Genomic DNA, 57,671 nt, shown 5'->3' on the forward strand with positions numbered 1-57,671 from the left:
TACCAGAAAGTGTATACCCATAATAATTAATCTAAAAGGGCGTAAAGACGAGATCATTTATGACTTTGTCTTTACGCCCTTTATATACTGTGTTGTAGCATTTCCAACTATATAGGTTAAAGTCTAAGTACCTTAGAAGCTTATTTCCTATGGGGAAAGAGCGTTATAATATTAACTATAAATGTAAAAGGATGGTGGGCAAAATGAATAATCCACGATTTAAGTATCCAGATACAAAGGCATATGAGTTTGTGGTACACCGATTAGAAGAACGAGGTGTCGATTTAAATGAGCTAGCTAAGATTGTGTATGAAACACAAAAGAGCTTTGAACCAGACTTGACCCTTGAGGCATGTCAGAAATATCTAATTGATACAATGCATAAGCGGGAACTATTAAATAGTGCAATGGTTGCACTGGAACTTGATCGTTTAACCGAGGAAGGGAAAGTTGCGGAACCTTTAGCAAGTATTATAAAGAATGACGCGGGAGTGTTTGGCGTTGATGAAACGCTTGCCCTGCAGATTGCTAATATCTATGGGACAATTGGAACAACTAACTTTGGCTACTTTGATCGAGTTAAAAGCGGGATTATTGCCAAATTTGATCATGATAACGTTCATGTAAATACATTTATTGATGATATTTTAGCGGCGATTGTTGCAGCCGTATGTGGAAAAATTGCTCACCAGTATGCCTGATTAAATAATTTTAATTGACTTTTAATATTTATTTAATTAAAATGAACATAATTCGTTTAGAGGAGTAAAGCAAATGAGTTACCAAAACTTACAATTAAATAATAGTTGGCAAAGCCGGTAACTCAGGGATAGCTGTTGTGCAGATATGACCTGAGTTAACTCACAGATCATATCTGTACCGGCTTCTTTATCGTGTACAAACAAAGCCTGTACAGATTTCACGTACGGGCTTTTTCCATTTTGCTGAGTAAATAATGGGGGTTCCGAACGTGGAACTCCTTTTTATTTTGAAAGGTGGAGATGGTGATGAAACGAATTATGGGATATATTATTGCAGGAATTATTATAATTGGAGGCTATTTTGGTCTTTTAAAACTTCATCAGCAGACGGCAAAGCCAACCGTGGGAATTTTAACAATGATGCATCACCCCGCGTTAGACCAAATTCAAAAGGGGGTTGTAGCCGGATTAGCAGAAGAAGGGTATCGAAACGGAAAAAATATCAAAATAGAATATCAGAATGCAAATGGTGATCAAGGAAACTTAAACACAATGGCGAATAAATTAGCAAATGACCATGCAAAAGTAATTGTGGGGATTACAACGCCAGCTTGTCAGGCGCTAGCCAATGCGACTAAGGATACTCCCATTATAATGGGCGGAATTGGCGATCCGATAGGTGCCGGTTTAATCAAGAATAAAAAACATCCTGAGGGAAATATTACAGGTGTGCATGATGTTAATCCTAGTGAACAACAGATTGCATTGATAAAGAAGTTCATGCCTAATATTAAAACGCTAGGTGTAATTTATACGTCGAGTGATACCTCAGCTGAAAGTCAATACCAAACAATGGTTAAAGCAGCTCGTGAGTTGCATATTAATTTAAAAACTTATACGATTGCTAATGCCAATGAGCTGAATCAGACTTCGCAGACGATGTTGAGTAAGGTTGATGCCGTTATTGTCCCTAGTGATAACACCATTGCTGGAGCGATGGGGATATTGGTAAAAAATGCGAACGCTGTGAATAAGCCTGTCTTTCCGAGTGCTGATACAATGGTAAAGGATGGTGGAGTAGCATCTATTAGTCTTAGCCAGTATGGACAAGGGAAAGCAGCTGGTAAAATGGCAGCCCGTATCTTAAAGGGTGAGAAACCTAGTCAAATGGCGATTGATGATTACCATCATGGCGAACCAATCCTTAATTTGAAACAAGCACATAAGTTGGGGATGAAGGTTCCAGCAGATTTTCAACGAGCAGCAGAACAGAATGGGACGATTATTAATTGATTTAAAGGTAAAATTCCGAATATTTCAAAAAGTTAAAGTTAGTAACATTCGCTAGGTAACGTTGTGTCGCATATTTACCACAGATCGTGTTGTAATTGGTTAGAAATACGTTAAAATAGTACTGTGAATTTGCTTGTGGATAAGTCGGTGGAAAACTTTTGCGCAATTTAAGAAAAATTTATAATTGTTGATATAACAGTAACAATTATTGTTCAAAAGTTATCCACAGGGGATGCGTTCAAATGTGGATAAGTGGATTTTTGAACGTTTTTAATTATCTAATCCCTTGCGCGCCAAAGGGTTATCGAAATGATGATGAACGATTGTTCCTGTAGATAACTGTGGATAAGTAAGTTTTAAGAAAACGCTTTTTTGAACAAAAAGTTGCCGAACATTCGGTAAACGTTAAACAATTTAAAATTTCCTGTGGATAAGTTTGTGGATAAACTGTGGAAGGTAGTGGATATCTTGAATATAAAAATTATTGGTGTGGGGAAGCTGAAAGAAAAATATTTTAAGGCAGGAATTGCCGAGTATGCTAAACGATTAGGACGCTATTGTAAGTTTGAAATCGTCGAAGTACCAGATGAAAAGGCGCCTGAATCTCTAAGTCAAGCTGAAATGGACGAAGTGATGGCAAAAGAAGGAGAACGAATTCTTGATAAAATCAAGGATCGTGAATATGTATATGCCTTAGCGATTAAAGGCAAGGAACGGACATCAGAAGAATTTGCCAAAGAAATCAATCAACTAACAACATATGGTCATAGTGATATTACTTTTGTGATTGGTGGTTCATTAGGATTAAGTCCGGCCGTTTTAAAGCGGGCAGATACACAAATTTCATTTGGGCGTTTTACTTTACCTCACCAATTAATGCGGTTGGTTTTAAGTGAACAAATCTATCGAGCTTTCACTATTATTAACGGCCTGCCATACCATAAGTAAAGAATTTCTTGGTTTTCGTTTAGAAATCCCCTTAAGATCAATGAAAATGTTATAGTGATTAGAAGGAAAAGATGTAATGATATGTTTTAAGGATTTGATTTAAGATAAGCAAAAGATGTTACCGAGTAATTTTACAATGGTTAGTAGTTATAGTAAGCCTATTTATTATGCAAGATATGGCAAATGCAAGTACAAAGAATAAAATATTACTGACATTACCTAATGAGGAAAGAATTGAGAATGATGAATTTGAACGCTATCAATTTCGGGCGAAACAACTGCGGACTTGGTGGCAGGTGAAGCGACCGAAATATAATGTTAATTGGTCCTTTTATCAAAAGAAATGAGGGTGCTGAAAATAATACAGGCCCTCGTTTTTTTGATATCGAAAAGAATCACTTTGTTATTACCTTTTCATAAAAACTATTAAAATAAGGGTATTAACAAGGAGGTCATTCGAATGAAAAAAGTTGGAATTATCGTTGGCAGTGTTCGGCCTAATCGACGGAGTATGCAAGTAGCTAGTTGGCTAAAAATACAACTTAAAGAGAGCGCGCAAGTTCAATTTGATATTATTGATTTAAAAAAAGTTGATTTACCAATGATGGATGAGCCACGGATTCCTTATTTAGGAATATACGCTCACAAAAAGACGCGTCAGTGGAGTGAATTAATTCAAAAATATGATGGATTCGTCTTTGTTTTTCCACAATATAATTGGGGTTACCCAGCTGTGCTAAAAAATGCTATTGATTACCTAGGTAAGGAATGGCAGGGAAAACCGGTTAGCATGGTAACTTTTGGAGGTCATGGCGGTTCTCAAGCGCAGGTTGCGATGAAGTTAGTGATTACTGGGCTGAAGATGCAACCATTACCGGTTAATATGCAGATTAGTATAATGCCGACTGATTCGACCGCGACAGTTGATCGAATTTTGAATACTTACAACCCGCAAGCGATTCTTATGCGGATAGCTTTTGACGAAGCACTTAAATAGCTTGTGATAAAATTAGCAATTTTTTGCGAAACAGAATGATAATATTGTTTCAATTTGTGAATATTATGACAAAGAACGCGAAATTGCGGTGGATTAGGCAATAATATCTCCTTAAATCAGGCAATAATTGATAAAAAATCAAAATGTTCCTATTGCAAAAGTTATACGGTTGCATGATAATGGTAACGTATTCAAATGCCATGAGGAGGGTATTTTAATGAATAGACAATTTGATTTCTTAATGCCAAGCGTGAACTTCTTTGGTCCTGGTGTTATTGCTAAAATTGGTGATCGTGCAAAAATGCTCAATATGCACAAACCATTAGTTGTTACTACTGAAGGTTTATCAAAAATTGATAATGGTCCGGTAAAGCAAACTCTTGCTGCATTGGAAAAGGCTGGCGTAGATTACGCAGTATTTACTGGTGTAGAACCTAACCCAAAGATCCGGAACGTTAAAGCCGGTAAGAAGATGTATGAAGATGAGAACTGTGACTCCATTATTACTGTTGGTGGGGGTTCTGCTCACGATTGTGGTAAGGGTATCGGTATTGTTTTGACTAACGGTGATGATATTTCCAAGCTTGCCGGAATTGAAACATTGGACAATCCTCTTCCACCACTTATGGCAGTCAACACTACTGCAGGTACTGGTTCAGAATTAACACGTCACGCAGTTATCACTAACGAAGAAACTCATTTGAAGTTTGTTGTCGTTTCATGGCGTAACATTCCATTGGTATCATTCAATGATCCAATGTTAATGCTTGATATTCCACAAGACATTACTGCTGCTACTGGTTGTGACGCCTTTGTTCAAGCTATCGAACCATATGTTTCAGTTGACCACAACCCTATCACAGATAGTCAATGTAAAGAAGCTATCCAATTAATCCAAACTGCTTTGCCAGAAGTTGTTGCTAATGGCCACAACGTTGAAGCACGGACTAAGATGGTCGAAGCTGAAATGCTTGCCGGAATGGCATTTAACAACGCTAACCTTGGTTACGTTCACGCCATGGCTCACCAACTTGGTGGTCAATATGATGCTCCTCACGGTGTTTGCTGTGCCTTGCTTTTGACTACTGTTGAAGAATATAACTTGATTGCATGCCCAGAACGGTTTGCAGAATTAGCTAAGGTAATGGGCTATGACACGACTGGCCTTACCCTTTACGAAGCTGCTCAAAAGTCAATCGATGGTATGCGTGAAATGTGCAAGCTTGTTGGTATTCCTTCATCAATCAAGGAAATTGGTGCTAAACCAGAAGACTTTGAAATGATGGCTAAGAATGCCCTCAAGGATGGTAATGCCTTCTCTAACCCACGTAAGGGTACTGTTGAAGATGTCGTTAAGCTTTACCAAAAGGCTTACGATGGCATTTACTAATAATTAATTGAAAAGTAGGCAGGTATAATCCTGTCTCTTTTTATATTCAAGCGTGAACTAGTTATAGGAAGCGCAAAGGGACTCTAGTGTTCGGATTTTCCGAACGCTAGAGTCCCTTTGTGTACTGCGCTGTAGCATTTTCAACTATATAGGGGACTTATGTCACAGACCTATTTACGTCCTATAGATTTTAACCAAAGAAATAAGTTTGTACTGCACTCCCTTATTCCTTATCAGTTAATTCAAACCGAATCTGCCCAAGCTGCAACTTTTCTGGAAGCTTGGCACCATGGAAGATCAGCTTGAATAAACGATTTTCTACCCCAGGCGTAAAGATTAGTTGCTTGTTGCCGATGTTGACAGTAAAGTTATCACCTTCACGTAAGACCTCCGCTTGAAGAATTGCTGACCATTGTTTAGCAGTTTCTTCAGGATCGCTTACGTTAAAGACAGCCTGTTTAACAAAGAGGTCACCAGCAGGGTGGAACTTGATTAATCCTTGTTTCTTCAAGTCTTCACGACGTTGATCATCATTTTCGTTCCATTGAATGAAGAATGGCGCTGGTAAATGGTTGGCTAACTCATCGTTAATATAGAAGATCTTCCATTGGACTAATTTACCAGCAGGATCAACCCGTTTGCCATCCGTAATTTCACCGACGTCAAGTCCTAATCCTTTTAAGCGGCGGTGAGTTGCTACAATATCATCTGTTCGAATAGCAATTGTAGTGATCCGTTGAATACCATCAAAATAATCTTCAACGGCATCATGAATTGCAGAATTATTTTGATAAGGAAAGGCCGCTGCTTTTTCTTTATCTGCAACTGTCAATAGTTCGATATAGTTTAGACCAAAGTAGTCAAGGGCATTTTTTGTTCCCCAGTATTCATGTTTACCACCGGGAGCAAATGCTAAGCCCTTAGCATTAAAATAGTCAATTGCGTCTTGAAGATCAGTCACATCGACCATGGTGTGATCCCAATTTAATGTTTCTACCATTATTAATCACCTGTATTCTCTTTGCCTAGTTCTTTTGTGCGTTTAACAGCAGCAAGGACGGCATTCTCAATTCCGGCTGCAAATGAACTCTTATCTAATTCATGTTGAGCGGTAATCCCAACACCGCCTGCTGAGTTATTGATGTCGAGAAGTTCTGCTGGATGTTTGCCACTTTGCTCAACAAAGACCGCGGCGGCTTTCAAGTTTTCTAACGCTAGCTTATTTGCTTGTTCACGGGGCATGCCAGCAAGGACTCCTGCATTTGTGAAGCTAATCAAGAAATTATAGATATAGTTTGGTCCAGCCACCCCATATCCAGTAAATACATCTAGTAAGGATTCATCAATGTAGTCAACTTTTCCAAAACTATTAAGAAATTCTTCAATAACAGCTTGATTTGCACGATCGTTTTTTACTACTCCGCTATACCCCATTGCGATATCAGTTAATGTGTTAGGGATAATGCGTGTAATTGCAAAAAGATCATCAGATGAAGAAAGCTGGTTAACAGTTACCCCGGCAACAATTGAAAGAACATCTTTTTGATAATGATGGGCAACTAGTTCTTTCATGATTTCTTGCCAATTATCTTGCGGACGTACGCCAAGGATTACAAGATCAGCGGCTTGAACAGCCGACCAATCTGGTTCTTGACTAACATTAAAGTGATATTGGGCTGTAAGGTAATCTACCCGTGTCGTGGAAATATCAGTAATTCCAGTTTCGGCGGCTGTGATTACCTTCTTTTTTAATGCCGCTCGTAACATTGCTTCAACCATTTGACCGCCACCGAAGGCATAAATTTTGATTGCCATTGAAAAAACATCCTTTCTACATGTATCTAAATCAATCCTAGCTTATTTCGGCATGAGACGCTAACTAAAAGCCTTTTTAGCAAAATTTTAAATTCACTAATTGGTCTAGTTGAAATTTGTGATCAAGGATAAATTGTTGTTATAACGTAATATTTAATACATTTATCTTCCCCATTAGTAATTATTGTTATGTAATGAACTATTCATTAAATAGTGTTTAAAATTATTTTAGGGATATCAGTTGAATTGGTCTATAAATTAGTTATAAAATGTAAGCGCTTAGAAAAAAGGAGGAACATGTATGGCGTATCAAACAATTAATCCATATACCAATGAAATTGAAAAAACTTTTGAAAACACAACTGACGAAGAATTAGAACAAACATTATTAACTGCCCATCAATTATATTTAGATTGGCGCAGAGATAATAATTTAGAAGAACGAAAACGCGTAATTCTACGCCTTGGACAACTCTTACGTGCACGACGAACAGAATACGCTACGATAATGACCCGTGATATGGGAAAGCTGATTGGCGAAGCAGAAGGGGAAGTTGACCTTTGTGCTTCTTTCTGTGACTATTATGTTGCTCACGCGGATGAATTTTTAGCGCCAGATATTATTGCAACAACAACTGGTCGAGCAAAAGTTCTTAAGCAGTCGTTGGGAGTTTTAGTTGCAGTGGAACCATGGAATTTCCCATTCTATCAAATTGCCCGCGTCTTCATTCCCAACTTTATTGTTGGCAATCCGATGATCCTTAAAGATGCATCCAACTGCCCCGCATCAGCTCAAGCATTTGCCGAGGCTGTTAAAGAGGCTGGTGCGCCCGCTGGAAGCTTGACGAATCTCTTTATTTCGTATGACCAAGTAAATAAGGCAATTGCTGACAAACGGGTTGCCGGTGTTTGCCTGACTGGTTCTGAACGAGGCGGGGCAACGGTTGCCCAGGAAGCAGGTAGCAATCTAAAAAAGAATACAATGGAGCTAGGTGGAAATGACGCCTTTATTATATTAGCCGATGCTGACTGGGACCTTGTAAAAAAGGTTGCTCCAGCAGCACGTCTTTACAATGCGGGGCAAGTATGTACATCGTCAAAGCGATTTATCGTTCTTGAAAAAGATTATGATCGTTTCCTTAAAATGATGAAAGATGCGTTTTCTAAGGTTAAGATGGGCGACCCGTTAGATCCGTTGACCACGCTGGCACCATTATCTTCAAAGAAAGCTAAGGAAAAATTACAAGCCCAGGTTGACCTAGCAGTTAAAAATGGGGCAAAGGTATATTACGGTAATAAACCGGTTGATTTAGCAGGCCAATTCTTTATGCCGACAATTTTAACTGATATTACACCAAACAACCCAATCTTTGATACAGAAATGTTTGGACCAGTTGCTTCGGTTTATAAGGTTAAATCGGAAGAAGAAGCAATTGCGCTGGCTAATAATTCTAGTTACGGATTAGGAAATACAGTGTTTAGTAAAGACTACGCCCATGCTGAACGAGTAGCAGCCAAGATTGAATCTGGAATGAGTTGGATTAATGCTGGATGGGCATCGTTGCCAGAATTACCATTCGGGGGAGTAAAGAACTCTGGTTATGGTCGTGAACTAAGCAGTTATGGGATTGACGAATTTATGAATAAGCATTTAATTTATGAAGCACGGCAATAAAATAGGAAAGAGACTGAGTTAATGAAGTGTCTGGCAGTAGAAGATGGCATTTCGTTTTCAGTCTCTTTTTTATTTCCCAGGAAATAGGATTAATTTGCTATATTAAATATTTGGTAGCGGCAATGCTAGGATTATTAGCTTGGAAAGTGATTAATCTTGTTATACGATTTTTACATCTTATCGTGAGTAAGATTAATATTTAGGGGGTAGCGATAAAGTGGTAAAAAATCTTTTAAGAGATCCAGCAACTTATTTGATAATATTGTGCGTTTTATTAAGTGTTGGTGCGGGATATGCAAAACACTATGATGTAATGGTTATTTGGGGCAGTTGGGCTGGATTCTACATTTATAAGTTCTTTATTAAAGAGAGATAATCATTAATCAGATGTTAAAAATTTTTAGATTTCTTCTTGCAATTATATCTGACCACTTATATACTTGATTGCATAAGTAACTAACCATAAAATGATTATTATTTGGAGGAATTCACACATGACTGCGAAAAGAAACAGCCAGCGGAAGCCACGAATGCGGCGACTATTTGCGACTCGTCGCCGGCGATGGATTGCAATAGGGGGAATTGTTGTCCTTTTGTTGCTTATTATGATTGCGGTTCGTCATAATAATGCTCAAAAAGCGGCAGAGAAACATAAATATAACATCTTGAAAGTGACTCGCCAAGCGGACTTTAACCTTACTGGGAAAATTGAGCCAGTGCAGACCCAGACTTTAACCCTCCCATCGGGAAAACTACAAAATTTAAACGTTAAAAATGGTGATCATGTTGCGCAAGGAGAAGCGATTCTGACAATGCATAATGATAATACTCAAGATAGCGTGACTGAATTACAGGGTGACTTGAGTAAGAGTCAACGAACAATGAATTCGCAACAGCAGACGATTAATAACTTGCGCCAACAGTTAAATGGGATGAGTCAAGGAGATGAAGGTTATAGTGACCTTCAGAATCAACTTAATGAGGCACAGAATGCTTATGCCGATGCACAGGCGAGTGTCGCAACAACCCAACAGCGTCTTAATACTGCATCAAGTAAGGTTAATCAAACCCTCACGGCGCCGTTTGCCGGCTATGTAACGGTTGATCAGGCAAAGGAAGGCGAACCGGTAGTGACACTGTACTCGGACACGCTCCAATTTGTCGGTCAGGTGTCAGAGTATGATTATAGCAAGCTCCATCAAAGTACAAATTTAAAGGTTAAAGCTTTGGCCACTAATCGGACAGCCAACACGCAAGTTAGCTATTTAGCAACAATTCCAACGAAAAATTCTGGCAATAATACTAAATATGAAGTAACCGCCAATGTAAATGCTAATAAGTTTATGGCTGGTCAAACTGCGAAGGCTGCCGTTAAGCAAGACGGGGTTCAGATTCCGAAGTCTGCAGTTCGCCATGGAAAAGTATTTGTTGTTGATGCAAACAACCGGGTACGAGAAACTGAGGTTAGTGGTCGGGCAGTTAACAGCTCATATATTGTCACGGACGGTGTCGATGCGGGAGATCGAATTGTTACTAATCCGAACAGTAAGCTAAAAGATAACGAAAAGGTTGATTAAAATGATCACACTAAAGAATATCAACAAGTATTACCGCCAAGGAGATCACCGCTTCCATGTTCTTCATGATATTAATATTAATATTGCGCAAGGTGAGCTTGTTGCTATTATTGGGGAATCTGGTTCGGGAAAATCAACTCTTATTAATATCATTGGTTTTCTTGATGATGATTTTGAAGGGACATATTTTTACCAAAACCACCCTATTCACGACTATACACGGAAGCAATTTTCAAGCCTGCGAAACCAAAATGTCGGCTTTGTTTTTCAAAACTTTAAACTTTTACGGGAATCAACTGTGGCAGATAATGTGGCATTGCCATTATTGTACGCGGGCAAACGCCGTAAAGAGATTGGCACGCGGGTGTCGGAAGTCCTTAAGCAAGTTGGCTTAGCTGGTTATGAAAATCAACTCCCGAAAAATATGTCAGGGGGACAACAACAACGAGTATCTATTGCCCGGGCAATATCAACGCATCCCAAGTTCTTGATTGCGGATGAACCAACGGGAGCGTTAGATACAGAAACAAGCCAAGAAATCATGAATCTCTTTAAACACCTTAACCGAGAAGAGGGGACTACGATTATCATGGTAACCCACGACCCGCATGTAGCAGAACAATGTGACCGCGTAATCAAAATTATTGATGGCCGCGTTGTTAGTGATAGTAAGGATGGTGAACGGAATGCAAATAATTGAGCTATTTAAATCCGCCATTCAATCCTTAAAGGCAAATAAAAAGCGGAGTTTCCTCACGATCATTGGAATTATGATTGGTATTGCGGCCGTAATCGCTATTCTTGGAATCGGGGATGGGATTACTAAAACGATGTATGATAAATTTGGTAACAATGCTAAGCAAGGTCAGCAAACAACCGAAATTGCCTATAATCCTGATAATGTTAATTCGACGGTCAATGGCTTTACGCAAGAGCAACTGACTGATATTAACACTCAATTTGGTGGCGAAATTAAGAATGCCGAAATTGAACAGGAGTCTGATAATATTTCAACACATGCTGATATTGGCGATACGACTAAAAATGTAACATTGAGTTTGCTGAAAAAGCCAACGCATCGTGTAAGTTTAGTAGCTGGAAAGAATTTTACTAAAAATGATCTGGAAATCGGTGAAGCTAATGCACTGATGAGTGAAAAGGTTGCTAAACGGCAATATGGCTCGGCGCAAAATGCTATCGGGACAACTGTAACAGCGAATAATGTGACTTATACGGTTACGGGCGTGTATAAGTCGCAGGAACAATTTACCGATGATGGAAATCAAAATTCCTACGGCGTTGACTTATTATTGCCTAAGTCGGTGTACTACCAAGGTGATAGTGCTAAAGAAGGTAATACACTTAAGTTAACCTTTAGTCAGGGAACCAACGCGAGTGCAATTTCGCGCAAGGTCGCTAAATACCTAAAAAAGAATAGTCCTGCTGCGACCCAAGGGAGTTACCAATACTTAGATATGGAAAAGGCCCTTAAACAATTCTCATCACAAATGAGCATTATTACGACTTTCATTAGTTTTATTGCCGCAATTTCTCTTTTTATTGCCGGAATCGGTGTTATGAATATGATGTATATTTCAGTATCAGAACGGACGCAAGAAATCGGGATTCGGCTTGCGGTAGGAGCAACGCCATTTAATATTATGATGCAGTTTCTAGTTGAAGCAGTAATCCTAACGTTAACAGGTGGATTGCTGGGGTTCCTTTGCGGGGCTGGTTTAGCTCATCTCTTAGCACCATTATTATCAAGTGCGATTGGTGGCGGTGGTATTCATATTCATGCTCATATATCCTTGGATGCCTTCCTGCTTGCTTTTGGAACTTCAGCCGCGGTTGGCTTGGTATTTGGAATATTACCAGCACGCCAAGCAGCTAATAAGAATTTAATTGATATCTTAAGATAGATAAAATATAGCTAACCGAAAAAACACAAATAGGGCTCCAGAGATCGAATTTTTTCGACCTTTGGAGCCCTATTGCGTACAGTGCTAATCTAAAGTAATTGTGTTATAGAGAAAAAATTAAATCAAAGATTATCTCAAAAAGAAATAAAAATGTATTTTTAATTTGTTTAATCATAATCACTTTCCATTGAATTTCTTTACACATAGTAACACATAATTATCGATTATACTTAGTCTATTTCTTCAATGATTGTGCAGTTTCATTAACTAGATTTTGTTCAGTGCTGTTAGCATAGAATTCGTTGACTAATGCACTAATTTCATATGTGTTTTTGTTCATTGTCCGGTCGTTATCGTTAAGCGTCCAGACTGTTACGGTCTTCTTTCCTTGGTTTACTCGGAAAAGCAGGGTACTATCAGCGGTTCCTTCGCCAAGGATAAAGCGAGAATGATTTTTGTTCATTGTTAATTGCAAACCTTGGTTACTGCCAAGACGGTCGATACCATATGCTTTGGCATAAACGAGGGCCGCAATCTTGTAGTAAGAGATGGTTTCTTTACCTTGAGAAGAAGGAACTGTAATCTTCTTGCTAGCAGTTTTGGCGACTTGTTTGTTTTCCTTAGCAGTTGGCCGGGCACTAGTGATTGTAGGATCTGCCGTTGCTGTTTTCGCAGCAGAACTAGTTTGTGTTGTTTGACTGCTTGTGGAAGCAGAATTAGCATTAGCTTGGCTGGTTGCGCTGCTGCTTGAATTTGATTGTGTACTTGGTTGACCATCGGGGTTAAAGCCGAGAGAACTTAATGAAACGGTGGAAGTTGTGTATTGTTGTTTAGCGGCAGGCGTATTAGCGTTAGAAACCGGGCGCCAAACAGTCATCGTCTTACCATCACTGTTGATCTTGTAATAAATAGTATTACTGAAACTACCACGGCCAATACCCATTCGACCGTTACTGTCTTTGAATACATTTAAGTTTGGATTTTGGTAGGCCGTCCCATAGTAGCGGTTATAGAGTTGCAGCCCTAAGTCATCGATTACTTGACCATCTTGCAGTAGTTGGTGAACATTGGTGTTACTAGAACTAGCAGTGTTGCCCGCCTGACTACTTTGAGTTGGTGTTGCTGATGGCGTATTCTTGATTGATGAAATTGCGTGGTTGATTGTGGCCTTTTGGGCAGAAGTCTGATTTTCGGACTTTTGGAGGCTTGAAATCGGCACCGTCTTCTTGGTATATCCTTGCTTATATGTGGGGGTATTCGGGTCGCCCTTGATTTGCCAAATAGTAACAGTGCCATCATTGTTAATCTTAAAGAAAGCGGTGCTATCAGCTGTTCCCTGGCCAATTCCGTAGCGTCCGTTACTATCTTTAAAGACGCTAATACTGTGGGCGTCATTTACATAATTTTGTCCATACGCATTGGCATAAATAAGGGAACCAACTTCATTAACATCGTTTGTATTATTATTGCTATGCTGTGCAGCGTTGACATTAGTTTCAGCAAATGATAATCCGGCGACTACGGCTAATGCCGCGCTAAATAGTTTAACTCTTCTCATGTTAAACCCCTCCAAAAATTTAATCATCGATATTATAAGCCTATTTCATTAAATGAAAACGCTTCTTTACTATTTCTTTACTTTTTAGTAAAATATTTGGCGGAATATGACGAATTCTGCAAAAATCGTTACGAATCTTGCAAATTGACCCACTAAGAAAAATATTAGGTATACTACAAGGATAAAAGTAATTATTGAGGAGTATTAGAGTTATGAAAAATAGGGGCAAATTAATCATTGTTTCATTATTAGTTGTAATTATCGTGGTATGTGGCGGATATATGCTCTTAAGACCAGCATCATCCAAGGATGTGGCAGCAGACAAACCAACGAAGACGGAGACGTTAAGTACAAGCAGTTCTAAGAAACATCATCAGGAAGCTAAGAAAAACAGTTCGTCCGACGAGGCGGATAATGATAGTGCAACTGCGGGGGATGATAATGATGAAACTGCTAATTCATCAGCACCGAACAGTGCAGGTACTACCCAATCGGCGCAAAACAACAATAACGCAGGTACAGCGCAAACAGTGGCTGCTAATAATAATCAAACCCAAAATGCAGCACCGACTTATCACAAAAGTAATGGCGTATCAGCAGTAAAGCAAACCAACCGTCAGAAGGCATCACAAAAGACGACATCAGCAGCACGGACCCAGCAACCAGTAACAGTCCAAGATGGGATGAATTTTAGTTACCGGGCTGCCCAAAAAGCGGGAGTAATTGACAGTAAAACATCCGCTGAAGAATTTTATAAAAATGCCAAAGAAGGCAACGGCTATGTAACCTATAATGGTAAAACTGTTTACTATAAAGCAAATGGTAATGGACAGTATCAGGTTACGAATGTAAAATAATGATGAAGAAAATGGTGTTTTAACTTCCATAAAAAATCCCTACTACTGTTTTTACAAGTGTGTAGGGCATTTCTATATTTAAATTATTAAGTTGGAGTACTTTTATGCGGAATTTATCTATTAAACAACTGATAATAATCATCCTGTGCTTGTTAGTGCTAGTAGTAGGCTGCATGACAATTCACCAGCATCGTCATTTTAATAAAAACGTTAGTATCGATAACGTGGCAGTTGGTGGTTTAACTGCTAAACAAGCTTTGAAAAAATTACAAGATAATCCTCGATCACCAAAAGTATATATAAATAGTGATTTAGTATATGCAGAAAAGCAACCAGTTGCAAAGTTTAGTAAAGCTGATGAACAAAAGGTAAAAAATGCATTACGCAGTCAATATACATTCTTTCCATCGGCTAAAGAAAAGAATATTTTAATTAAACCACAAAATTTTAATCAAAATATGATTCCTCAGATTGACCAGGCAATTAATCAAAAGGTGATTGAGTTAAATAATGGTCGAAAAGCTCCAATTGATGCTTATGCTGTATATGAAAATGGCGGTGTACAGGTTAAGCAAGCAGTTGGTGGAACCCAATATAGCGTAGATGGATTGCATAAAAAGCTTGAAAAAGAAGTTGTTAATGGAACCGTTAAGTTGAAACCAGTATATAAAGCTCCGCTTTCAGCAAATAGTAAAACTGTTCAAAATGAAAAAGCAAAGCTTGAAGAAATATCGAAGCGGACGGTAATATACCAAGTACAGGATAAGAAATATCGGTTAAATTGTGCTGACATTGTTACTAGAGCTACATACCAAGACGGTAAATATCATTTTGATACAGCTGCAGCTGATTCAAAGATTGATGAAATAAATAATAAGCAAGCAACCCTTGGTAAAGCCTTTGAATTTAAAACTCATAGTGGGTCGGTGATTAAAACAACGGATGCTGGATCGTATGGATGGAAAATTAGTAAAAAGCAAGCAGGTAAAACTCTTGTTAATGCATTAGTCGAAAATAAACAGAAAGTAAATGCAAAGGACGACATTTACGGTAAAGGCTATAACCAGCATGGAACAGGATATGATACCACGGCTAATAATGGAATAGGCGGTACTTATGCCGAAGTTTCGATAGCTGATCAGCATGCTTGGTTTTATAAAGATGGCAAATGTGTCCTTAGTACTGATATTGTTAGCGGAACAAATAATAAAGATAATGAAACACCAAAAGGTGTTTGGTACATTATGTACCAACAAACGCCATCGGTTCTTCGTGGATTAAATGATGATGGTTCAAAGTACGCTAGTAAGGTACAATACTGGTCACCATTTACAGATAGTGGATGTGGTTTCCATGATGCAAGCTGGCGCCATGATTGGTCAAAACATGCCTATATGGCTAAAGGTGGCGGATCGCATGGATGTATTAATATGCACCCAGATATCGCTGGACAAGCGTTTCATGATTTACAGAAAAACGAACCTGTAATTATCTATTAAAGGAGAATATATTATGCGCCCAAGTGCTGAACGCTCAATAATGATTGCAGTTGTTTGTTTCATATTAACAATTATTATTTCATTCGCCTTGTCTGAGGGATGGATAAAGTAGGAATTTAACGATGGATTTAGAAGAGAAGAAAAATTTGGTAATTATTAACCTATTTTATGTAGGATTAGTTTTGTTGTATTGCATTTTGCATGCAGGGCCACTAAATTTGATGGTATTCATTGTCATGTTAATCTTAGCTAATGTTACTGGAATTTTGATTAAATAAGTAATTATTATTTGATGGAGGATAATTATGTTAAAGAAATCATATAAAGTTTTATCAGAGAAAGAATTATCTAAAGTATTAGGTGGTTGGGGCTATTCACTAGCTTTTAAAAGCCCACGCTCATGGGAAAGAGCAGTTTTAAAATGGATTAAAAGATGATTGAATTAACTGTGAGACAAGGATTAGCATCATCTATATCAAATATTGTTGAAATTATTTTAATTTACCGATTGATAACAAAAAATTTATCGTTGAAATTAATAATAACTGACTTTTTAGCTATTTTGATGATGATATTCTTATCAGCAATATTTATGATGCTAGGATCGTTCTATCCAGTACTTATAGTATTTTATTTGTGGTTAGTTGACAGAATAAAATCTAACCCCTATATAGCTATAAATAGTATTCTTGCGATGTGTACTAGTATCATAATGTCATCGTTATTCGATTTAGTAGATCATTATACTTATACATTTTTTATACAAGGAAAGGCACATATATCACTTTTAGGCTGGTTAATTCCATTGAATGATTGTGTTTTAACTTTTATTGTGGGTGTATTTGTAATTAAGATTATTTGTCCTAAAATCAAATGGTTCTATATTAAATTTCCCAATCCTATTCAATTATGGGAAATAACTGCTATCTATTTTATACTTTATATTTGGTTAACTGTTATTGCAGAAGAAGAAGAAATTGCTGATAGGTACGCTTCATTACTGTTAATCATGTATTTTATAATCATAATAGTGTCTGTTACTGGTTTTCTTACTTTTGTGAAAAATAATGAGCGGACTCAATACCAACAACGATTAATTGATAGTTACCAATCACAAATTGCAAGTGCTCATAAAATAAACAAACAATACGATGAAATCCGACGTGAGCGTCATGATATGCGTAATATGCTCCTTAGTGTTCAAGGGTATATTCGTGATCATAAAGATAAAGAAGCAGAGGATATATTATCGACGTTTCTTCAAAATGACACGGCCGAGAAACACTATGATGAAGTTGATCATGCGTTAGATAAAATAAAAATTTCAGGTTTGCATAATTTGATTAAGGAAAAAGCTTACAAAATAGTAGAAAAGGGTATTCCTTTCTCATTTGAGGTTAATACTGAAATTGATAAATTACCGGGGTCAGAAATAAAGACTGCGCGAATTATTGGAATTTTAATGGATAATGCAATTGAAGCAACCCTAAGACAAGCTAAACCGTATATCCAATTTGCACTAATTAAACATAGTGAACAGGTATATGAGTTGGTGGTTGCTAATTCGTTAGCGGATAAAATTAATATTAATGTGGCCATGAAATTTGAACATTCAACTAAGGGAGGACATCAAGGAATTGGCCTTTCAAATGTAACGCAACTAGTTGAAAATGATGACCATTATTCTTTTTCTGCAGAAGTGAAAGATAAGGTAATTATTATGACTTGTTTTATTCAAGGAAAGTGAGAATAAAATGCTAAAGGTAATTATTTTAGAAAATAATGATTATCAATCTGATTATATTGAGAAAATAGTTACTCAACGGCGGATGATTAATAATACTCCGCAAAGTTATGATATGAAGGTTTGGCTACAAACGGATGACCCCCAAGAAGTAATTAAAAAGGTAAAAGATGAAGATTATCTCGCAATTTTAGATATTGAACTGGATAATAAAATTAGTGGGATAGATGTTGCGGAGGAAATCCGTAAAAAATCAGAATTTGCTGAAATTATTTTTGTGACAGCTTATCAAGAATATTTACCGTATACCGTATCACGTCGAATTGAACCTTTTGATTATGTTTCTAAGGGTCAGGATATTACATCAATCACTGATCGCTTGCGCAAAGATATTGATGAAGCATATTTGCGTTACCAGAACTATATTAATGGCGGACAAAAAAAGCAAGATAAATTTACTTATGAGCCAATCCACGGTGTAAAACGTCAAGTCAATTTTGATGATTTATATTATATTGAATCCGTAAAAAATGAAAATCGCCGTTTGCGAATTGTGGGCAAAAATATTCGTATTGAGTACCATGGTGAATTGCGAAAGATAGATGATAACAGGTTGTTGCGAGTGAATCAAAGCACCTTGATAAATCCTTTGTCAATTCAGGAATTTAATCGGAAAGAACGCGTTGTTTACTTTGGAGATAGTGAACTGAAAGTAACGGTAAGTTATCGAAAAGTAAAAATGTTGAGTGAATTTCTTGAAAGAGAGAAGAAATAGTAATTTTATCTTAGAATGCAAAGAGGCTGGGGAAAAACTCAGTCTCTTTGCTTAATTTATGACTTATTGCAAGTGCTTTTCTAACAGGTGTATAATATGATAGCGCTTTCTTAAAGTGGCGACGAATTATGCATGAAAGTATACGAATTTTGCAAAATGAAACAAGGCAACTTTTATCATATATACTAATCGTGCGAGAAGAACAATCTTGTTGGAAAGACGGTGTTGATAATGAGTTCTAAATTTAATCGCAAATTTTATACTAACCTTGATTTTTATATTTATATTATAGTTACATTCTTTTGGATTTTAGCAATTCCTAAAGCAAGCAATATTTATGAAACAATTATCTGTGTGGCTTGTACAATTATTGGAATTTTTGCGGCTTTACGGATTCTGTTCAAAAAGTGAATAACCTTTTATTATGACTTATGGAATGCATAAAAGCTCCGAATCGCAATGGATACGGAGCTTTTATTGAATAAATTATTCTTTATAAAACATGGTTTTAAGTATTGAGCCGATTATGAAAATGATAAAAAAGATACACATCAATGACTCGTATTGTGGCAAGGGTCCATCGAGAAAAGGGCTTAGCCAAAGGAATAGCAGGAATAAATACATATAGAATGATCCGCTGCGCCAAAAATATCTGTTGAAATGAATCTTCATAACAATCTCCCCTATACAACCGATTAGAATATTTTCTATGTGATTGATTATAAGGAAAATCGTAGTATTTAGATCATCTTGCATTATTCGTTAGTTTTTTTGCAGAATTTGTATAGGTTGACTACCTATCAAAACACCAAGGCGTTTGTTCTAATCTACCCGCACAAAACCATCTTGGACAAATTTTGTCCCATAAACTAAGGTGTTTTCAACCGGGCACTTAGCAGCTACGTCAGCGAGGAACTTTTTAATATCTTCATCTGATTCACTGCTGCGGAGGTGTGGTTGGTAACGAATCTCGGTAAATTTGCGAACGTTTTTGCCATCAGCGACATTTTCACGGTCAAGGTCACCCTCAATAGTTACCCAAAATGCTTGCAAGTCAAAATTACGTTTATTAGCTAGTGCTTGAGCAGTGATTGCTTGGCAAGCGCCAAATGAAGTTAGGAGGATCTCGACCGGATTCATCCCCGTATTGGTACTTCCTGGTTCATCAAAAGTGATCTCAAAGCCACGAGTACCAGCTGATACCTGCATTCCCGTGGTAGTCTTAGTCGCAGTTACTTTATACTTAGTCATCAATAGTCCCTCCTCGTTTAATTAACCATAGTTTACTTTTTCACTCATGATAGTTCAACCTAATTGCTTATTAATAATCCCCGCCAAATACACTAAAAAAGCTGGTGGGGATTGTTTTTTATAATTTGATTTCGTGGGGTGATTGCTTTCCGTTGAGAATGGCGAGAACATCATCTAAGGAAAAATCAACCATATTTTGAACGGCTAGGTTAGTAAAAAAGGCAATATGAGGTGTAAGAATTACGTTATCCATCGCATGTAGTTCTTTAACGAGCGGCTGGTCATCAAGCCCTTTTTCTCGGCGGTCCGCAGCTGCAACTGTTTCTTCACCTTCAAAGGTATCGAGGGCGGCCGCGGCGATTTCACCAGCTTTTAATGCTGTAACGAGGTCAGCCGTATTGACGACAGGTCCCCGACTAGCATTGACAAGACCAGCGGTTGGTTTCATCAAGGCAAACTCTTTAGCAGTCAGCAACCCCTTGGAAGTAGGGTTTAAGTCAACATGGAGACTTACTACGTCCGCGCGTTTTAGTAATTCTTCTTTAGCAACGAATTCGACAACTCCTTCAAGATCAGTCCGTGGATTAGTATCATAACCAAGAACAGTAGCACCGAGGGCATTGAGAAGTTTAGCAAGTGTTCCGCCGATACGTCCGACTCCAATAATTCCAATAGTTGCCGTGTGAATTTCTATTGATTGTTCATCGCTAAACCAGCGGAAGTCATTATTAGCAACTTGGTGGTCAAAACGATAAGAATTCCGTAGTAACCGCAAAATCTGCATCAAGGCAAATTCGGCAACACTTCGTGGGGAATAGGCAGGAACATTAGTGACAATTAAGCCGTTAGCATTAGCTTGTTTGACGTCAACCATGTCAAATCCCGCGGTCCGAGTAGCAATTTGCTTCAGACCATTAGCGTGGAGTTTAGCATAAATATCATCAGGGAGCTTACTGCGTTGTTGAATTACTAATCCATCGATATCAGTAGTTAGGTCAATGGCATCATCAATTAGTTTCGGGGTTGTGATGATTTCAATATTATTTTTCTTAGCATAGTTCTTAATTGCGGGTTGTTCATCATCACGAACACTAGTCATCAAAATTTTAGTCATTTTAGTCCTCCTTATTAACGAATGCAGCAATATTATCCATTGCTTGCTTCAATGTCTCCATGCTAGTAGCGTAACTAATCCGAACGTATCCTTGACCACCTGCGCCAAAAAATGATCCGGGAATTACTGCGACTTTTCCTTCATTAGCAAGATCCGTAGCGAACTTCAAATCATCATTACCAAATTGAGTAGGAATTTTCGCGAAAATGTAGAAGGCGCCATTTGGCGTAGTCATCTCAAAGCCGAGTTGTTTTAGCACCTCAACGACAAAATTACGACGTTGCTTGTATGCTTCTTTCATCTCAAGCGTGGCCGTTTTTCCTTCGACTGTATCAAACGCGGCAACCGCGGCGGCCATGGTAGGATCAGATGCCGCAGTAACCATCATGGCATGAATTGCACTGACGGGTTTCATTAACTCTTGTGGACCAGCGATAAAACCAATGCGGTAACCAGTCATAGCGTGAGACTTTGAAGCGCCATTTAAAATGAGGGTTTGCTCGGGGATGAAGCTGGCAATCGAAGTATGCGGCCCATCATATACAAGTTCAGAATAAATTTCATCAGCAATTACAACTAAGTTAGTTGCTTTAATTGCTTCGGCCAGCGCCTTAATTTGTGCCGCGGTATAGGTTACGCCCGTTGGGTTAGAAGGGTAATTAAGAATAATTCCTTTAGCATGCGGATGTTTTGCGAGAACAGCTTGTAATTTTGCGGGAGTAAGGACGAAATTATCAGCACTAGTATCAATTTCAACTGGGGTACCCCCTAAAATCTTAGTGACGACCATGTAGAGCGGGAAAGTAGGTGTAGTAACTAAGATCTCGTCACCGGGATTAATAATAGCTGAAAGAGAGGCGTAGATTCCTTCAGTTGCGCCAACAGTAACGGCAATTTCACTATCTGGGTCGTAGTCAAGATTATAGCGGTCGGCCATAAAATGAGCGATAGCCTTTCGCAAAGCAGGGGTTCCAGTTCCCGGAGCATAATGTGAATCATTAGCATTGATACTTGCAATCGCGGCCTCTTTCATTGCTGCTGGAACATTAAAGTCTGGTTCACCAAGGGTTAGTTTAATAATTCCAGGGATAGAACTTGCTTTATAGTCAAATTCGCGAATTCCACCTGGAGTAAGTTTATTAAAATTGTGGTTGAGATTTGTGAGTAGTTCTTTTTTAGTTGCTGGCATAGTAGTTCCTCCTAATTAATATAAATAGGTAAAATTATGTACAAAGAAGCCCTGGATGCTAATGTTTATAACATCCAGGGCTCCTCGATCAGATTGGAATGAGTATAAAAGAGGTTTCCGGATGTTTGGGGATCATCCGGAAACGCCACAATGACGAAATCACTGCTGGTCAGCGGACGAGATTGTCGCTAAACCAGAAGGCATACGCTTGATGTAAGTGAAGTGTTACAGTGATCATCATTATGTCCTCCTTTGATTAACTGATTATTAATAATTCTAATGATTTTTTAATCTATGTCAATGGTTTATTTAGAAAAAATAATAAATAATAGAAAAATAGGCTTTTAACTAAGGAACAATGTTTATGGTGATTTTTAATGTTGTTCTTATTTATATTTTTAAAAATTTTTTTATTTTTTGTGGGTGTTTTTATTGTACTATTTCACAAATGTGATATAATAAAAATCGTAAAGGAAGTGGGTAGCAATGCGGATCGACATCAAACATTATTTGGAAGTTAACCACTTGACGATCTATCAAGTTTCCAAACGTTCCGGTTACGGCTACACGACTTTACACAAATCGTTTAACAAACCACAATCTAGTTCGACTTCGCTTAACCTACGTGATCTCGATGCTTTAGCGCAAGCTCAAGATAAGAGCATGTGGGAAGTTCTGAAAGAACTAGAAGAGAATTATCTCGAATGAAATTGTGGCGTTGCTGTAGCCACAGGAAGTCAGATACGTTAACTTTTGGCTTTCAATATTATTTTAGACTACGATTTTTTAGAAAAGCAGATTAACTAATGAGGAGGGATTGCATATGGCTCAAAACCCAATGAATCCATTTGACAGTGACATGAACGACATTTTCAACCAATTAATGGGTGGAATGAATGGTTTTAATTCTGATAATCGGCGTTACCTAATCAATGGTCGTGAAGTAACACCAGAAGAATTTGCTGAATATCGTAAGACCGGTCAATTACCTGGTGGCGCAAATCCTCAACAAGGCCCAGGCCCTCAACCTAACGAAGGAAAAGATAGTATCTTACACAAGTTAGGTCGTAATTTAACTGAAGAAGCTCGGCAACATGAACTTGACCCAGTTATTGGTCGTAACAAAGAAATTCAAGAAACTGCTGAAATTCTTAGCCGTCGTACCAAGAACAATCCTGTATTAGTCGGTGATGCTGGGGTTGGTAAGACTGCTGTTGTAGAAGGCTTAGCACAAGCAATTGTTTCCGGTGATGTACCAGCTGCTATTAAGGATAAGGAAATTATTAGCATTGATATTTCTGGTCTTGAAGCAGGTACGCAATACCGTGGTAGCTTTGAAGAAAATATGCAAAAATTAATTGATGAAGTGAAGAAGGCTGGAAACATTATCCTCTTCTTCGATGAAATTCATCAAATTATTGGTGCCGGTTCAACTGGTGACTCTAGTGGTTCAAAGGGAATGTCTGACATTATCAAGCCAGCATTATCCCGTGGTGAAATCACGGTTATCGGTGCAACTACCCAAGATGAATATCGTAATACAATTATGAAGGACGCTGCGCTTGATCGGCGGTTTAACCCAGTTACAGTTAATGCGCCAAGTAAGGCTGACACTGTAGCAATTTTGAAGGGTATTCGTGACTTATACGAACGTCACCACAATGTAAAATTGCCTGACGATGTCCTTCAAGCTGCAGTTGATTACTCTGTTCAATACATGCCACAACGGGCATTACCTGACAAGGCAATTGATTTAATTGATATGACTGCTGCTCACTTAGCTGCAAAACACCCAGCTCGTGATGCTAAGGCAATTGAAAAAGACATTGCCGCTGCTGAAAAGAAGCAAAAGGAAGCAGCTAAGAAAGAAGATTACAAAGCAGCTCAAGAAGCCAAGGAAAAGATTGCTGACTTGAAGAAGCAATTGAGTGAAAACTCTGAATCAGAAAAGGTTACTGCTACTCCAGAAGATGTTGCTAAGGCAGTTGAACAAATGACTGGTATTCCAGTTTCTAAGATTGGGGCCAGTGATGTTGAACGGCTAAAGGATATGGACAAGCGGCTTGAAGGTAAGGTTATTGGTCAAGATGAAGCTGTTGAAGCAGTTGCTCGTGCCATCCGTCGTAACCGTGCTGGATTTGACGAAGGCGACTCACCAATTGGTAGCTTCTTATTTGTTGGACCTACTGGGGTTGGTAAGACTGAACTTGCTAAGCAATTAGCCCTTGATATGTTTGGTAGCAAGAATGACATTATTCGGTTAGATATGTCTGAATACTCTGACCGGACAGCTGTATCTAAGATGATTGGTGCTACTGCCGGTTATGTTGGTTACGAAGACAACGGTAATACCTTAACTGAAAAGGTTCGTCGTCACCCTTATTCCATCATTCTTTTGGATGAAATTGAAAAGGCTAACCCACAAGTTATCACCCTCTTATTACAAGTGCTTGATGATGGTCGATTAACTGATGGTCAAGGTAATACAATTGACTTCAAGAATACTGTAATCATTGCAACTTCAAATGCAGGGTACTCCAATGACGCCCCAGTTAAGATGGGTCATAACGAAGACGAAGAAGACTTAATCAAGAAATTAACTAATTACTTCCGTCCAGAATTCTTGAACCGGTTCAACGCAATTGTTGAATTTCACAGCTTAACTAAGGAAGACTTGAAGAAGATTGTTGACTTGATGCTGGCTGAAGTTAACCGGACATTAGCTAAGAAGGGCATGGATGTTAAGGTTACTGATGCTGCTAAGCAATACTTGATCGATGAAGGTTACGATGAATCGATGGGTGCTCGTCCGCTTCGTCGGGTTATCGAACGTGAAATCCGTGATAAGGTAACTGATTACTACCTTGACCACCTTGATGTAAAGCACTTAGTTGCTGAAATGAAGGACGGCAAGTTGGTAATTGTAGATGCTAAGGATGCCGCTGAAGATGACAGCAAGGAATACACTCCTAAAGACGAAAAGAAAGATGACAAGAAGGAAGAAGATTCAAAGTCTGACGAAGACAAGAAAGACGAAAAGTAATTTTCCTTCATTAAATTAATAAAAAAACGCATGAATTAACTTAAGGGGTTAGTTCGTGCGTTTTTTGCATTTAAAAACTTGTTTCTTCTATAGTATAACGATGAATAGTGTTCCAGTTTAATTCATAACCAATCCCAGAGTTGGTTGGCACATTGATTTTGCCATCGTTTAATTTAATTTCAGGATTAATAATGTCATGGGCGAAGTAACGCTGTGAGGCAGAAATGTCATTTGGCAGGGTATAACCAGGAAGTGCAGCTGCCGCGATGTCAACTGCTCGTGCAACTCCTGATCCGAGCATTCCCCCGCACCAGCAGGCTATTTGATGAGTTTGAGCGAATGATTGAATTTCTTTAGCGATAGTTAAACCGCCAACCTTACTGATTTTGATATTTATTATTCGACCACTTCCTAACTGCTCCATTGCTTGTGCATCGGCAAGACTGTTGATGCTCTCATCCAAACAAATGGGAGTGATTAGCTGCTGTTGGAGTTGTGCATGATGAAGGAGATCATCGGCTTCGAGTGGCTGTTCAATCATTAAGAGGTTAAGCTCATCAAGACGTTGTAAGTTTTTACTATCCTGTAATCGATAGGCGGAATTAGCATCAGCCATTAGCTTGAGGTGCGGAAATTCATTGCGGACAGCCTTAAGAAACTGATAATCAGCACCTGGTTTGATTTTAACTTTCACACGCTGGTAACCGGCTTGCACAGCTTGACGGACTTTTTTGATTAGGGCTGTCGGAGAAGGTTGAATACCGATACTAATGCCTGCCAGCACTTCTTTTTTATTCCCACCAATTGCTTTTGCAAGTGATTGATGGTTTCTTTTGGCGTATAGGTCCCACATGGCGGTATCAATTGCCGCTTTAGCCATGTTGTTTCTCTTAATAACAGCAAATAGATCCTTCAATTCAGCGGGTGAAGCGAGTTCTTGATTAAGAAGCATTGGAATAAGGGTGTTTTTGAGTAAAAGATAAGCACTATCCCTAAACTCTTCCGTATAAAAAGGGCAACTAAATGCAGAACATTCCCCGTATCCCGAATAGCCATCTTCATCATTTAATACTAATAAGGTGAAATCTTTAGTTGTCATTTGACCAAAGCTCGTTATAAATGGTGACTGAAGTGGCAGATTTATCTTATAAAGATGAGCAGTAGTGATTTTCACTTAAAGTCAGCTCCTTAAATAGTTATTAATTTCTAGTTTGGGATAAAGGGTAGTAATTGTAAATGGTAATATGCATAAAATGCTCGGAAAAGTAGGTAGAGGATTTAAGACAAAAATGGGCAAAAAACTCCTAAAATCAGACAAAAATAGGGTAAAAAAAGGGTTAGTGATCAAGTTGACTTATCATCTCATCTAAACATGTGAAAAATAAAGTCGATTAAAGGGTGTTCTTGTTAAATGTAAGTGCCTTAAACTTAGATTTATCAAGGGTTTGATGGGTTACCACTTGTTAAATGATGGGGTAAAAAGTGTACGAAAAGCTTAAAAAATGGTTGTTGCATCTCCTGACTAACGTCTTCTTTTGCGACAGTTGTATCAAAATGTAAGGTGGAAATTAGTGATTTTTAGGGTACTTGGAGTGATAAATAAAAGGTGATTTAATGACCTATAATTATCACGGGAACGGTTTTAAAATTTTTTAATTTTTTTTGAAACTAAACGGGGGATTTAAATAACCGAAAATGGTTTTGATTAAATTGGTGGTTGACTGATTACGTGATTAGTCCAGAATCGTTGATAAATAAGGATTTATTCTATATATAAAATTCTATTCGAGTGATTAATGAACAGTTGTTTCGCTGATAAGTAGAGCTGCTTAACAGGTGAATAGCTAAAAAGTGAAAATGACCGTTTGAAATTTCAAGTCACTTGTAATCCCGCAAAACCTTGATATAGTAGGAACTGTTAAGTCATTAAGCAATAAACCTTGCATGAATAATTTATTTTCTTTTGAATATTTTTTCATAAACGGGGGTTTATTAAAATGAGAAATTCGAATACAAATAATTGGCGTTCAACTGCTTTGGTTGCGGGGGCAATCTTAACAGCAGGTGTCGTTACCACCACTTCAACGACTAATGCACACGCTGATGATAACCAAAATAATGCACAAGTAAGTGACACCCAAGTTACTTATGATCAAGTTCGGGCAACTGCTGATCAGCAACTTGCACAATTGCAATCAGCTAATGATAGTAAAGAAGCTCAACAAGCTACGGCCAATGAGCAATCAAATGCTGCGGATCTTGCACAAACCAACGCACAAATTGATCAATTAAAAGCTAGTCATGCTGCCTTAGAACAACAACAAGCTGGTGCTATTGCACAAGCACAAGCTTCAACTGCTGCTTCAATTGAAGCGCAAACTTCAGCTGCAAATGCTGAATACCAACAACAAATTGACGCACAACAACAAAACGAAGCCGCTCAACGCACAGCTAATGATCAACGGTACGCACAAGCCGTTAGTCAAGCAGCTGCAAACCAACAAGCAATCGCTGATGTTCAAGCACAATACCAAAAGTCATTAAGCGATGCTGCTAATACACAAACAAGTCAAAACCAAAGTGCTACTAACGATTACAATGCCGCAATTGCAAAAGAAAATGACGCTTACCAAAATAAGGTTAATGCACAACAAGCAACCAATGCAGCTAATGTAAAGAACGCTGAAGCAGCACTTGCTACCGCTACTGCTAATGCTAAAAAGCCATACAATGTAGAAGGTACAAAGGAAGTAGCTAAAGATGGTCGGGTTGCTAAGTCACAACTAGATGTTAAGGTTGATGATTACGTTCAAAAGCAAGGAATCCGTCTAGAAGTTCCTGGTTACTATGATAGTACAATTCCTGTTTCAGCTTACACACACAAAGAATTTGCTAATACTTACTATGGTGAATATCCTGATTCTTCTGTAATCCTTAACAAGGCTGAAGATTCAACGCCACACAGTATTAACGAATTGCCATTAGACTTCCAACCAGGTCTATTGAATTACGATGCTAAGAACGATCAATCTGAAAAGGTTTCAGCAGAAGGTTTATCTGCTGCTCAAATTCAAGTATTACGGGCATTAGTAGTTTCATGGGAAAATGGTTTCCGTAACAATGTCTTCAATAACTATCGCGACTTCTACAATGCTGTAAATAGTCAAAATGGTTTTGCTAATGTTGCACCTAATGACCTTGTAAATACTAACATTTCTGATAGTGTTGCTGATCAAGTAGTTGCTAGTCGGACTAAGTACAATGTTGATAACAACAGTCACAGTATTACTAGCAGTGGAATGCCAAAGGATGCTACTTATAGTGCTTACCTTGCCAATGCCACTAAGAACCTACAAAACGATTTAACTAACGAATTTACAGGTAAGACAGTTTATGATGTTACTAACGAAAACCTTACAACGATGCAAGCTGCTCACCCAACGTTACTTAATTATGCTATCAACCTTTACAACTCAATGCAGGGTATGTATTACGGTGAATTAGTAAATCCTACACACATTGGTGGTCACGCTAAGAACCTTCTTCGGGCCGATGCTCACATCGTTGGAATTGGTTTCCAAAAGTTAACAGACGCAATGGTTACTAAGCCAGGTTCAGGTGTTTCTGACCGGACAAATCCTTCATATGCCGTAACCTTTGACCACACTGGTATCAACATTGACCACAATGCTAACTTAACTAAAGAAGTTCAAGGACGTAATGTTTGGGGTAATTCAACAGTTGATGCTCAGACTAATGCAATTAAGGGTGCCCAACATTACACTGTCACTGAAAAGACAAGCCAAACGGTAAACCCAACTGATGAAAAAGTTCAAGAGGATACTGCTGGAGCACAACAAAACTTGGCTAATGTTAAGGCACAAGCACAACAAGCACTTAAGGTCTTAGAAAATGACCATCAAGCTAACGTAAATAAACTTACTCAACAATATAATGATGCTAAGGCTCAAGTAAAGGCAAACTACGACAATGCTGTTGCTAAGGCTGTTAGTGTACGAGATGCTGCTCTTAAGGCAAATGGTGCAGTAGATCTCCAAGCTTACAAGGCACAATTAGATGAAGCTTACCAAAATCTTGTTAAGGCTGACCAAGTGGCCGCACAAAAGTTTGCTGCTGACCGTGATGCCAAGATTGCTAATATCAAGACTAGTGAAAATGCTAAACTTGATGCTAAGATTGCCGAATTAGTACCAAGCATCGAACCACAAATTCAAGAATTGCAAGCACGCCACCAAGCAGTTGTTGCTCATGGTGATGAAGTCCTTGCTGAATTAAAGGCTACTAACAAGGCTGCTTACGATAAGCTTCAAAGCCAATTTAACGTTCAATTAGCTGCAATTCAAAAGCGTGATGCTGCTAAGAACGCTGATAAGGTTCAACTTGGTAACAATACAGTGGTTCTTCCAGCTCAAGGTAAGACTACTAATGGCAATGTTGCTACTGTTGCATTCCCAGCCACCGCTAGCCGTCCACAAGCTGCTAGTCATGTGCAAACTGTTTCAACGCCATCAATTGTTCGGACTGCTACTCAGGCACCCGTTGCAGTTGCTCCAGTTGTTGCAACCACAAACCGCGTAGCTGGAAATGGCAATGCGCAACAAGCACCAGTTGTAACCCAAACTGCTGCTGTTGCTGCTACAACTAACAATGGCACGACTACAAACAACAATTCTGCTACTACGACACCAGTTGCTGCTACCGCTAACAAAGCCACTAAGGCGGATAACAGTAAGAAGTCAGCTACAAAGGCTGATGTAACTGTTGCTAAGAAGCAATCTCCTGCAAAGAAGAATGAATCATCGCAAAAGGTAAATCAATCTTCAATGTCAATTGTTGCTTTAGCTGCCACTGCATTGCTTGGTACCATTGGTATTACTTACAGCTCAAAGAAGCGCCACAACTAATCCGATTCGGTTAAAAATATAAAAAAGAGATTGGAGCAAAATCCAATCTCTTTTTTTATAGATTATCAATCAATGGTTGCATAAAATCATTGTTAATATGGGTAAATTGATGATGGGTGCCGAGGTTTAGTTCATATGCAATCCGCTCGGGATCATTTTTTTCATTAACTTCAATGATACCTCGCTTACGAAAATTAAAGTTTTCCGCAATATGCTGCATTGCTTTGTTGTTACGATGTGTATCAAGACGAAAATTTTTAATTCCTTGCATTTGACCAACTGTTAGTAAATTGGAGAAAAGAATTTTACTTAATCCTTGTCCTTGATATTCATTGCTGATTGCAACCCGATGAATGGTAGCATAGGAATCATTTGGCTGGCTCCATTGACCATTGGTAATGATCCGGTAAGTTGGTTCAGGAGTCAGCTGGAGGGTAGCAGTTGCAACGACTTGGTGGTCGTCTACTAGTACCCAGTTAGTCTGCATTGCAATATCTTGAGCAAATGTCTCACGATTAGGATAGCCATCTTGCCATTGGGGACTACCATTTTCCTTTAACAATGACTTTGCATTTTTGATAATCTTCATAATTGCATCTAAATCTGGTGCTTGGGCTCGCCTTAAGTATATTTCGGCCATTTTATGAACCTCCCCTAAGATAATTAATTCCATTGTAAGGCAATTACGGAAAAATGTCGGTAAATTTTAATAATGATTGTATTTCAGAAAAGATCTGATTGCGTTAGAATGAACATCAGTAATCTAAACGGGGAGGGTAAGTGATGGCATTAACATGGACAATTATTCGGTGGTTTTTGCTACTAGTTATCCTCGTTAACGAAATAGCAGCGATTTTTACTGTGTTTCGTGAAAAACGTGATATTGCAGCGACATGGGCGTGGCTACTGGTTCTAACCTTAATTCCCGTGTTTGGATTTATACTATATGCCTTCTTTGGTCGGAAACTCCCCCATAAAAGGTTGGAATTGATTAAATCACAAACACAACTTAAGTTAAAACAGGCGCTTGAACAGCAAAAACAGCAATTTATTAATATGCCCAAACCTAAAGATCAGACTGTTCAAATTTATCGGCGGACGATTATGCTTTTTCAGAGTATTGATGACTCGTTTTTGACCCGCCATAATAATGTGGATATTTTTACAGAGGGAAATGCCCTTTTCCAAAAAATGTTTAATGATATTGCCGCAGCGAAAAATAGCGTCCATATTGAATTTTATACTATTTACAATGATAAGATTGGTAATGAGTTACGGACACTATTAGAACAAAAGGCAGCAGAAGGTGTAGAGGTTCGCGTCCTCTATGATTCATGGGGATCGATGGGGGTTCGTCCTAGTTTTTATGACCACTTGCGAGAGGTAGGCGGTTATGCCGCACCTTTCTTAATGGCGCGAAGTAATTTCTTTGATTTTCGGATAAATTATCGTGACCACCGTAAAATTGTCGTCATTGATGGTGAGATTGGCTATGTCGGTGGATTTAACGTAGGGGACCAGTACCTTGGCCGGGTGTCTAAATTTGGTCCTTGGCGAGATACGCATCTCCGTATCGTGGGTGGCGGCGTATATAGTCTACAACGACGGTTTATTGGTGATTGGAACGCTTCAATGAAAAAGAAAACTGATAAGATTTTTCACTACCATCCATATTTCCAACCAATCAGAGTTCGCGGTAACGTAGCGTTGCAAAGTGTTTCGAGTGGACCAGAAGCGCCATTAGAAAAAATTAAAATGGGTTATTTACGCCTAATTAACGCTGCGCAGGATCATATTTGGATTCAAACGCCCTACCTGATTCCAGATGATAGTATTCTTGATGCGTTGCGGGTAGCTGCGCATTCGGGGATCGATGTCCGCATTATGATTCCGTCCATGCCTGATCATGCCTTTGTTTACCGAGCAACGCAGTATTATGCACACGATCTTGCTAACCATGGAGTTACAATTTATTACTATGAGAAAGGTTTCCTCCATTCTAAAACAATGATGATTGATGGGCGAATGGCTTCAGTAGGGTCAGCAAACCTTGATTTTCGTAGCTTTAAGCTAAATTTCGAGATTAATGCTTTTATTTATAGTCAGACCACAGTTGATGAATTAGAAAAAATATTTGTAAATGATATTAGGAATTCGCGGGTAATAACGCCGCAGATGTTTGCTAATCAATCACGATGGTTAAGATTTAAACAGACAGCATCACGGTTACTGTCGCCAATTTTATAAAGGATTGTGAATAGAAATATCGCAGTCCTTTTATTATTTTAAAATCATGGCGGTTAATGGCTAGAATCCTGTTCCGTCCGGTTAGCGACTTCGTGGGGTAAGAAGATTTTAGGTTTAGTTTTTCATAAAGAATATATGTTCGTTTTATGATAAAATAGTAGGAGCAATTTCAACGAATAGAAAGGATTAAAGTATATGGGAACACTGGGTTTTGTTTTAGGAACAGCAGCGATGGATCATGAACAAGTATTAATTGATCAGCTAGCGGATCAATTAAAAATGTCATCCGCTGAAGATACTTTTTATTATTTAGTCCCTAACCATATTAAGTTTGAAACAGAAATTAATGTTTTGGCTGGGCTCCGTAAGCGCCAGGGGTTAACAGGAACTGACCGGTTTGCATCGTCACGTGTGCAAGTTCTGTCTTTTAGTCGTTTGGCATGGTACTTATTGCGTGATACACCAGCATTCCAAACTCCGCGTATTTCAAAGATTGGGATGGCGATGTTGACATCACAAGTAGTTCAAGAGCAGGTGGCCGATTTGCGGCTATACGCGAGTGAAGCTAAACAACCGGGCTTTATCCAAAAGATGACGGCCCAATTAGAAGAATTAAAAAGCGCTAATATCACTGCTGATGACCTAACTAATATTATTTCCCAGGTAAAGTCAGCAAATGACCCCGCTGCTAATCAGGCGTGGCTTGCTAAAATGCATGACGTTGAAATTATATATCACGCTTATGAAAAGCGATTACAGGACCGTTTTTTAGGAAATAGTGAATTATATCAACAGCTAATAGCATATTTAAGGAAATCGCCAACAACCGCAAAAATGCACTTTTTCATTGATCGCTTTGCTCAATTCACTGCCAATGAACAGCAGGTTGTTGATGCATTGATTACTAATGCTGCTTCAACGACAATTTCCCTAACCTTAGATCGTGGTTATCCAGATCAAAACCATCCAAATCCAAGTGAAATTCCACCTAAAAATAACCTTTTTTATTCCTCAGCAATGCAGTTCCATCGTTTATGGAAATTTGCACAAGCGCATCCGCAAAATGTAAGGGTGCTTAAAAACGTTACGTTTGCCACAAGTCCTCGCGTAAGTCCTACTCTTCAGCAAGTCGATACATATTTCAAGCGGTATGCGCAGGAACCGATTAGTCCAAATGAGCGACAAGAACTTTCTCGTTCACAAGACTTGCAATTTATGTTAACAACAAATCGGATGACCGAGTTAAATAATATAGCAACACGGATTCGGCAATTAGTTGCTAGCGGAAAGTATCGCTATCGGGATTTTTTGATTCTTAGTCGTCACCTTGTTGGGTATCAAACGATGATTGATTCTGTTTTCGCCGCGCACCAGATTCCGATTTTTAACGACCATGAACGATTAATGGACAATCATCCCTTAGTAACGCTTTTAACAACCTTGCTTGAAATTCCGCAACGTGGCTTTCGCACAGCGGATATTATGCAGCTCCTAAAGACTTGGCTACTTGTTCCCCGCGATAGTACTGGTGATTTAATGAGTATTAGTCAGTTTCAGACAGCCGTTTTCACAACTGAAAATTGGTGTTTGAAGCAGGCGATTGAAGGAAAAAATGCGTGGGTAACCAAGGATAATGAAAAAATAAAGCAACTATGGCAAGCGCCTGGAACAAACCCTGATGATCCTAAATATGCGCAATCACGTTTAAAAAAATTAAATGACCAGTTAACGTTGGTTAAAGACTATGTGGCACAACAAATTATGCCGTTTTTTGATCAACTTAAACAGGCGCAGACTGGACAAGAATTAGCAACAATCCTTTATCAATTTTTATCTGGAATCGGAGTCACGGAGCGTTTATATGCTTGGCAGCAATACCAGAGCAATCGCAACCTTGACTTGGCGCGGCAACCTCAGCAAGTATGGTCAACCTTTTGTCAAATTCTTCAAGAATATGTCGAGATTCTTGGACAACAAGAGATTCGTGACGATGATAATGCTGTTTTAATGTTTAGCGAATTACTGCAGGCTGGATTCGGTGCTGCTCAGTACTCACAAATCCCAGCAACACTCGATCAAGTTGTTATCTCAGAAACTGGAATTGTCCAGAGTCAGAGTCGTAAAGTAGTTTTCATGATTGGTTCGACTGATGATGTAATGCCGGAAATGCAAGAAAGTGAGAGCTTATTAACAGACCAAGATAAGGATATCTTAAGTGCTTATCTTGATCAGGATTTACAGTATTTGCCAGGGACATCGATTGATCAGTTAATTGATGAGCCTTTTATACATTACACAGGATTTATGAACGCCAAAGAGCGCTTGATTTTTTCTGCCCCCCGTACTGATAGTGATGATAAGGAACTAGGAGCTTCACCATATATGCGTGATATGGCCCTTTACTTTGCGCAACCATGTCATGAATATCCGCTTGTAACAAGTAAAGAAGGTCAAGAACATGCAGGAGCGTTTGTTAGCGCCCCATTTGCAACGATAAACCGACTAGTTGAAGTAGGACGTCAGATTCGTGATGATCAAGGGATAGGAGTTGATCGCCAACCAGTGCTTCCTACAGGTTGGCAAGATGTAGCCCAATTATTAGTTGAGACTGCTAAACAATGGCAAAACAGCCCTGATTTACGGCTTCGGGCTGAAGGAGTTGCATTAGGCCAGCGGCTTGCGCTAGTTGCGGCAGGTTTTCATTATCAAAATAAGGTTGATTCCCTGGGAAATAAATTAGCGCAAGCACTTTATTTGCGAACGGTACCAGAGAAAAATGAGGGGCAGGTTTTATATGCCTCTATTTCTCAGTTGCAAGACTTTTATATCAACCAGTATGAATACTTCCTTAAATATGGTTTGCGTTTACAGAAACGTGATGAACTGACATTATCAACTGATCGGATTGGGACATTTTTCCATAAGGCAATGGAAAGCTTTGTTACAACGGTTAGAGCATCGGGATTATCTTTTGCTGATTTGGCAAAAGAAATAAATCAAGATCGGCGAAACCAGTTAATTGACCATGCCTTAGTCACAGCCCAAGAGAATCAGCCAACATTATTACGGTTAATCAGTTCATCAGCACAGGCACAATTCCAATACCAACAATTAACTTCGATTGTAAAAACGATGTTAGTAACGCTCTGTCGTCAAGCTGAATACACGGGTTCCCAACCTTTAAGGACCGAAGTTCAGTTTGGTCGAATCGGGAGTCGGCAGCCTGATGATTTAGGATCGCTTGATTACCCGTTAAAAGATAGCCATCATATCTATCTTCGTGGACGAATTGATCGGATTGATAACCTTAAGCAAGGCAACCGAGACTTCTTAACAGTTGTGGACTACAAATCTAGTAATCATTTGTTTGATCTTACGTCTGCTTACTATGGAATCTCACTCCAGCTTTTGACATATTTAAATGGCCTCCAAGCAAATCTGCGAGAACTTGATACAAATGATCCGCAATTAGCGGGCGCCCTCTACCTGCGTCTAAATAATCCAACAATTAAAGCTGCTCAATTAAAGAAGGATTCACTGGATGACTTAAGGTTAAAAGAACACCAATATAAGGGGATTCTCCTTAATGATCCAAAATTACTGCGGGAACTAGATAAGAGTCTTGATAAACAAGCCTTCTTATACCCGCTTAAAGAATTTAAAAACGGCAAGATTAAAGCAAATAAAGAAGCGTTATTAGTAACACCACAACAATTACAGTGGTTACAAGAAATGAATAAAAATCTGGTGATTAATGCCGGTAACCAAATTTTAAGTGGCGATTTAAAGCTAAATCCATACCGGTTGCTTAATGGAAGCAGTCGCCGAACAGGACTTGATTTCAGTGACTTTTTGGATGTATTCCAGTTTGATAATATGCTAGACCAACAAAATTATCGGGATCTTAATCCAAACTTAGCAAAAGAAGCATTTGAAAACGCAATTCAAGATGATGAGGAGGACGAAGAATAATGGCAGGATTTAAACCAACCCCTGCGCAGCACAAAGCGATTACTGACCGCAATACGAATATTCTTGTGTCAGCTTCAGCAGGTTCAGGTAAGACGGCGGTATTAGTTAACCGAACGATTGAATTAATTAAAGAAGGTCAAAGCATCGATCGAATGCTCCTTGTGACTTTTACGGATGCCGCGGCAAAGAATATGCGCGATAAGATTAGGGCAGCTTTACAAAAAATAGTACAAGATTCATCCCAGCCTAAAGACCTTCGTGATCGAATGGGTAACCAAATTAATCGGCTGGCTGCAGCTGATATTAGTACCATTCACGCTTTCTGCTTAAAATTAATAAAAAGGTATTACTACTTAATTGATCTTGATCCACAATTCCGGCTTCTGACTGATGATACGGAACGATTGTTGTTACAAGAAGATGTATGGCATGAGGTTAGTGAACAGCTATATAAGAATTCAGAAGAAAAAGCAACTGGCAGGTCATCATTTGGCGAGTTAGTGCTTAATTTCTCTAGTGATCGTGATGATCAAGGGCTTGACGACTTGATTTTGCGATTATATGACATTGCTAATGCTCAACCAGACCCCGAAAAATGGCTGCAAAAGCTTCCTGATAATTATGACCTTGGTGATGGTGATTTATTACAATCTACATTTTATCAAGACCAGTTGCGGCCATTAGTAACAGAAAAGCTCCAACAATTTATTCAAGATTATCGTGAATTAGCGGTACGCGCAGCCGATAATGGCCTAGATAAGGCAGCCGCAATTTTAAAAACAGACCAAGAATTAATGCGCCAATTACTTTCAGCATTGACTGGAATTGATATGAATAATGTCTGCCAAATAATGACCCAGCAGAAGTTTGGTAGTTTTCGTGGTCGGCCAGCAGCTAATGATCCACGGCTAGATGCGTTTAAGGCACTTCAAAAGCAACGAAACGGTTTGAAAAAACAATGGGAGCAGACTGTAAGCGAGTCGTTGGCATTAGTTGAAAATGGGGAAGCAGTTAAAGAAAAAGTAGCGACAGACGTTACCAAGTTACGGGATGATTTTGTTGAATTAATAAAAACCGCAAGTGCTAACGAATTAGACCCCAAAACGCTTGCTTCCTTGCAAAAAGATCAGCAAATGATGCAGGATATTTTAGATTTGCTTCAACCACCAACATGGGATGCGATTCGTGACTTATTTGCAAATGCCAAGTTTGCGCGGATGAGTGGTAAGCCAAAAGATGATGATTTAGCAGAGGAAGTATACAAAGCAATCGGGAGTACGCGAACTGGAATTAAGAAACAATTTGATCAATTAGTGGAGCGGTTCTTTGCTTATCGCGAAGAACAATTTCGGGCAATTTCAATTCATGCTCAAGAACTGTTGCGCGAGTTAAGTGTAGTTACAATTAAATTTCGGCAACAGTACCAGCAGACAAAGTTGAACCGGCATGTCTTGGAATTTAGTGACCTTGAACATTATGCTTATGAGATTTTAACTCCTCCTGATGATCAGCCGAACTGGCGGGCACTTGTTCAAGATCTACAAAAACATTATCAAGAAATTATGATCGATGAGTATCAGGATACAAACCGACTTCAGGAAAGTATCTTGATGAAACTAACATCGTCTGACCGTAAAAATCTTTTTATGGTTGGAGATGTGAAGCAGTCAATCTACCGTTTCCGTGAAGCTGATCCAACATTATTTCTCGGGAAATATCAAGATTATCGTAGTGGTGGCAACGGTGAGGCAATTGTCCTTGGCGAAAATTTCCGTTCAATGACTAATGTGACAAGCTTTACTAATACTTTATTTGAACAGTTAATGGATAAAGAAGTCGGCGAAATTGAGTACGATGAAGATGCTCATTTAAAGTATGCTGCTAAGTATTATGAAGATAATGAAACGAATCAAGCAACACCGACTGAAGTATTGCTATATGATGCTAATGCGGTTAGCAATGATCATCAGGATGCCGATCATGAGGATGATAAGCTTGCTGGAGAATTTCGAATGATTGGGATGCGGATTAAGCAAATGGTGGAAGGACATGAAATGATTTTCCATCCGGATGATGGGCAAATGCACCCTATCCAGTATGGGGATATTGTCTTGCTTGAACGGACAAAAGCAATTAACAATACGTTGATGGAAGAATTTAATAAGCTTAATATTCCGTTGACTGTTCATGATGTTGAGAGTTATTTTCAGGCAACCGAAGTACGGGTAATGATGTCTATACTTAAGTTAATTGATAACCCGCAACAAGATATTCCGTTGGCAGCGGTTTTAAGATCACCGATTGTTGGATTAACTAATCAGGAATTAGCGTTTATTAGACTACAAAATCGGTCAGTTGATTATTACACAGCTCTCCAATCATTTATCCTTAATTATGAGCAAAAGACGCTCCGTCACCAGTCGCTTTTTACTGCGGAACAAGCATCTCAGCTTTATGAAAAAGTAGTCCATTTTATGGAGATGCTAAATACTTTTCGCCAAACCGCCCAGCAACAGACACTTGTTGACCTAATCTGGCAAATTTATGATCAAACTGGTTACCTTGATTACGTAGGAGCAATGCCGGGGGGCCACCAACGACAAGCGAATCTTCATGCATTGTATCAGCGTGCTCATACATACGAGCAGAGTAGCTTTAAGGGGTTATATCAATTTATTCGGTTTATCGAAAAAATGCAGGAACATGATAAGGACTTAGGGGTAGCACCAACTCAATTAACTGCCAATACGGTTAATGTTATGACGATTCATGGTAGTAAAGGATTGCAGTTTCCGGTTGTTTTCCTAATTGATGCTACGCACGGTTTTAATAAGGGTGCGGCACGGGAAAATGCAGTTGTAGATGCGGTAGCTGGCGTTGGCATTCGTTATATGGATACACAGCGGGTGATTTACGATACGCCGCAACGACAAGCGGTAATTGAGGAAGTGCAACGTGGAGAACGGGCTGAAGATTTGCGGGTACTTTATGTTGCATTGACACGTGCAGAGCAGCGTTTAATAATCACTGGGTCTTTTAACGAAGAAATGAGAACGCAGAGTCTCGAAAGTTCGTGGCAACGATGGCAAAAAGCCTTTCAAAGCAACCGCTTATTAATTGGTCCACAACCACGGATTAATGCAAATTCGTTCATGGATTGGATTGGATTAGCATTAGCCCGCTATCCTGAATTTAATGCACAACAACTAAGTGCTGGTGAAGTAACCTTGGAAGAGAGTACGCTTGCCGGTTCTAAAACCGCAAAATTAAATCCAGCCCCTAACTTTATTGCAAAAACATATACGCTAACAGATGTAAAAGATGAGTTAGCTAAAATAGGAAAAAGTGCGAGTGCAGACACAATCGTAGCTAATAGCATGCCAGTTGATGATGTATCGCGGGAAAAAATTGCCAAGATTTTACGTTACCGTTATCCTAATGTTGTGGCAACGCAAACGACTGCATACCAATCTGTGACAGATGTTAAACGAGTATTTGAAGACCCGGATACCCGTGATATGGCACGGTGGGATTATGATCAGCAACGAAAAATTAAAACGCAGGGAATGTATTTGAACAATAAATTTGATGTTCCGCCATTTATCCAGCAGAATAATAGTCAACCAGCACCAACAGATATTGGGACCGCAACGCACCTGGTTTTCCAGAAATTGCCGTTAGATGAGAGCGTCCTTGATATTCAGCAGGTGGACCAAGAGATTAAGCAATTAGTCGCTGAAAAATTAATCAGCCCCCAAGTAGCAGCCCAGATAAATCGTGAAGGGATTGTAGCTTTTTATCATACGCCAGTAGGTAAAGAAATACTTAAACATCCTACTGATTATCATCGCGAAGTACCATTTTCAATGATTATGAATGGTCATGAATTATTTAAGGGCGTTAATGCTAGTGATGATGAACGAATCTTGATTCACGGGATTATTGATGGTTATCTCAGAACAGATAAGGGGATAATCCTTGTTGATTATAAGACTGATCATATTAATGTTAATTACCGTGAGTTCGACTTAGCACGACTAAAAGACCGCTATCGAGGACAGCTTGAGCTATATAAAGAAGCCCTTAACATAATGGAAAGGGTTCCAGTTGTTCAAATGGGTCTCTACCTGTTAGAATTAGGAGAGTTTGTGTTATTTACAAAAGAAGGTGATTAGTTGGCAACCATTAAGGATATTGCACAGCAAGCAGGGGTTTCGGTTTCGACTGCCTCTCGTGCGCTAAATCATAATCCACGCATTAGCGAAAAGACTCGTCAACGGATAGAAGATATTGCAAACCAATTAGGCTATCAGCCAAATTATAATGCTCAAAATCTGACACGCGGGGAATCAAACATGGTTGGAATTGTATTTCCAGTAACGAGTGATACCGCGCCAGCAAACCCGTTTCATATTGACTTGATGAGAGGGATCAGTGTAGCTCTAAAGCCAATCCATTATGAAATGGTTGTAGCAATTTCGCCAACAGCGGCAGATTTATTACAGAGTGTAAAATCGATGGTTGAACAATCAAAGGTTCATAATTTTCTCGTATTTTATACAGAAAAAAAAGATCCCATTACTGCCTATTTACGCGAAAAGGATCTAAATTTTGTCGTTATTGGACATCCTGACCATCCGCAAGATCGTTTTGTTGATAACAATAATGTGGCTGCAGGAAAGGTGGCAACGGATTATCTGATGGAACACCATCATGTTGAGACGCCAGCTTTTATACAGTCTGCTAGCGATTGGGTTTATGAGCAGGATCGAAATCATGGTTACCAACAGAGTATGTATAATCACAATACCGTGCCGCTGACTTGGCGGTTCGCAGTTGACGGGACGACAATCACAGAGTTTATTAAACATCATCCACAAATAGATTCGATTGTTTGTGCTGATGATTTGTTGTTGGTACGCTTGGTAAGGCAGCTTCAAAAATTTAATTTACCAACAATTTGTTTTAATAATAGTCGGTTAATGGGGATGTTGCTTAACCAAGAAGATAAGGTTGATCTACAGCCACGAAAATTAGGTCAGCAAGCGGTTGAATTGCTTTTTCAACCGCAAGAAAGATACCGGATTGTCGATTTTAAAATTAGTGATTAGTTTTTGGATAGGACCAAGGGATTTTACCCCGGTCCTCTCTTATTTTGTAATGGAGGGAATCGTTAATGGAGAAGGTTTATATTGTTGCTGCTCAGCGGACACCAATTGGTAAGTTTAATGGCCAGTTGGCATCTAAATCGGCAGTTGAATTAGGGGCAATTGCAATTAAAGCTGCTGTTGAAAAAGCCATGTTAACCGGGGACGATATTGACCAAGTATTGATGGGAAATGTTATTCAAGCGGGAACAGGACAAAACCCAGCACGGCAAGCATCGATGGCTGCTGGATTAGGGGAAAAAGTTCCAGCAATTACCATTAATGATGTTTGTGCGTCAGGAATGTCCAGTATTGATTTGGCTGCAAGCTTGATTCGAGCAGGGCAGGCGCAAGTAATTGTGGCAGGTGGGATGGAAAGCATGTCACAGGCTCCGTATGTTCTTCCTCAAGCGCGACATGGTTATCGTTTTGGCAATGGCACTTTGCTTGATGCAATGCAAAGCGATGCCTTAAATGACGTTTATGGCAATTATCCAATGGGGATTACTGCTGAAAATATCAATGATAAATACCATATAACACGTCAACAGCAAGACGAATTTGCGATTATCAGTCATCAGCGAGCAGTAAAAGCGCAAAATGCCGGCTACTTTAAATCAGAAATTGTTCCCGTTGAAGTTAAAAAGAAACGATCAACGGTTATTGTTGATACTGATGAGGCACCGCGACCAGATACGACCATGGAGGCATTGAGTAAACTTAAACCAGCTTTTAAGGCTGATGGTAGTGTTACTGCTGGAAATGCATCTGGAATTAATGATGGTGGCGCAGCCCTTGTTCTTGCTTCGGCGCGTGCCGTTGAGCGGCTCGGCCTAACACCATTAGCCGAATGGTATGCGTCATCGATTGTTGGCTTAAATCCAGCATTAATGGGTCTGGGACCTTACTATGCGATCAAGAAATTACTAACAGACCAGCAATTAGCAATTGATGATGTTGCAACTTATGAAATTAATGAAGCCTTTGCGACTCAGGCATTGGTTTGTCAAAACTTGCTACGCCTTGACCCAGCGACCGTCAATCCATGGGGTGGCGCGATTGCGTTGGGTCACCCTGTTGGCTGCTCAGGTGCCCGCATTATTGTGACGATGATTAATGAAATGAACCGCGATAATCATAAATTAGGAATTGCTTCTTTATGTGTCGGTGGCGGCATGGGTGAGGCTGTTCTTATAAAAAATATTAATTAGCGGGATTTTACTTAAGATTATTAAGTGACACTAATAGACAAATGTTGCTTTATATTATAAAAAAGCAAACGTTTATAAAAAATATTGCGCAAACGGTTGCACAATATTTTTTTATTTGCTATTATTAATATTGCAAAAAATCATGAAGCGCTTACAATTATTATAAGTGTCTTTTAGAACTATTTTAGAAGTTAAGGAGTTGTTAGCAATGAGTCAAGAAAAGTCCGCTGGGGCTGGATTACCTACTCTCTCAAAGAGTACAATCTGGATGATCAACTTTGGGTTCCTTGGTGTTCAGACAGCATTTACTCTGCAGAGTTCTCAAATGAGTCGGATCTTCCAAACTATTGGGGCCGACCCTAACAACCTTGGCTGGTTCTTCATCTTGCCACCATTAGCTGGTTTGATTGTTCAACCAATCATTGGTTATTATTCAGACCGTACATGGGCGCCAAAATTAGGTGGTCGGCGGTTACCATATTTACTATTGGGGATGATCGTCGCAGTTATTGTTATGATCTTATTACCAAATTCAGGAAGCTTTGGATTTGGGTATGGTTCACTGGCTGCCCTTTGGTTCGGTGCGATTACAGTTGCTTTGCTTGACCTTTCATCAAACGTGGCAATGCAGCCATTCAAGATGATGGTCGGTGATATGGTTAACGATGATCAAAAGAGTTATGCATATGGGATTCAAAGTTTCTTATCAAACACTGGTGCTGTTTTAGCTGCTGTTTTCCCATTCATCTTAACTGCTTGGTTCGGTGTACGGAACACTGCTAAGCGTGGGGTTGTTCCAGATTCAGTTATTATTGCCTTCTACGTTGGGGCAGCATTATTAGTTATTACTAGTTTGTTTACTGTTTTCCGGGTTCATGAATATGACCCAGCAACTTATGCTAAGTACCATGGTATTTCTGAAGACGACAACAAAGAGGGTGGAAACTGGTTTACACTCTTAAAGCACGCTCCAAAGGCATTCTGGACAGTTACCCTTGTTCAATTCTTCTGCTGGTTCGCATTCCAGTACCTCTGGACATACTCAGCCGGGGCTATTGCTAAGAACGTTTGGAACACTGTTGATGCTACTTCTGCAGGTTACCAAGCTGCTGGTAACTGGTACGGTGTGCTTGCTGCGGTTCAATCGATTGCTGCTGTTATCTGGTCATATGTTTTAGCTAAAGTACCAAACAAGTACCACAAGTTAGGATACGGTGGTAGTTTGCTTCTTGGTGCCCTTGGATTTATCTCAGTATTCTTTGTTCATGACCAATGGACATTGATTGTTTCATACACCCTAGTAGGTATTGCATGGGCTGCTATGAACACTTACCCATTAACAATCGTTACTAATGCATTGACTGGTAAGCACATGGGGACGTACCTTGGATTATTCAATGGTTCAATTTGTTTGCCACAAATTGTTGCTTCATTATTAAGTTTTGCTTTATTCCCATTATTTGGACACTCACAAGTTCACATGTTCATCCTTGCAGGAATTGTAATGGCACTTGGTGCTTTCTCAGTTGCAACTATTAAGGAAACATACGCTGAATAAAGAGTTATTTCATAAAAAATAAAATAATTAAGGTTATAATAAAGGCGGGTTTAAAACTACCTTTATTTTCTGATGAAAGGAATTGAGATTTCAATGAAACGTACATTTGATATTGCCCCTTGGCATGTTGCTACTCGTAAGTGGGATCCACAAGACAAGCGTTTGCAAGAATCAATGACTAGTTTAGCAAACGAAAACCTTGGTATGCGTGGCTTCTTTGAAGAAGGTTACAGTGGTGACCACATGGAAGGTGTATACCTTGGCGGTGTTTGGTTCCCTGACAAGACTCGTGTTGGTTGGTGGAAGATTGGTTATCCTAAATACTTTGGTAAGATGATCAATGCTGTTAACTTCATGAAGTTAGTTATTAAGGTTAACGGTGAACAACTAGACTTAGCTAAGCAAACACCCAAAGACTTCAAGCTTGATCTTGACATGAAGCGTGGGGTTCTTGAACGTGAATTTACTGTTGAAATTGGTGGCACTGAAATGTACTTTAACTTTGAACGTTTCGTAAGTGCTACGCAAAAGGAATTAGTTGGTCAACGTCTTCACATTAAGAACCGTGGCAATGATGATGCTAAGGTTGAAATTACAAGCATGATCGATGCTGATGTTTACAACGAAGACGCTAACTACGATGAACAATTCTGGAATGTTTTAGGCAAGTCTGCTAATGGCGAACACGCCGAATTAACTTCCATGACAAAGAAGAATGACTTCGGTACACCACAATTTATTGTTGGAATGAAGACTACTTCTAAGACTAACCTTGACCACGTTAGCGATGGCACTGATGAAAAGCATGCTTACAACACCTTTGAAGGTACTGTAGCTGCCGGTAAGGAAGTTAACTTTGAAAAACGGAGTATCGTAATGACTTCACGGGATTACGACACTCAAGAAGAAATCGAAAAGAACCTTGATGAATTAAGCGCAAAACTTGATATTCAAAGCTTTGATGACTTACTTGACCCTCACATTAACGAATGGGCCGATCGTTGGGTTAAGTCTGATGTTGAAATTGAAGGTGATGAAGGAGCTCAACAGGGTATCCGCTTTAACCTCTTCCAATTATTCTCAACTTACTACGGTAATGATTACCGGCTTAACATTAGTCCTAAGGGATTCACTGGTGAAAAGTACGGTGGTGCTACTTACTGGGATACTGAAGCTTACTGTATTCCTGTTTACCTTGGTGTTGCCAACCCAGAAGTTGCCCGTAACTTATTAATGTACCGTTACAAGCAATTAGATGGTGCTTTTGTTAACGCTAAGGAACAACACTTGAAGGGTGCATTATTCCCAATGGTTACTTTCAATGGTATTGAATGTCACAACGAATGGGAAATCACTTTTGAAGAAATTCACCGTAACGGAGATATTGCTTTTGCTATTTACCTTTACACTAAGTACACTGGCGACAAGTCATATGTTCTTAATGAAGGGGCAGAAGTTCTTACTGAAATTTCTCGTTTCTGGGCTGACCGGGTTCATTACTCACAACGCAAGAACAAGTACATGCTTCATGCAGTAACTGGTCCAGATGAATACGATAACAACGTAAACAACGACTGGTACACTAACTTACTTTGTCGTTGGACTCTCCAATACACATTAGAAATCTTAGATGAAGTTGACAGTGACGTTGCTAAGAAGCTTAACGTTTCTGAAGATGAAAAGCGTCAATGGAAGTCAATCGTTGATAACATGTACCTGCCATACGATAAGGAACGTGATATCTTCCCAGAAAACGATGGCTTTATGGACAAGGATCTTAAGCCAGTTGCTGATATCCCAAGTGACCAATTGCCAATCAACCAACACTGGTCATGGGATCGGATCTTACGTTCACCATACGTAAAGCAAGGTGACGTTATTCAAGGTCTTTGGGACTTCATCGATGACTTTACAAAGGAACAAAAGAAGAATAACTTCGACTTCTACGAACAATTTACTGTTCACGAATCAAGTCTTTCTGCTTCAGTTTACTCAATCATTGCTGCTGATATTGGTTACGAAGACAAGGCCGTTGAATTGTATGAACGTTCAGCACGTCTTGACCTTGACAACTACAACAATGATACTTCTGATGGTTTGCACATCACTTCAATGACTGGTAGCTGGCTTGATATCGTTCAAGGATTTGCCGGTATGCGGGTTCGTGGTGACGAATTACACTATGCACCATTCCTTCCTAAGAAGTGGGATTCATACCAATTCCGTCAAATGTTCCGTGGCCGGATCTTGAAGGTTAAAGTTGACAAGCATGGTACTAAGATTGACTTAGTATCAGGTGACCCAATCACAATCGATCTTGACGGCAAGAAGCTTGAATTAAAGTAGTTGTTGGAGGCATTTGAGATGAAGTTTGAAGATTTGAAAGGTTTTGCATTTGACCTTGATGGTGTTATTGCTGACACCGCTCGTTTTCACGGTCAAGCATGGCATCAATTAGCTGATAAGGTGGGGACAACATGGACCCCTGAATTAGCAGACGCATTGAAGGGTGTTAGCCGGATGGATTCATTGGAATTGATCTTAAAGGCTGGCGGTCACGAAAATGACTACACCCAAGAAGAAAAAGAAGCTTTGGCAACGGAAAAAAATGACAACTACATTAAATTAGTTGAAACTTTAACCCCTGCTGATATTTTGCCAGGAATGAAGAATTTCTTGGATGAATTAAAGGCTAATGGTTACCACATTGTATTAGCTTCTGCTTCTAAAAATGCTCCTAAGGTTCTCAAATACTTGCAATTAACTGATTACTTTGAAGGAATCGTTAATCCAGCAAACTTGAGCCATGGGAAGCCAGATCCAGAAATTTACTTAGAAGCTGCAAAGTTGATGGATCTCCCTGCTGATCAAGTAGCTGGTCTAGAAGATGCTCAAGCTGGGATTGAGTCAATTAACCGTGCTGGTGAATTGTCAATCGGCTTTGGCGCTGACCTTGAGGATGCTGATGTTAAGTTCGCTAATACTAGCGATGTGTCATTAGCAGCAATTAAAGCTCAAATGGACTAGCAAAAGCTACCTTTCCTAACAATCTGTAAGGGGGCGTAACAGAAGCCGTTTATATCTTCCCACGCTCCCCAAGTGCAAATAGGGCTCCAGAGTTCGGATTTTACCGAGCTTTGGAGCCCGTTTGTGTAGGTGCTATTTTAGGAAAACAAGTTTATGTCAAAAAATTCTTGATTGGTATGAGATGATGAAAAAACGAATTTTAATTATTGTACTTATCTTTACTGTTTGCATCGCTATCGGGGCCGCTTTCTGGAATAGCCAGCAAAATAATGCTAGGGAGACGTACCACACCAGTAGTCAAGTCGAGAAGCGTTTAACTCCTGTACTGACCGACCAACAGATAAGCATACTAGTCGGACTGGAGGTTTCTCCGAATTGGGTAAGGGAGCAGGTGCATAACAATAATTTGATTTATGGTGTTGTAAAGCCATCAGATACTGCTCCAGCTGGCGTTGAAAACTATAGTTATTTAGTAACAACGGATAAATCGGTATCACCAATAATCTTTTTCAAGGCAGATAGCAACCAATCGATTACAATCAAATACGCTGATCATGAAGGCGATCAACTCCATGTTAAAGAAGTGAAAGAAAGTAAGCTTATTCATAAATTTTACCGTACGAGCAATCAAAAGAAGCAAGTTAATAAAGATGTTAGCTTATTACGGACTGAGTAAGGAAACTTAAGAAAGAATAAAGTCGCATTTTCTAAAAACCCAGCGCCTGTTATAATATTCAAATTAAAGGAGGCAACCGCGATGACAATCTATGGGCCATATGACCAGATTTTGCCAGAAATTTTATCACTGACAACTGAACGAATTAAGCAACTAAATCAACAAGCTGTTGATAATAGACAACCTAAACTGTATGAGCATTTAATTGCTCGGGTGAAGACTCCTGCAAGCATGGCAGAAAAATGTGAGCGTAAAGGTTATCCCGTTAATACAGAATCAGCCTTGCGTAAATGCCGGGATGCAGTTGGTGTACGAATTGTCTGTAATTTTATTAGTGACATTGACCGGTGTCTTGACCAGTTACGGCAGGCCGATTGGTGCCAAATTATCAAAGAAAAAGATTATATAACAAATGCTAAGCCGAATGGTTATCGTAGCTATCATGTAATTATTAATGAGACGGTCCCATATCGGGATGTTGATGGTAATGAGCCTGGCCATTTCTATGTCGAGATCCAGTTGCGAACCATTGCAATGGACTCATGGGCAAGTCTTGAACATGAAATGAAATATAAGCATAATATTGCCGATCCCGAGCGGATTGGACGTGAACTGAAACGATGTGCTGACCAGCTAGCATCATGTGATGTGCAGATGCAAACAATTCGTCAATTGATTAATTCAAGTACAGGAGAGGACGATTAAAATGCGAATACTAGTGGCCGAAGATGAGCAGCAATTGGCAAAGGTCTTAAAAACCGCGATGATGGCCAGCGGGTACCAAGTTGATGTTGTAAATGACGGGCAAGCAGCAATTGATAGTGCAAAGAAAAATGCCTATGACGTAATTATTTTAGATATTATGATGCCTGTAAAGACAGGATTAGAGGCATTGAAAGAGATTCGAGCATCAGGAAATCGGACTTATGTGATGATGCTGACCGCCATGGGTGAAGAAGACGACCGTGTTAATGGTTTAGACACAGGAGCTGACGACTACTTAACAAAACCATTCTCTCTTAAAGAATTATTAGCGCGGTTACGATCACGACAACGACGTGACGACAATTATGGGACCGATGTACTGGAATTTGGCGACCTAACCCTTAACGGTAATGATCAGTCATTGCAAAGTCATAATTCAATCAGTCTAACAAATAAGGAAAATCGATTATTACAGTATTTGATTTTGAATGCAGATAAAGAACTATCTGGCAGTGAGCTGCTGAGTCACGTATGGGATGAAGAAGAGCAAGCAGACCAAGAAGACCTATGGATTAATATTTGCTATTTACGGCAAAAACTGCAAGCAATTCAATCGAAGGTCACCATTACAGGCAAAAAAGAAGGACCGTTTATGATTGCTCGTTAGGAGGAACGCAAAATGATACAACGTTTTCGTTATAAGTTTATAGCTTTATCAACGACAGCATTAGTTTTCGTTATCTTAACAATTGTCGGCAGTCTGAGCGCTTTTACCTATTATCGGTCACACAAGGAAATTCAAAGCGTTTTAACAATTTTAGTTAATAATGATGGGCGGATTCCGCAAAAGGGCGTCCAGGCAGATGCTTTTAATCAATCCCAATTCTCACAAGAGGGATTACACCAATACCGCTATTTTACAGTCATAACTGACCAAGATAATAAAATTGCTGAAATCCAAGATGATCAAATTGCAACGATTAGTCCGCAAGATGCCCGGGTTATGACTAATCGGGTTATGAAGAAGAAAATGAAAACAGGCCAAGTTTTTTATCGTGGCGTAACTTATGCATATAAGGCGCGACAGACAGATGGTCAACGAATCATTGTCTTTCTGGATGAATCCCTATTAATGGCGCGGACGAGTTCATTAATGCATACGGGGTTGATTTTGGGCGTAGTAGTGCTGATTCTTTATACCATTGTCATAACCCTTTATTCTCGCCGGGCAATTCAACCCATTGTTCAGGCAGAACAGCGTCAAAAAGAGTTTATTACTAATGCAAGCCATGAGTTAAAGACTCCGCTAACCGTAATTTCTGCCAACAATGAAATGCAAGAGATCCTTGGTGGTGAAAATGAATGGACGACCAGCACACGGCAACAGGTTGAGCGATTGACAAAATTAATCAACCACCTTGTTTCGCTTGCTCGAATGCAGGAACGGCCATCTATAACAATGGTTCCAGTTGACGTTAGTAACATTGCGCGCGAGGCTGCTGGGAGTTTTAAGAGTGTAATCTCTGCCGACCGAAAGCAATTTAATGTCAAGATCAAAGATAATTTAATGGTCACTGCCGATGAAAATTACTTGCACGAATTGATTAATATCCTATTAGACAATGCTAATAAATACTGTGACCCCAATGGTGAAGTTGATTTTACGGTTAACCAAGCCAACCGTGGACGGAAGGTAGTCATTAAGGTCGCTAATAGTTATCAAGATGGGCAAAAGGTTGACGTGAAGAAGCTATTTGATCGATTTTATCGGGTTGATGAGTCGCATACTCAAGGGAAAAAATCTGGCTTTGGAATTGGTTTATCAATGGCCCAATATATTGTCAAAATGTTTAAGGGTAAAATATCAGCTAAATACACTAACCAAAAAATAGTATTTATCGTCACGTTAAAAGAGGCAGGGAAATAAGATGAAGTACCAGCGCGTTCAGCTAGGACTATATGCGGTAGTTGGAAGTTTAGTAATTGGAATGATAACGGCTGGGTATCTGAACTTAGTGAACTGGGTAATTAATTTTATTTGGGAAGACTATTTAAAGTATGCAGGAAATATAAAAGTTTGGTACCCGTTTGTAGTTTGTGTTCCGTTAGGTTTCTTGATTGGTTATTTAAATAAAAAGTGGGGCAATTATCCATTAACAATTGAAGAAGTCCTTACTAGTCTTCGGCTTAAGGGGAGCATTGACTATCATCAATGGTGGAAATCTTTTCTATTAGGATTACTTGTTCTAGGGGCTGGAGGCAGCATCGGACCAGAAGCATCTACAACCGTTATAACCAGCGGGATGATAAACTGGCTCGGTGATTGTTTGCGGTGGGCATCCACTGCAAATCAGGACAGCGCCGTTAATATTTGGCGAACTAGAATGAATCCTCAGCAACTAGCATCAGCGCCACGGTTTAGCGAATTATTTCGTAGTAAGCGCGAAAGGATACTAGTCATTTCGTTGCTCATTATTATAGGGATAATTGGAGCAGCAATTATTTTTAAGCTGTTTCCAGAAGAAGGTGTCTTTGGGATTCATCACCGTGAAATCTATTGGCAGTGGATTAATTTGCTGACAGCAGTTCCGGCCCTTCTTGTTGGCTGCGTTTTTGGTTGGTTATTTATCCGTCTTGAGAATTGGTCTGCTCTGGTTATTAATATTAAGCTGGGGAAAGTTTGGCAAGGCGGTATCTTTGGTTTAGCGTTAGCACTTAGTTCATTATTGACTGGTGATATTCTTTTTTCTGGTGAATTTCGGATCGTTCCGTTTACCCATGAAGCATTTAAGCTTTCAATTTCGTTTTTATTGATGGTAGCCATAGTTAAATCTATTATGACGAACCTTGGTTTTGCGATGGGCTGGCGCGGTGGAACAATATTCCCAGCTATTTTTGCTAGTGTCGCCGTTGGAGTTGCTTGTGCAATGGTTCTTCCAGGTGATATGCATGTAAATGCGGCTGTTGTTTTAGCTGCTAGTTTAACCGTTATTCTCGAAAAGCCGCTCTTAACAATTGTTCTTTTAACGTTATTAGTGGCGATTGAACTTGCACCAGTAGTAATTGTTATTTGTCTTTTAACAGGGCTTTTAATCAAAAAAATTCCATCGATTGAATGAGTTGTATTAATAATTTTTTGTTTTAAGGTTGTTTATTGACAGAAGATTGCCGTTAAAGTTATTTAAATTTCGTCTTTGTAATATTCAGTTGTTTATATGAGAAAATAACTGTATATTTATTAGAAAATAATTAGAGAGATGAGAATTTAAATAGGAGGCGAATAAGATGTTTAGCCGAATTGGGCAATTAATCTTTGACAATGAAGCAGTCGCCAAGACTTCTGACTTTACAATGGGACTAGAAATTGAAATGCAACGGGTTGACGAAGATGGTAATTTGAGTCAAGAACCGTATCCTTCTGCGATTGGGGATGAAAAGACCAATCCGTGGATTACCAATGACTTTCTTGAAACGATGGCTGAAATGGTAACTCCGTCTGCGCAGCATGCCCTTGACGCGATGCACTATCTATATGTTATCAATAATACTTTGCGCTCAGCATTAGCGCCTGGCGAATTGCTGTGGCCGATGTCGATGCCGCCACGCTTACCCAAAGACAAGACCAAATTGCGTTTAGCGAAGATGGGGCCGAAAAAAGAAGCTTATTTAAAGGAATGGGCCAAGCGTCATGGATATTCTCAAGGGACGCCATGTGGAGCCCATATTAACCTTAGTATTGATACTCACGTGGTTGAAATGGTATTTAAGGCTTTTCCTGATAAGTTTAAGAATGAACGGGAAGTCCGTAATTACCTTTATACGGTTTTAGCACAAGGATTTGTCCGTTATCGCTGGTTATTGACGTATCTTTATGGGGCGAGTCCAATTGTGGAAGAAAACTACTTTGAGCCCGGTAAAGAGCTATCACACCCTGTTCGGAGTGTTCGCCAAAGTAAACATGGTTTTGGAACAAAATTTACTGGTGATTTTACCAACCTTGACCGCTATATCGCCCGAATTGAAGAAGGGGTCAAGGCGGGAATTTTAACGTCTGATTATGAATTTCATGGTCCGGTTCGTTTTAAGGGAAATTCAGACTTAAAGAAGCTCCCTGAACAAGGGATTGAATATCTCGAATTGCGGATGCTAGACCTTGATCCTAGTAGTTCAGTTGGTGTGCGGACTGGGACCTTGCGTTTTATTAGGTTACTAGCAAGCTACTTTATTATGCACCCACCGTTGAAAGAAAATGAAGTCGAGGATATTTTATTAAATGCTGATAAGATGAATGAAGCAGTTGCTGAAGAAAACCCGCGGGAGGTATGCCGATATCAGGCAAAAGCGCGGGCAATCCTTAAGAGTCTTGAACGGTACGCCAATCAAATTCAACTTGGTCCAGAATATTCAGAAATTCTTGAAGACTTAGAAGACCGGGTTGAAAATCCATATACGACTCCTAGTGCAAAGCTGTTAAATTACGTTAAGGATGGTTCGTTAACTGAATACGCCTTGCGACGGGCTAAGCGGTATCAACGGGCTGCGCAAGAAATGATTCATCCATTTAAAGGCTTTGAAGATGGCCGTATTTATACTGCTGATGAGTTGCGTCAAGAATTAGCGCGGTAATAAAAATATTTAAATAGCTACAGCATACAACAGGGCTCCAAAGATCGGAAAAATCCGAACTCTGGGGCCCTGTTTTCAGCGAGGTCTATCAGCTTCAACTGTTTTAACAAATAATAGCAAGATAACGTGGTAAATAACCATAAGGATCAAGGCTAAGGACGCATGATAATCGGTTTGTGACGTGCTAATCATCGTGCTAGCTTAGCCAATCCCCTTGTCGAGAAAGTAATTTTCACTTTCATTATTTTGACGCCCGCGCAATTAAGTCAGCAAAAATTGCGCGTGAATAATCGTAATGCTTAAACATGTTTTCGGGATGCCATTGAACAGCTAGGATTTGGTCTGAATCCGTAGTTTCAACTGCTTCAGGGATTTGATCGTCAGCCCAGGCAGTCACATGAAGAGGCGCGGCAATCTGGTTAAGTGCCTGATGGTGACGGGAATTAACATATGGCCGGGCACCAATAAGCTTAAATAGCCGACTTTCCTGCTCTGTATTGACGTGGTGGGACGGAAAGTTACCGGGAGCGTCTTGAGAATGCTTGAGCGTTGGATGCGATTCTTCTGAGAGGTCTTGATAGAGGGTTCCGCCAAGGGCCACATTGAGTAGTTGCATACCGCGGCAAATTCCCATCATTGGCTTTCCAGCCTCAAATGCTGCCTTTGCCAGGCTGACTTCAAATTGATCGCGTCTTAGATAGGTAGGCCCTAATTTTTGGTGTGGTTCTTCATTGAAAAAGGTCGGATCGACGTCGCTACCTCCCGCAAAAATAATACCATCAAAAAGATCAAGGTAATTTACCGCTAGTGTTGAGCTGACGCTAGGCAAAATTACTGGGAGACCTCCTGACTTAATTATTGCTTCAATTAAAGGACGGGGTGCAAAAGCTGCATTCCGTTCATTAATGATATTCGTTGCCTCTGTTAATGTATCTGCAGGAATAGCAATTCGTGGTCGCATAGTTATCCTCCTTAGTTGATTTTAATGATATTATAATCAAATCATAATTTTGATAAAATAGCAAACTGAATTTTTAAAATAAAAAAGATATAATAGAATGTGAAAGAAGGGATATCATGATTGAATTAACTAACATTAACTCGACCTTTAATTTAAATAATGGGGTAAAGATCCCATGCGTTGGTTATGGAACTTTCCGTACGCCGGCAGACGTTGCTAAAAAAGCAGTCGAGGAGGCGATTGCCACTGGGTATCGGCATATCGATACAGCTGCTGTATATGGAAATGAAGAAGCGGTTGGCAAGGGAATAAAGGATTCCGGAATCGACCGTCAAGACTTATTTGTTACGAGCAAGCTATGGAATACTAATCGTGGCTATGATCAGACGAAAAAGGCATTTCAGGAAACGCTTGACCGTTTACAAATGGACTATCTCGACCTTTATTTAATTCACTGGCCTGCCAACCAGAAGCAATTTGGTGATGAAGCCGCGAAGATTAACGCAGAAACATGGCGTGCAATGGAAGACCTCTATAACGAAGGGAAGATTCGGGCAATTGGGCTAAGCAACTTTATGCCTCATCATATTGTCGAATTAATGAAGACTGCTAAAGTGGCGCCAGCCGTTGATCAGATTGAAATTCATCCTGGTTGGCCACATACTGAAGAAATCAAGTATTTACAAGCACATAATATTCTTGTTGAAGCTTGGGGACCATTGGGCGGTCAGGGAGCTCAAGTAATGACTAATCCAACGATTTTGCAAATTGCTGATAAGTACCAAAAGACGGCTGCTCAGGTATGTTTGCGGTGGATTTTACAGCAAGGCGTCTTACCATTACCAAAATCAGTTCACAAAGAACGGATGGTAAGCAACCAACAGATCTTTGATTTTGCGTTAACGGACGAAGAAATGAGAAAGATTAGCTTGTTGCCAAATCTTGGTGGTCAATGTGCTGATCCTGACGATGTTGACTTTTAACGGCTGATTTAAGGTATAATTTTCTTAACTAACTTTTTGAGGGAGTAAGAAAATGAAAAATGCCTATCGGAGTTTTCGGCGATATTCACGGCAATTCAAACAAAATTGGCTTGAATATTTACTATTATTTGGTGGCCTCGACTTAGTAAACCAGTTTATGGTTATTCCGCTGTTTCGCTGGATTACCACCTTTGTTCTTCAAGCAGGGGAAATCCCATTCATTTCATATCAAAACGTTATTTTAATTATGACTCATCACCCATTTGTGGTTGGGGGACTTTTAATTGAATTGATATGTTTGTTGGTAATTATTTATAGTGAATTTATGCTGCTGCTTATTGGTTTTCGTTGGATTGGCATCGATGACTTTCGGTGGCGGCATATTTTTGTCCAGTTAACAGAAGCGTTGCGTTTACTTAATATCAGTTCATTGATTGTTTTATTAGGATATTTTTTGCTGGTGATCCCGTTTGCTGATACGATCTTTCGAACCCCATTACTGGCGAAAATTCAGGTACCGCAGTTTATTGTTGATTACTTAACCCGTAGTCCGTGGATGATTGGTAGCTTGGTAATTTTCTATATCATAATGACGGTTCTAGGCATTCGTCTGATTTTAACAATGCCACTAATGGCGTATCAACATTTGCATTTAATATTGGCGATGCGTCGTAGTTGGAAGATGACAGGGAAAATGCGGTGGGCGCGGCTGATTGGTCAGCTCATCTTTGCCACGGTTGTTATTGGACTAATGACGGGCATCTTTTATTTGGTGATTTACTTATTACAGGTCGGACTTGATTTATTACCCGGGAAATTACCATTATTTACCGCTATTTTTAATTTGTCGTTCCTTCAACTGGGTGGTGAGATACTGGCAGTGTGGGCTGGAACGGTTATTTTGTTAATTATTGTCAATCCGTTGACTGATGTTGTGACACTTTCAACCGAACCGGAACACCCTTCACGTGGCCTTCTTAAGACAGTGACGTTAATCTTTTTGGTAATTGGCTTAACGACGGTTACTAATAATGCTTTTTACCTTGTTGGTAGTAATCTTCACCGCCCAATAACGATTTCTCATCGGGGAGTAGCGGAAGAAAATGGGGTCCAAAATACGATTCCAGCGATGGACAAAACGGTAAAGTTGAAACCAGATTATATTGAAATCGACTTGCACGAAACCAAAGATCATCAGTTTGTTGTGATGCATGATGAAAATCTGAAGAAACTTGCAGGGGTAAACAAGATCCCTCACGAATTAACTTTAAACCAATTAACAAATTTAACGGTCCGCGAAAATGGTCATCATGCTAAAATTGCTAGTTTTGACCAGTACCTCAATGCAGCCGAAAAACATCATCAAAAATTATTGGTCGAGATTAAAACGACGCCCCACGATTCTAAGCAAATGTTGCAAAATTTTAATGCTAAGTATGGTAGTCGCTTGCTACGTGATCATGACCAAATCCACTCGCTTGATTATAGCGCAGTCGCGGGTTTGAAGAAGCTTAATCCCCGTCTAGCGGTTTTATATATTCAGCCTTATAATTTTGGCTATCCACAAAGTGTTGCGGATGGTTATTCGATGGAATATTCCACGCTAAATCAAGATTTCATTACCCAAGCTCACTGGAAACACCAGCCGGTATATGCCTGGACGGTTAATGAACCAGGCATTATGAAGCAAATGATATATGACCGTGCGGATGGTATCATTACTGATAATCTGGGTGAATTAAACGCGGCAATTAATGATTTTATGGGAAAGCAAAGTTACGCTAACCGAATTTTGAATTATATTATTGTAGTGCCAACCAAAAATGGAATTGAACCATAAGAAAGAAAAACTTCAGCCTAGCTTAAAAATAGCTAAGTTGAAGTTTTTTGTTTAAAAATTGAAATTGTGCTTTTGTAGTTGTTTAATCACGATTAATGCAACAATCCCCCCAATCATTCCTTGGATAAAGTTAGAACCGAGGCTTAGAAAACCAGTAATTACATGGTACATTACAGTATTACAAATAAAGTAAATTGCGATCATAATAATTGTTCCAGTAAGGATAGCGATCCACTTACCCCAGCTTGTATTACCGTATTTTTTATAAAGCCATCCGCTAATAAATCCTTCCAATCCATGAGCAACAAAAGAAAAGAGTGCATCTTGAGGAAAGCCTGAAATAAGGTCAAGAAAAAGTCCCCCAAAACCGCCGACGATGCCGCCAGCGCCGGGACCCAGCAACATCGCTGCGATGAATACCCCGGCATCGCATAAATTAACATTC

At 39.4% G+C, this 57,671-nt stretch carries 46 protein-coding genes (1 of these 46 running past the window's edge); 36 read left to right on the forward strand and 10 right to left on the reverse strand.

Annotation, left to right across the window (positions count from 1 at the left end; genetic code table 11):
• Window positions 1-203: 203 nt before the first annotated feature.
• From DTK66_RS03185 to DTK66_RS03210, 6 genes are all read left to right on the forward strand, one after another.
• The gene (locus tag DTK66_RS03185) at window positions 204-701 is read left to right on the forward strand and encodes a phosphatidylglycerophosphatase A family protein (protein WP_153929825.1); all 498 of its coding nucleotides are present in this window, start codon (window positions 204-206) and stop codon (window positions 699-701) included.
• Window positions 702-1,007: 306 nt separating this feature from the next.
• Entirely contained in the window at window positions 1,008-1,994 is a 987-nt protein-coding gene (gene trpX / locus DTK66_RS03190; protein ID WP_191667760.1) for a tryptophan ABC transporter substrate-binding protein, read from the forward strand.
• Between the two features lie 468 nt (window positions 1,995-2,462).
• Window positions 2,463-2,942 (forward strand): 23S rRNA (pseudouridine(1915)-N(3))-methyltransferase RlmH, encoded by a 480-nt coding sequence (gene rlmH, locus DTK66_RS03195; RefSeq protein ID WP_153929823.1) that lies wholly within the window; start codon window positions 2,463-2,465, stop codon window positions 2,940-2,942.
• Window positions 2,943-3,109: 167 nt separating this feature from the next.
• Complete coding sequence (locus DTK66_RS03200) at window positions 3,110-3,289, forward strand: hypothetical protein (protein WP_153929822.1); 180 nt, start codon at window positions 3,110-3,112, stop codon at window positions 3,287-3,289.
• 113 nt (window positions 3,290-3,402) lie between these two features.
• Window positions 3,403-3,939 (forward strand): NADPH-dependent FMN reductase, encoded by a 537-nt coding sequence (locus DTK66_RS03205; RefSeq protein WP_191667761.1) that lies wholly within the window; start codon window positions 3,403-3,405, stop codon window positions 3,937-3,939.
• Between the two features lie 217 nt (window positions 3,940-4,156).
• A complete protein-coding gene (locus DTK66_RS03210; protein WP_153929820.1) occupies window positions 4,157-5,329 on the forward strand; it encodes an iron-containing alcohol dehydrogenase in 1,173 nt (390 codons plus the stop codon).
• Between the two features lie 223 nt (window positions 5,330-5,552).
• On the opposite strand, the gene DTK66_RS03215 is transcribed toward DTK66_RS03210, so the two are convergent.
• A complete protein-coding gene (locus tag DTK66_RS03215; protein ID WP_191667762.1) occupies window positions 5,553-6,329 on the reverse strand; it encodes a VOC family protein in 777 nt (258 codons plus the stop codon).
• A gap of 2 nt (window positions 6,330-6,331) precedes the next feature.
• Window positions 6,332-7,144 carry a pyrroline-5-carboxylate reductase family protein gene (locus DTK66_RS03220; protein WP_153929818.1) on the reverse strand — a complete coding sequence of 271 codons (813 nt, stop codon included), beginning with the start codon at window positions 7,142-7,144 and terminating at the stop codon, window positions 6,332-6,334.
• 301 nt (window positions 7,145-7,445) lie between these two features.
• Between DTK66_RS03220 and DTK66_RS03225 the strand changes: the two genes are divergently transcribed.
• The 5 genes from DTK66_RS03225 (at window position 7,446) to DTK66_RS03245 (ending at window position 12,318) form a co-directional block, all read left to right on the forward strand.
• Window positions 7,446-8,819: an NAD-dependent succinate-semialdehyde dehydrogenase gene (locus DTK66_RS03225; RefSeq protein ID WP_191667763.1), complete on the forward strand. Its 1,374-nt coding sequence runs from the start codon at window positions 7,446-7,448 to the stop codon at window positions 8,817-8,819.
• A gap of 217 nt (window positions 8,820-9,036) precedes the next feature.
• Complete coding sequence (locus DTK66_RS03230; protein WP_191667764.1) at window positions 9,037-9,195, forward strand: hypothetical protein; 159 nt, start codon at window positions 9,037-9,039, stop codon at window positions 9,193-9,195.
• Between the two features lie 118 nt (window positions 9,196-9,313).
• Window positions 9,314-10,396 carry an efflux RND transporter periplasmic adaptor subunit gene (locus tag DTK66_RS03235; RefSeq protein ID WP_153929816.1) on the forward strand — a complete coding sequence of 361 codons (1,083 nt, stop codon included), beginning with the start codon at window positions 9,314-9,316 and terminating at the stop codon, window positions 10,394-10,396.
• Between the two features lies 1 nt (window position 10,397).
• Window positions 10,398-11,096 carry an ABC transporter ATP-binding protein gene (locus DTK66_RS03240; RefSeq protein ID WP_153929815.1) on the forward strand — a complete coding sequence of 233 codons (699 nt, stop codon included), beginning with the start codon at window positions 10,398-10,400 and terminating at the stop codon, window positions 11,094-11,096.
• Entirely contained in the window at window positions 11,083-12,318 is a 1,236-nt protein-coding gene (locus DTK66_RS03245; protein ID WP_191667765.1) for an ABC transporter permease, read from the forward strand. Before DTK66_RS03240 ends, DTK66_RS03245 begins: the two co-directional genes overlap by 14 nt.
• A gap of 235 nt (window positions 12,319-12,553) precedes the next feature.
• On the opposite strand, the gene DTK66_RS03250 is transcribed toward DTK66_RS03245, so the two are convergent.
• Complete coding sequence (locus tag DTK66_RS03250) at window positions 12,554-13,876, reverse strand: Lreu_0056 family protein (RefSeq protein WP_191667766.1); 1,323 nt, start codon at window positions 13,874-13,876, stop codon at window positions 12,554-12,556.
• Window positions 13,877-14,088: 212 nt separating this feature from the next.
• Here DTK66_RS03250 and DTK66_RS03255 point away from each other — a divergent pair, with 212 nt between their 5' ends.
• From DTK66_RS03255 to DTK66_RS03280, 6 genes are all read left to right on the forward strand, one after another.
• The gene (locus DTK66_RS03255) at window positions 14,089-14,733 is read left to right on the forward strand and encodes a RodZ family helix-turn-helix domain-containing protein (protein ID WP_191667797.1); all 645 of its coding nucleotides are present in this window, start codon (window positions 14,089-14,091) and stop codon (window positions 14,731-14,733) included.
• A 104-nt stretch (window positions 14,734-14,837) separates the two neighbouring features.
• Entirely contained in the window at window positions 14,838-16,232 is a 1,395-nt protein-coding gene (locus DTK66_RS03260; protein WP_191667767.1) for a L,D-transpeptidase family protein, read from the forward strand.
• A gap of 305 nt (window positions 16,233-16,537) precedes the next feature.
• Window positions 16,538-16,669: a bacteriocin gene (locus DTK66_RS03265; RefSeq protein WP_153929809.1), complete on the forward strand. Its 132-nt coding sequence runs from the start codon at window positions 16,538-16,540 to the stop codon at window positions 16,667-16,669.
• On the forward strand, window positions 16,666-17,979 hold the full coding sequence (locus DTK66_RS03270; RefSeq protein WP_191667768.1) for a sensor histidine kinase: 1,314 nt from the start codon (window positions 16,666-16,668) through the stop codon (window positions 17,977-17,979). Before DTK66_RS03265 ends, DTK66_RS03270 begins: the two co-directional genes overlap by 4 nt.
• A 7-nt stretch (window positions 17,980-17,986) precedes the next feature.
• On the forward strand, window positions 17,987-18,751 hold the full coding sequence (locus DTK66_RS03275) for a LytR/AlgR family response regulator transcription factor (protein ID WP_191667769.1): 765 nt from the start codon (window positions 17,987-17,989) through the stop codon (window positions 18,749-18,751).
• Window positions 18,752-18,982: 231 nt separating this feature from the next.
• Window positions 18,983-19,162: a hypothetical protein gene (locus DTK66_RS03280; RefSeq protein WP_191667770.1), complete on the forward strand. Its 180-nt coding sequence runs from the start codon at window positions 18,983-18,985 to the stop codon at window positions 19,160-19,162.
• A gap of 411 nt (window positions 19,163-19,573) precedes the next feature.
• Here DTK66_RS03280 and DTK66_RS03285 read toward each other — a convergent pair whose 3' ends face one another.
• From DTK66_RS03285 to DTK66_RS03295, 3 genes are all read right to left on the reverse strand, one after another.
• Window positions 19,574-20,002, reverse strand: a complete 429-nt coding sequence (locus tag DTK66_RS03285; protein ID WP_153929805.1) for an OsmC family protein — start codon at window positions 20,000-20,002, stop codon at window positions 19,574-19,576.
• Window positions 20,003-20,120: 118 nt separating this feature from the next.
• Window positions 20,121-21,116, reverse strand: coding sequence for a D-2-hydroxyacid dehydrogenase (locus DTK66_RS03290; RefSeq protein WP_191667771.1), 996 nt, complete (start codon window positions 21,114-21,116; stop codon window positions 20,121-20,123).
• Window position 21,117: 1 nt separating this feature from the next.
• A complete protein-coding gene (locus DTK66_RS03295) occupies window positions 21,118-22,305 on the reverse strand; it encodes an aminotransferase class I/II-fold pyridoxal phosphate-dependent enzyme (RefSeq protein ID WP_191667772.1) in 1,188 nt (395 codons plus the stop codon).
• A 486-nt stretch (window positions 22,306-22,791) separates the two neighbouring features.
• On the opposite strand from DTK66_RS03295, the gene DTK66_RS03300 reads away from it, so the two are divergent.
• On the forward strand, window positions 22,792-23,013 hold the full coding sequence (locus tag DTK66_RS03300; RefSeq protein ID WP_153929802.1) for a transcriptional regulator: 222 nt from the start codon (window positions 22,792-22,794) through the stop codon (window positions 23,011-23,013).
• A gap of 115 nt (window positions 23,014-23,128) precedes the next feature.
• Window positions 23,129-25,348, forward strand: coding sequence for an ATP-dependent Clp protease ATP-binding subunit (locus DTK66_RS03305; protein WP_153929801.1), 2,220 nt, complete (start codon window positions 23,129-23,131; stop codon window positions 25,346-25,348).
• A gap of 70 nt (window positions 25,349-25,418) precedes the next feature.
• Here DTK66_RS03305 and menC read toward each other — a convergent pair whose 3' ends face one another.
• Window positions 25,419-26,522 carry an o-succinylbenzoate synthase gene (gene menC / locus DTK66_RS03310; RefSeq protein WP_191667773.1) on the reverse strand — a complete coding sequence of 368 codons (1,104 nt, stop codon included), beginning with the start codon at window positions 26,520-26,522 and terminating at the stop codon, window positions 25,419-25,421.
• An 823-nt stretch (window positions 26,523-27,345) separates the two neighbouring features.
• On the opposite strand from menC, the gene DTK66_RS03315 reads away from it, so the two are divergent.
• Complete coding sequence (locus DTK66_RS03315; protein WP_191667774.1) at window positions 27,346-30,273, forward strand: hypothetical protein; 2,928 nt, start codon at window positions 27,346-27,348, stop codon at window positions 30,271-30,273.
• A 55-nt stretch (window positions 30,274-30,328) separates the two neighbouring features.
• On the opposite strand, the gene DTK66_RS03320 is transcribed toward DTK66_RS03315, so the two are convergent.
• Window positions 30,329-30,913, reverse strand: coding sequence for a GNAT family N-acetyltransferase (locus tag DTK66_RS03320; protein WP_191667775.1), 585 nt, complete (start codon window positions 30,911-30,913; stop codon window positions 30,329-30,331).
• Window positions 30,914-31,056: 143 nt separating this feature from the next.
• Between DTK66_RS03320 and cls the strand changes: the two genes are divergently transcribed.
• From cls to DTK66_RS03390, 14 genes are all read left to right on the forward strand, one after another.
• Window positions 31,057-32,520 carry a cardiolipin synthase gene (gene cls / locus DTK66_RS03325; RefSeq protein WP_191667776.1) on the forward strand — a complete coding sequence of 488 codons (1,464 nt, stop codon included), beginning with the start codon at window positions 31,057-31,059 and terminating at the stop codon, window positions 32,518-32,520.
• 195 nt (window positions 32,521-32,715) lie between these two features.
• Window positions 32,716-36,492, forward strand: coding sequence for a PD-(D/E)XK nuclease family protein (locus DTK66_RS03330; RefSeq protein ID WP_191667777.1), 3,777 nt, complete (start codon window positions 32,716-32,718; stop codon window positions 36,490-36,492).
• Window positions 36,492-40,667 (forward strand): helicase-exonuclease AddAB subunit AddA, encoded by a 4,176-nt coding sequence (addA, locus tag DTK66_RS03335; RefSeq protein ID WP_191667778.1) that lies wholly within the window; start codon window positions 36,492-36,494, stop codon window positions 40,665-40,667. The genes DTK66_RS03330 and addA overlap by 1 nt, the downstream gene beginning before the upstream one ends.
• Window positions 40,668-41,603: a LacI family DNA-binding transcriptional regulator gene (locus DTK66_RS03340; protein ID WP_191667779.1), complete on the forward strand. Its 936-nt coding sequence runs from the start codon at window positions 40,668-40,670 to the stop codon at window positions 41,601-41,603. It begins immediately after the preceding gene.
• Between the two features lie 65 nt (window positions 41,604-41,668).
• On the forward strand, window positions 41,669-42,850 hold the full coding sequence (locus DTK66_RS03345) for an acetyl-CoA C-acetyltransferase (protein WP_191667780.1): 1,182 nt from the start codon (window positions 41,669-41,671) through the stop codon (window positions 42,848-42,850).
• Window positions 42,851-43,058: 208 nt separating this feature from the next.
• Window positions 43,059-44,408, forward strand: a complete 1,350-nt coding sequence (locus DTK66_RS03350; RefSeq protein ID WP_153929976.1) for an SLC45 family MFS transporter — start codon at window positions 43,059-43,061, stop codon at window positions 44,406-44,408.
• A 93-nt stretch (window positions 44,409-44,501) separates the two neighbouring features.
• On the forward strand, window positions 44,502-46,754 hold the full coding sequence (locus tag DTK66_RS03355; RefSeq protein ID WP_191667795.1) for a glycoside hydrolase family 65 protein: 2,253 nt from the start codon (window positions 44,502-44,504) through the stop codon (window positions 46,752-46,754).
• 18 nt (window positions 46,755-46,772) lie between these two features.
• Entirely contained in the window at window positions 46,773-47,435 is a 663-nt protein-coding gene (pgmB, locus tag DTK66_RS03360; protein ID WP_153929979.1) for a beta-phosphoglucomutase, read from the forward strand.
• Between the two features lie 181 nt (window positions 47,436-47,616).
• On the forward strand, window positions 47,617-48,111 hold the full coding sequence (locus DTK66_RS03365; RefSeq protein WP_191667781.1) for an Lreu_0056 family protein: 495 nt from the start codon (window positions 47,617-47,619) through the stop codon (window positions 48,109-48,111).
• A gap of 81 nt (window positions 48,112-48,192) precedes the next feature.
• Window positions 48,193-48,816, forward strand: a complete 624-nt coding sequence (locus tag DTK66_RS03370) for a GTP pyrophosphokinase (RefSeq protein ID WP_153929982.1) — start codon at window positions 48,193-48,195, stop codon at window positions 48,814-48,816.
• Between the two features lies 1 nt (window position 48,817).
• Window positions 48,818-49,483 carry a response regulator transcription factor gene (locus DTK66_RS03375; protein WP_153929984.1) on the forward strand — a complete coding sequence of 222 codons (666 nt, stop codon included), beginning with the start codon at window positions 48,818-48,820 and terminating at the stop codon, window positions 49,481-49,483.
• Window positions 49,484-49,495: 12 nt separating this feature from the next.
• Window positions 49,496-50,743 (forward strand): sensor histidine kinase, encoded by a 1,248-nt coding sequence (locus DTK66_RS03380; protein ID WP_153929986.1) that lies wholly within the window; start codon window positions 49,496-49,498, stop codon window positions 50,741-50,743.
• A gap of 1 nt (window position 50,744) precedes the next feature.
• On the forward strand, window positions 50,745-51,935 hold the full coding sequence (locus DTK66_RS03385) for a chloride channel protein (protein ID WP_191667782.1): 1,191 nt from the start codon (window positions 50,745-50,747) through the stop codon (window positions 51,933-51,935).
• 166 nt (window positions 51,936-52,101) lie between these two features.
• A complete protein-coding gene (locus tag DTK66_RS03390; protein ID WP_153929990.1) occupies window positions 52,102-53,442 on the forward strand; it encodes a glutamate--cysteine ligase in 1,341 nt (446 codons plus the stop codon).
• A 241-nt stretch (window positions 53,443-53,683) separates the two neighbouring features.
• Here DTK66_RS03390 and DTK66_RS03395 read toward each other — a convergent pair whose 3' ends face one another.
• A complete protein-coding gene (locus DTK66_RS03395; RefSeq protein ID WP_191667783.1) occupies window positions 53,684-54,403 on the reverse strand; it encodes a gamma-glutamyl-gamma-aminobutyrate hydrolase family protein in 720 nt (239 codons plus the stop codon).
• 116 nt (window positions 54,404-54,519) lie between these two features.
• Between DTK66_RS03395 and DTK66_RS03400 the strand changes: the two genes are divergently transcribed.
• Together DTK66_RS03400 and DTK66_RS03405 are read left to right on the forward strand one after the other, a co-directional pair.
• On the forward strand, window positions 54,520-55,386 hold the full coding sequence (locus DTK66_RS03400) for an aldo/keto reductase (protein WP_191667784.1): 867 nt from the start codon (window positions 54,520-54,522) through the stop codon (window positions 55,384-55,386).
• A 52-nt stretch (window positions 55,387-55,438) separates the two neighbouring features.
• On the forward strand, window positions 55,439-57,226 hold the full coding sequence (locus DTK66_RS03405; protein ID WP_191667785.1) for a glycerophosphoryl diester phosphodiesterase membrane domain-containing protein: 1,788 nt from the start codon (window positions 55,439-55,441) through the stop codon (window positions 57,224-57,226).
• A 51-nt stretch (window positions 57,227-57,277) separates the two neighbouring features.
• Here the strand turns inward: DTK66_RS03405 and DTK66_RS03410 are convergent, their stop codons facing one another.
• On the reverse strand, window positions 57,278-57,671 hold the 3' portion of the coding sequence (locus DTK66_RS03410; protein WP_191667786.1) for an ECF transporter S component. 110 nt of this gene lie beyond the right edge of the window; the window shows 394 of its 504 coding nt (coding positions 111-504); the start codon falls outside the window, past its right edge; its stop codon occupies window positions 57,278-57,280.

The organism is Limosilactobacillus walteri, assembly GCF_014830205.1.
GTDB classification, from domain to species: Bacteria; Bacillota; Bacilli; order Lactobacillales; family Lactobacillaceae; genus Limosilactobacillus; species Limosilactobacillus walteri.

Coding starts and splice junctions, on each gene's coding strand:
- DTK66_RS03185 (WP_153929825.1), top strand. CDS start 204: ATGAATAATCCACGATTTAAGTATCCAGATACAAAGGCATATGAGTTT.
- trpX (WP_191667760.1), top strand. CDS start 1,008: ATGAAACGAATTATGGGATATATTATTGCAGGAATTATTATAATTGGA.
- DTK66_RS03200 (WP_153929822.1), top strand. CDS start 3,110: ATGCAAGATATGGCAAATGCAAGTACAAAGAATAAAATATTACTGACA.
- DTK66_RS03205 (WP_191667761.1), top strand. CDS start 3,403: ATGAAAAAAGTTGGAATTATCGTTGGCAGTGTTCGGCCTAATCGACGG.
- DTK66_RS03210 (WP_153929820.1), top strand. CDS start 4,157: ATGAATAGACAATTTGATTTCTTAATGCCAAGCGTGAACTTCTTTGGT.
- DTK66_RS03215 (WP_191667762.1), bottom strand. CDS start 6,329: ATGGTAGAAACATTAAATTGGGATCACACCATGGTCGATGTGACTGAT.
- DTK66_RS03220 (WP_153929818.1), bottom strand. CDS start 7,144: ATGGCAATCAAAATTTATGCCTTCGGTGGCGGTCAAATGGTTGAAGCA.
- DTK66_RS03225 (WP_191667763.1), top strand. CDS start 7,446: ATGGCGTATCAAACAATTAATCCATATACCAATGAAATTGAAAAAACT.
- DTK66_RS03235 (WP_153929816.1), top strand. CDS start 9,314: ATGACTGCGAAAAGAAACAGCCAGCGGAAGCCACGAATGCGGCGACTA.
- DTK66_RS03240 (WP_153929815.1), top strand. CDS start 10,398: ATGATCACACTAAAGAATATCAACAAGTATTACCGCCAAGGAGATCAC.
- DTK66_RS03245 (WP_191667765.1), top strand. CDS start 11,083: ATGCAAATAATTGAGCTATTTAAATCCGCCATTCAATCCTTAAAGGCA.
- DTK66_RS03250 (WP_191667766.1), bottom strand. CDS start 13,876: ATGAGAAGAGTTAAACTATTTAGCGCGGCATTAGCCGTAGTCGCCGGA.
- DTK66_RS03255 (WP_191667797.1), top strand. CDS start 14,089: ATGAAAAATAGGGGCAAATTAATCATTGTTTCATTATTAGTTGTAATT.
- DTK66_RS03260 (WP_191667767.1), top strand. CDS start 14,838: ATGCGGAATTTATCTATTAAACAACTGATAATAATCATCCTGTGCTTG.
- DTK66_RS03265 (WP_153929809.1), top strand. CDS start 16,538: ATGTTAAAGAAATCATATAAAGTTTTATCAGAGAAAGAATTATCTAAA.
- DTK66_RS03270 (WP_191667768.1), top strand. CDS start 16,666: ATGATTGAATTAACTGTGAGACAAGGATTAGCATCATCTATATCAAAT.
- DTK66_RS03275 (WP_191667769.1), top strand. CDS start 17,987: ATGCTAAAGGTAATTATTTTAGAAAATAATGATTATCAATCTGATTAT.
- DTK66_RS03280 (WP_191667770.1), top strand. CDS start 18,983: ATGAGTTCTAAATTTAATCGCAAATTTTATACTAACCTTGATTTTTAT.
- DTK66_RS03285 (WP_153929805.1), bottom strand. CDS start 20,002: ATGACTAAGTATAAAGTAACTGCGACTAAGACTACCACGGGAATGCAG.
- DTK66_RS03290 (WP_191667771.1), bottom strand. CDS start 21,116: ATGACTAAAATTTTGATGACTAGTGTTCGTGATGATGAACAACCCGCA.
- DTK66_RS03295 (WP_191667772.1), bottom strand. CDS start 22,305: ATGCCAGCAACTAAAAAAGAACTACTCACAAATCTCAACCACAATTTT.
- DTK66_RS03300 (WP_153929802.1), top strand. CDS start 22,792: ATGCGGATCGACATCAAACATTATTTGGAAGTTAACCACTTGACGATC.
- DTK66_RS03305 (WP_153929801.1), top strand. CDS start 23,129: ATGGCTCAAAACCCAATGAATCCATTTGACAGTGACATGAACGACATT.
- DTK66_RS03315 (WP_191667774.1), top strand. CDS start 27,346: ATGAGAAATTCGAATACAAATAATTGGCGTTCAACTGCTTTGGTTGCG.
- DTK66_RS03320 (WP_191667775.1), bottom strand. CDS start 30,913: ATGGCCGAAATATACTTAAGGCGAGCCCAAGCACCAGATTTAGATGCA.
- cls (WP_191667776.1), top strand. CDS start 31,057: ATGGCATTAACATGGACAATTATTCGGTGGTTTTTGCTACTAGTTATC.
- DTK66_RS03330 (WP_191667777.1), top strand. CDS start 32,716: ATGGGAACACTGGGTTTTGTTTTAGGAACAGCAGCGATGGATCATGAA.
- addA (WP_191667778.1), top strand. CDS start 36,492: ATGGCAGGATTTAAACCAACCCCTGCGCAGCACAAAGCGATTACTGAC.
- DTK66_RS03345 (WP_191667780.1), top strand. CDS start 41,669: ATGGAGAAGGTTTATATTGTTGCTGCTCAGCGGACACCAATTGGTAAG.
- DTK66_RS03350 (WP_153929976.1), top strand. CDS start 43,059: ATGAGTCAAGAAAAGTCCGCTGGGGCTGGATTACCTACTCTCTCAAAG.
- DTK66_RS03355 (WP_191667795.1), top strand. CDS start 44,502: ATGAAACGTACATTTGATATTGCCCCTTGGCATGTTGCTACTCGTAAG.
- pgmB (WP_153929979.1), top strand. CDS start 46,773: ATGAAGTTTGAAGATTTGAAAGGTTTTGCATTTGACCTTGATGGTGTT.
- DTK66_RS03365 (WP_191667781.1), top strand. CDS start 47,617: ATGATGAAAAAACGAATTTTAATTATTGTACTTATCTTTACTGTTTGC.
- DTK66_RS03370 (WP_153929982.1), top strand. CDS start 48,193: ATGACAATCTATGGGCCATATGACCAGATTTTGCCAGAAATTTTATCA.
- DTK66_RS03375 (WP_153929984.1), top strand. CDS start 48,818: ATGCGAATACTAGTGGCCGAAGATGAGCAGCAATTGGCAAAGGTCTTA.
- DTK66_RS03380 (WP_153929986.1), top strand. CDS start 49,496: ATGATACAACGTTTTCGTTATAAGTTTATAGCTTTATCAACGACAGCA.
- DTK66_RS03385 (WP_191667782.1), top strand. CDS start 50,745: ATGAAGTACCAGCGCGTTCAGCTAGGACTATATGCGGTAGTTGGAAGT.
- DTK66_RS03390 (WP_153929990.1), top strand. CDS start 52,102: ATGTTTAGCCGAATTGGGCAATTAATCTTTGACAATGAAGCAGTCGCC.
- DTK66_RS03395 (WP_191667783.1), bottom strand. CDS start 54,403: ATGCGACCACGAATTGCTATTCCTGCAGATACATTAACAGAGGCAACG.
- DTK66_RS03400 (WP_191667784.1), top strand. CDS start 54,520: ATGATTGAATTAACTAACATTAACTCGACCTTTAATTTAAATAATGGG.
- DTK66_RS03405 (WP_191667785.1), top strand. CDS start 55,439: ATGAAAAATGCCTATCGGAGTTTTCGGCGATATTCACGGCAATTCAAA.